At 38.6% G+C, this 57,671-nt stretch carries 58 protein-coding genes, 4 pseudogenes and 1 riboswitch (2 of these 63 cut by a window edge); of the genes and pseudogenes, 19 read left to right on the top strand and 43 right to left on the bottom strand.

Translation table 11 applies throughout. The annotated features are described in order from the left end of the window. Both CVD28_RS11230 and CVD28_RS11235 read left to right on the top strand, forming a co-directional pair. Positions 1-593, top strand: the 3' portion of a protein-coding gene (locus tag CVD28_RS11230; protein ID WP_101592476.1) for a PucR family transcriptional regulator. The gene continues 307 nt to the left of window position 1, outside the view; 593 of the gene's 900 nt are visible here — the last part of the coding sequence; its start codon lies off the left edge, out of view; it ends in the stop codon at positions 591-593. Positions 594-712: 119 nt separating this feature from the next. Beyond that, the gene (locus tag CVD28_RS11235) at positions 713-1,819 is read left to right on the top strand and encodes an ABC transporter ATP-binding protein (protein ID WP_101592477.1); all 1,107 of its coding nucleotides are present in this window, start codon (positions 713-715) and stop codon (positions 1,817-1,819) included. A 103-nt stretch (positions 1,820-1,922) separates the two neighbouring features. On the opposite strand, the gene CVD28_RS11240 is transcribed toward CVD28_RS11235, so the two are convergent. Further along, entirely contained in the window at positions 1,923-2,753 is an 831-nt protein-coding gene (locus tag CVD28_RS11240) for a UTP--glucose-1-phosphate uridylyltransferase (protein ID WP_101592478.1), read from the bottom strand. 512 nt (positions 2,754-3,265) lie between these two features. Continuing rightward, positions 3,266-3,508, bottom strand: coding sequence for a hypothetical protein (locus tag CVD28_RS11250; RefSeq protein ID WP_101592480.1), 243 nt, complete (start codon positions 3,506-3,508; stop codon positions 3,266-3,268). 360 nt (positions 3,509-3,868) lie between these two features. Here CVD28_RS11250 and CVD28_RS11255 point away from each other — a divergent pair, with 360 nt between their 5' ends. After that, a complete protein-coding gene (locus CVD28_RS11255) occupies positions 3,869-4,066 on the top strand; it encodes an alpha/beta-type small acid-soluble spore protein (protein WP_101592481.1) in 198 nt (65 codons plus the stop codon). Between the two features lie 94 nt (positions 4,067-4,160). Here CVD28_RS11255 and fumC read toward each other — a convergent pair whose 3' ends face one another. Together fumC and CVD28_RS11265 are read right to left on the bottom strand one after the other, a co-directional pair. Next, positions 4,161-5,543 (bottom strand): class II fumarate hydratase, encoded by a 1,383-nt coding sequence (gene fumC, locus CVD28_RS11260; protein WP_180954120.1) that lies wholly within the window; start codon positions 5,541-5,543, stop codon positions 4,161-4,163. A gap of 287 nt (positions 5,544-5,830) precedes the next feature. Continuing rightward, positions 5,831-6,022, bottom strand: coding sequence for a CsbD family protein (locus CVD28_RS11265; protein WP_101592482.1), 192 nt, complete (start codon positions 6,020-6,022; stop codon positions 5,831-5,833). Positions 6,023-6,170: 148 nt separating this feature from the next. Between CVD28_RS11265 and CVD28_RS11270 the strand changes: the two genes are divergently transcribed. Then, complete coding sequence (locus CVD28_RS11270; RefSeq protein WP_257985835.1) at positions 6,171-6,956, top strand: divergent polysaccharide deacetylase family protein; 786 nt, start codon at positions 6,171-6,173, stop codon at positions 6,954-6,956. Between the two features lie 352 nt (positions 6,957-7,308). Here CVD28_RS11270 and CVD28_RS11275 read toward each other — a convergent pair. From CVD28_RS11275 to CVD28_RS11300, 7 genes and pseudogenes are all read right to left on the bottom strand, one after another. Next, a pseudogene (locus tag CVD28_RS11275) lies at positions 7,309-7,623 on the bottom strand (multidrug ABC transporter permease); the annotation flags it as partial. A 16-nt stretch (positions 7,624-7,639) separates the two neighbouring features. Continuing rightward, positions 7,640-7,831: a sigma-Y antisigma factor component gene (locus CVD28_RS11280; RefSeq protein WP_101592483.1), complete on the bottom strand. Its 192-nt coding sequence runs from the start codon at positions 7,829-7,831 to the stop codon at positions 7,640-7,642. Next, complete coding sequence (locus CVD28_RS11285) at positions 7,828-8,172, bottom strand: YxlC family protein (protein ID WP_101592484.1); 345 nt, start codon at positions 8,170-8,172, stop codon at positions 7,828-7,830. Before CVD28_RS11285 ends, CVD28_RS11280 begins: the two co-directional genes overlap by 4 nt. Then, positions 8,135-8,689, bottom strand: a complete 555-nt coding sequence (gene sigY, locus CVD28_RS11290) for an RNA polymerase sigma factor SigY (protein WP_101592485.1) — start codon at positions 8,687-8,689, stop codon at positions 8,135-8,137. Before sigY ends, CVD28_RS11285 begins: the two co-directional genes overlap by 38 nt. 302 nt (positions 8,690-8,991) lie before the next feature. Beyond that, positions 8,992-9,444, bottom strand: a complete 453-nt coding sequence (locus tag CVD28_RS11295; protein ID WP_101592486.1) for a hypothetical protein — start codon at positions 9,442-9,444, stop codon at positions 8,992-8,994. A 64-nt stretch (positions 9,445-9,508) separates the two neighbouring features. Next, positions 9,509-9,844 (bottom strand): annotated as a pseudogene (locus CVD28_RS28750) (hypothetical protein). A gap of 38 nt (positions 9,845-9,882) precedes the next feature. Beyond that, positions 9,883-10,656 (bottom strand): spore coat protein, encoded by a 774-nt coding sequence (locus tag CVD28_RS11300; protein WP_101592487.1) that lies wholly within the window; start codon positions 10,654-10,656, stop codon positions 9,883-9,885. 271 nt (positions 10,657-10,927) lie between these two features. On the opposite strand from CVD28_RS11300, the gene CVD28_RS11305 reads away from it, so the two are divergent. Continuing rightward, a complete protein-coding gene (locus CVD28_RS11305) occupies positions 10,928-11,341 on the top strand; it encodes a hypothetical protein (RefSeq protein ID WP_101592488.1) in 414 nt (137 codons plus the stop codon). Between the two features lie 273 nt (positions 11,342-11,614). Here the strand turns inward: CVD28_RS11305 and CVD28_RS11310 are convergent, their stop codons facing one another. Next, a complete protein-coding gene (locus tag CVD28_RS11310; protein WP_101592489.1) occupies positions 11,615-12,883 on the bottom strand; it encodes an MFS transporter in 1,269 nt (422 codons plus the stop codon). 440 nt (positions 12,884-13,323) lie between these two features. On the opposite strand from CVD28_RS11310, the gene CVD28_RS11315 reads away from it, so the two are divergent. The 4 genes from CVD28_RS11315 to CVD28_RS11330 all read left to right on the top strand — a co-directional run bounded on the left by CVD28_RS11315 (position 13,324) and on the right by CVD28_RS11330 (position 16,966). Beyond that, positions 13,324-13,647 (top strand): HPr family phosphocarrier protein, encoded by a 324-nt coding sequence (locus CVD28_RS11315; protein WP_101592490.1) that lies wholly within the window; start codon positions 13,324-13,326, stop codon positions 13,645-13,647. 184 nt (positions 13,648-13,831) lie between these two features. Then, positions 13,832-15,502, top strand: a complete 1,671-nt coding sequence (locus tag CVD28_RS11320; protein ID WP_101592491.1) for a DUF6044 family protein — start codon at positions 13,832-13,834, stop codon at positions 15,500-15,502. 35 nt (positions 15,503-15,537) lie between these two features. After that, the gene (locus tag CVD28_RS11325; protein WP_101592492.1) at positions 15,538-16,575 is read left to right on the top strand and encodes a glycosyltransferase family 2 protein; all 1,038 of its coding nucleotides are present in this window, start codon (positions 15,538-15,540) and stop codon (positions 16,573-16,575) included. After that, on the top strand, positions 16,544-16,966 hold the full coding sequence (locus CVD28_RS11330; protein ID WP_101592493.1) for a GtrA family protein: 423 nt from the start codon (positions 16,544-16,546) through the stop codon (positions 16,964-16,966). Before CVD28_RS11325 ends, CVD28_RS11330 begins: the two co-directional genes overlap by 32 nt. A gap of 88 nt (positions 16,967-17,054) precedes the next feature. Here the strand turns inward: CVD28_RS11330 and CVD28_RS11335 are convergent, their stop codons facing one another. Beyond that, the gene (locus CVD28_RS11335; protein ID WP_101592494.1) at positions 17,055-18,413 is read right to left on the bottom strand and encodes a protease complex subunit PrcB family protein; all 1,359 of its coding nucleotides are present in this window, start codon (positions 18,411-18,413) and stop codon (positions 17,055-17,057) included. A 139-nt stretch (positions 18,414-18,552) separates the two neighbouring features. Further along, a complete protein-coding gene (locus tag CVD28_RS11340) occupies positions 18,553-20,922 on the bottom strand; it encodes a transglycosylase domain-containing protein (protein WP_180954121.1) in 2,370 nt (789 codons plus the stop codon). Positions 20,923-21,654: 732 nt separating this feature from the next. Between CVD28_RS11340 and CVD28_RS11350 the strand changes: the two genes are divergently transcribed. Continuing rightward, positions 21,655-22,176: a universal stress protein gene (locus CVD28_RS11350; protein WP_180954122.1), complete on the top strand. Its 522-nt coding sequence runs from the start codon at positions 21,655-21,657 to the stop codon at positions 22,174-22,176. Positions 22,177-22,373: 197 nt separating this feature from the next. Here the strand turns inward: CVD28_RS11350 and CVD28_RS11355 are convergent, their stop codons facing one another. From CVD28_RS11355 to CVD28_RS11370, 4 genes and pseudogenes are all read right to left on the bottom strand, one after another. Continuing rightward, a complete protein-coding gene (locus CVD28_RS11355) occupies positions 22,374-22,715 on the bottom strand; it encodes a DUF3243 domain-containing protein (protein ID WP_101592497.1) in 342 nt (113 codons plus the stop codon). 263 nt (positions 22,716-22,978) lie between these two features. Then, positions 22,979-23,122 (bottom strand): annotated as a pseudogene (locus tag CVD28_RS11360) (IS5/IS1182 family transposase); the annotation flags it as partial. Between the two features lie 416 nt (positions 23,123-23,538). Further along, a complete protein-coding gene (gene thiT / locus CVD28_RS11365; RefSeq protein ID WP_257985836.1) occupies positions 23,539-24,114 on the bottom strand; it encodes an energy-coupled thiamine transporter ThiT in 576 nt (191 codons plus the stop codon). A 113-nt stretch (positions 24,115-24,227) separates the two neighbouring features. After that, positions 24,228-24,330: riboswitch (TPP riboswitch) on the bottom strand. A 242-nt stretch (positions 24,331-24,572) separates the two neighbouring features. After that, positions 24,573-25,187 (bottom strand): DedA family protein, encoded by a 615-nt coding sequence (locus CVD28_RS11370; protein ID WP_101592498.1) that lies wholly within the window; start codon positions 25,185-25,187, stop codon positions 24,573-24,575. A gap of 994 nt (positions 25,188-26,181) precedes the next feature. Here CVD28_RS11370 and CVD28_RS11380 point away from each other — a divergent pair. Continuing rightward, positions 26,182-27,543, top strand: coding sequence for a hemolysin family protein (locus CVD28_RS11380; RefSeq protein ID WP_101592500.1), 1,362 nt, complete (start codon positions 26,182-26,184; stop codon positions 27,541-27,543). 165 nt (positions 27,544-27,708) lie between these two features. Here CVD28_RS11380 and CVD28_RS11385 read toward each other — a convergent pair whose 3' ends face one another. After that, entirely contained in the window at positions 27,709-28,038 is a 330-nt protein-coding gene (locus CVD28_RS11385; RefSeq protein WP_101592501.1) for a YnfA family protein, read from the bottom strand. Positions 28,039-28,205: 167 nt separating this feature from the next. On the opposite strand from CVD28_RS11385, the gene CVD28_RS28050 reads away from it, so the two are divergent. Next, positions 28,206-28,355, top strand: a complete 150-nt coding sequence (locus CVD28_RS28050) for a hypothetical protein (RefSeq protein WP_180954123.1) — start codon at positions 28,206-28,208, stop codon at positions 28,353-28,355. 208 nt (positions 28,356-28,563) lie between these two features. On the opposite strand, the gene ytvI is transcribed toward CVD28_RS28050, so the two are convergent. Next, positions 28,564-29,595 (bottom strand): sporulation integral membrane protein YtvI, encoded by a 1,032-nt coding sequence (gene ytvI / locus CVD28_RS11390; protein WP_101592502.1) that lies wholly within the window; start codon positions 29,593-29,595, stop codon positions 28,564-28,566. 517 nt (positions 29,596-30,112) lie between these two features. Further along, positions 30,113-30,802, bottom strand: a complete 690-nt coding sequence (locus tag CVD28_RS11400; RefSeq protein WP_101592504.1) for a TrkA C-terminal domain-containing protein — start codon at positions 30,800-30,802, stop codon at positions 30,113-30,115. 272 nt (positions 30,803-31,074) lie between these two features. Between CVD28_RS11400 and CVD28_RS11405 the strand changes: the two genes are divergently transcribed. Both CVD28_RS11405 and CVD28_RS11415 read left to right on the top strand, forming a co-directional pair. After that, positions 31,075-31,290: a hypothetical protein gene (locus CVD28_RS11405; RefSeq protein WP_101592505.1), complete on the top strand. Its 216-nt coding sequence runs from the start codon at positions 31,075-31,077 to the stop codon at positions 31,288-31,290. Positions 31,291-31,626: 336 nt separating this feature from the next. Further along, complete coding sequence (locus CVD28_RS11415; RefSeq protein WP_101592507.1) at positions 31,627-32,520, top strand: cation diffusion facilitator family transporter; 894 nt, start codon at positions 31,627-31,629, stop codon at positions 32,518-32,520. Between the two features lie 74 nt (positions 32,521-32,594). On the opposite strand, the gene CVD28_RS11420 is transcribed toward CVD28_RS11415, so the two are convergent. The 6 genes from CVD28_RS11420 to modB form a co-directional block, all read right to left on the bottom strand. Further along, positions 32,595-33,524, bottom strand: coding sequence for a hypothetical protein (locus CVD28_RS11420; RefSeq protein WP_101592508.1), 930 nt, complete (start codon positions 33,522-33,524; stop codon positions 32,595-32,597). After that, entirely contained in the window at positions 33,517-33,912 is a 396-nt protein-coding gene (locus tag CVD28_RS11425; RefSeq protein WP_101592509.1) for a response regulator, read from the bottom strand. Before CVD28_RS11425 ends, CVD28_RS11420 begins: the two co-directional genes overlap by 8 nt. A gap of 133 nt (positions 33,913-34,045) precedes the next feature. Further along, positions 34,046-35,761 (bottom strand): methyl-accepting chemotaxis protein, encoded by a 1,716-nt coding sequence (locus tag CVD28_RS11430; protein ID WP_101592510.1) that lies wholly within the window; start codon positions 35,759-35,761, stop codon positions 34,046-34,048. Between the two features lie 517 nt (positions 35,762-36,278). Then, positions 36,279-36,476: a cold-shock protein gene (locus CVD28_RS11435; protein WP_028393295.1), complete on the bottom strand. Its 198-nt coding sequence runs from the start codon at positions 36,474-36,476 to the stop codon at positions 36,279-36,281. 218 nt (positions 36,477-36,694) lie between these two features. Continuing rightward, a complete protein-coding gene (locus tag CVD28_RS11440; RefSeq protein ID WP_101592511.1) occupies positions 36,695-37,660 on the bottom strand; it encodes a cation diffusion facilitator family transporter in 966 nt (321 codons plus the stop codon). Between the two features lie 296 nt (positions 37,661-37,956). Continuing rightward, a complete protein-coding gene (modB, locus tag CVD28_RS11445) occupies positions 37,957-38,616 on the bottom strand; it encodes a molybdate ABC transporter permease subunit (protein ID WP_101592512.1) in 660 nt (219 codons plus the stop codon). 532 nt (positions 38,617-39,148) lie between these two features. Between modB and spx the strand changes: the two genes are divergently transcribed. Continuing rightward, a complete protein-coding gene (gene spx, locus CVD28_RS11450; protein WP_101592513.1) occupies positions 39,149-39,544 on the top strand; it encodes a transcriptional regulator Spx in 396 nt (131 codons plus the stop codon). Between the two features lie 126 nt (positions 39,545-39,670). Here the strand turns inward: spx and CVD28_RS11455 are convergent, their stop codons facing one another. The 3 genes from CVD28_RS11455 to CVD28_RS28055 form a co-directional block, all read right to left on the bottom strand. Then, positions 39,671-41,095, bottom strand: coding sequence for a HAMP domain-containing sensor histidine kinase (locus CVD28_RS11455; RefSeq protein ID WP_257985840.1), 1,425 nt, complete (start codon positions 41,093-41,095; stop codon positions 39,671-39,673). Next, complete coding sequence (locus CVD28_RS11460) at positions 41,085-41,771, bottom strand: response regulator transcription factor (RefSeq protein ID WP_101592515.1); 687 nt, start codon at positions 41,769-41,771, stop codon at positions 41,085-41,087. Before CVD28_RS11460 ends, CVD28_RS11455 begins: the two co-directional genes overlap by 11 nt. A 303-nt stretch (positions 41,772-42,074) precedes the next feature. Continuing rightward, positions 42,075-42,251, bottom strand: a complete 177-nt coding sequence (locus CVD28_RS28055; RefSeq protein ID WP_180954124.1) for a hypothetical protein — start codon at positions 42,249-42,251, stop codon at positions 42,075-42,077. 130 nt (positions 42,252-42,381) lie between these two features. Here CVD28_RS28055 and CVD28_RS11465 point away from each other — a divergent pair, with 130 nt between their 5' ends. Then, positions 42,382-43,584: an MFS transporter gene (locus tag CVD28_RS11465; protein ID WP_101592516.1), complete on the top strand. Its 1,203-nt coding sequence runs from the start codon at positions 42,382-42,384 to the stop codon at positions 43,582-43,584. 210 nt (positions 43,585-43,794) lie between these two features. On the opposite strand, the pseudogene CVD28_RS11470 reads toward CVD28_RS11465, so the two are convergent. From CVD28_RS11470 to CVD28_RS11515, 9 genes and pseudogenes are all read right to left on the bottom strand, one after another. Continuing rightward, a pseudogene (locus CVD28_RS11470) lies at positions 43,795-44,427 on the bottom strand (SpoVR family protein); the annotation flags it as partial. 160 nt (positions 44,428-44,587) lie between these two features. Beyond that, complete coding sequence (locus tag CVD28_RS11475; protein WP_101592517.1) at positions 44,588-46,093, bottom strand: hypothetical protein; 1,506 nt, start codon at positions 46,091-46,093, stop codon at positions 44,588-44,590. A gap of 12 nt (positions 46,094-46,105) precedes the next feature. Next, positions 46,106-47,149 carry a nucleoid-associated protein gene (locus CVD28_RS11480; protein ID WP_180954125.1) on the bottom strand — a complete coding sequence of 348 codons (1,044 nt, stop codon included), beginning with the start codon at positions 47,147-47,149 and terminating at the stop codon, positions 46,106-46,108. A gap of 75 nt (positions 47,150-47,224) precedes the next feature. After that, complete coding sequence (locus CVD28_RS11485; RefSeq protein WP_101592519.1) at positions 47,225-47,476, bottom strand: hypothetical protein; 252 nt, start codon at positions 47,474-47,476, stop codon at positions 47,225-47,227. Between the two features lie 489 nt (positions 47,477-47,965). Then, positions 47,966-48,505 carry a histidine phosphatase family protein gene (locus CVD28_RS11490; protein ID WP_101592520.1) on the bottom strand — a complete coding sequence of 180 codons (540 nt, stop codon included), beginning with the start codon at positions 48,503-48,505 and terminating at the stop codon, positions 47,966-47,968. 28 nt (positions 48,506-48,533) lie between these two features. After that, entirely contained in the window at positions 48,534-48,971 is a 438-nt protein-coding gene (locus CVD28_RS11495; protein ID WP_101592521.1) for an NUDIX hydrolase, read from the bottom strand. Between the two features lie 510 nt (positions 48,972-49,481). Next, positions 49,482-49,742: a hypothetical protein gene (locus CVD28_RS11505; protein WP_101592523.1), complete on the bottom strand. Its 261-nt coding sequence runs from the start codon at positions 49,740-49,742 to the stop codon at positions 49,482-49,484. A 212-nt stretch (positions 49,743-49,954) separates the two neighbouring features. Beyond that, positions 49,955-50,155: a hypothetical protein gene (locus CVD28_RS11510; protein WP_101592524.1), complete on the bottom strand. Its 201-nt coding sequence runs from the start codon at positions 50,153-50,155 to the stop codon at positions 49,955-49,957. A 283-nt stretch (positions 50,156-50,438) separates the two neighbouring features. Continuing rightward, positions 50,439-50,945, bottom strand: coding sequence for a DUF1648 domain-containing protein (locus tag CVD28_RS11515; protein WP_101592525.1), 507 nt, complete (start codon positions 50,943-50,945; stop codon positions 50,439-50,441). Between the two features lie 523 nt (positions 50,946-51,468). On the opposite strand from CVD28_RS11515, the gene CVD28_RS11520 reads away from it, so the two are divergent. Further along, complete coding sequence (locus CVD28_RS11520; RefSeq protein WP_101592526.1) at positions 51,469-52,068, top strand: restriction endonuclease; 600 nt, start codon at positions 51,469-51,471, stop codon at positions 52,066-52,068. 124 nt (positions 52,069-52,192) lie between these two features. Here CVD28_RS11520 and CVD28_RS11525 read toward each other — a convergent pair whose 3' ends face one another. Genes CVD28_RS11525 through CVD28_RS28060 form a run of 3 tightly spaced genes read right to left on the bottom strand, consistent with a single transcriptional unit; the run spans position 52,193 to position 55,351 of the window. Then, entirely contained in the window at positions 52,193-53,716 is a 1,524-nt protein-coding gene (locus CVD28_RS11525) for a recombinase family protein (protein ID WP_101592527.1), read from the bottom strand. After that, entirely contained in the window at positions 53,703-55,205 is a 1,503-nt protein-coding gene (locus CVD28_RS11530; RefSeq protein WP_101592528.1) for a recombinase family protein, read from the bottom strand. Before CVD28_RS11530 ends, CVD28_RS11525 begins: the two co-directional genes overlap by 14 nt. Next, the gene (locus CVD28_RS28060; RefSeq protein ID WP_180954126.1) at positions 55,202-55,351 is read right to left on the bottom strand and encodes a hypothetical protein; all 150 of its coding nucleotides are present in this window, start codon (positions 55,349-55,351) and stop codon (positions 55,202-55,204) included. The genes CVD28_RS11530 and CVD28_RS28060 overlap by 4 nt, the downstream gene beginning before the upstream one ends. A 155-nt stretch (positions 55,352-55,506) precedes the next feature. Here CVD28_RS28060 and CVD28_RS11535 point away from each other — a divergent pair, with 155 nt between their 5' ends. Then, the gene (locus CVD28_RS11535; RefSeq protein ID WP_101592529.1) at positions 55,507-55,845 is read left to right on the top strand and encodes a helix-turn-helix domain-containing protein; all 339 of its coding nucleotides are present in this window, start codon (positions 55,507-55,509) and stop codon (positions 55,843-55,845) included. Between the two features lie 103 nt (positions 55,846-55,948). Here CVD28_RS11535 and CVD28_RS11540 read toward each other — a convergent pair whose 3' ends face one another. Beyond that, positions 55,949-56,185, bottom strand: coding sequence for a hypothetical protein (locus CVD28_RS11540; protein ID WP_101592530.1), 237 nt, complete (start codon positions 56,183-56,185; stop codon positions 55,949-55,951). A 121-nt stretch (positions 56,186-56,306) separates the two neighbouring features. On the opposite strand from CVD28_RS11540, the gene CVD28_RS11545 reads away from it, so the two are divergent. Then, positions 56,307-57,671, top strand: the 5' portion of a protein-coding gene (locus CVD28_RS11545; RefSeq protein WP_101592531.1) for a recombinase family protein. Its footprint extends 99 nt past the window's final position; 1,365 of the gene's 1,464 nt are visible here — the first part of the coding sequence; its start codon is at positions 56,307-56,309; its stop codon lies beyond the right edge, outside the window.

A 57,671-nucleotide genomic window follows, 5' to 3' on the forward strand; every position in this document is an offset into this window, starting at 1 on the left:
TTTCCCGTACTGATTTTGAAGAAGCATTCACATCGCTGGTTTCAGAGGATTCCATTTTGGTGTGGACGGGCTCCATGCAGGGTGTCTTTATTGAGCATATAGCTATTGATTCACTCAAAACAAGCGAGCTTTTTCCCTTGCTGGACACTCTTGAAAGCGACTTTTATGTAAGGCTGCATCTGTTGGCGGGGGCTTCTCGCCATATCGAAAGCGGTCTAAAGCAGAATTTTGATTATGAAAATGAAATTTTTAGCGCCACCGCAGGAAAGCTGACATCTGCAAAAATTTTGGACCTGCCGCGGGCCTTTCCGTATATGCTGGCTATTGGAATTTCAGATGATTTTAAGTCCTGGTTTATCACTTCCCTGATTGGCTGTGCAATGGAAGATGAGGAACTGATCAGTACGGTGAAGACCTATATTGAATGCGGTTCAAATGCAAGCCTTGCTTCCAAGAAATTATACATTCACCGCAATAGTCTGCAATACAGGATTGATAAGTTTATCGAGCGGACTGGCCTGGATATCAGGTCATTTGACGAAGCGCTTACCGCCTATTTGCTTATACTCCTTTCTTCTGCCGTATATGGATGACACATTGCATAAAGCCTTCGGGATTTTTTTGTGCAAGCTGGCCATAGGAATAAAATTGCCAATCCAATACAATAGGATTATCAAGTTAGAACTAATCCTTATTTTTGGAGGAATTTAAAATGGCTGAATTAAAACTGGACCACATTTATAAAGTTTATGATAACAAAGTTACTGCAGTAGATGATTTTAATCTTCATATTGATGATAAAGAGTTTATCGTATTTGTTGGCCCCTCTGGCTGCGGAAAATCAACAACGCTACGCATGATCGCTGGCTTGGAGGAAATTTCTAACGGCGATTTTTATATCGACGGCAAGCGTGTAAACGACGTACCGCCAAAAGACCGTGATATCGCGATGGTATTCCAAAACTATGCGTTATATCCGCACATGACCGTTTATGATAATATGGCTTTCGGGCTTAAGCTGAGAAAAATGCCGAAGGACGAAATTAAAAGACGTGTTAATGAAGCAGCAAAAATCCTTGGCCTTGAATCCTACCTTGACCGGAAGCCAAAGGCACTATCAGGCGGGCAGCGCCAGCGTGTAGCCCTTGGACGTGCTATTGTACGTGACGCTAAAGTTTTCTTGATGGATGAACCTTTATCCAACCTGGACGCAAAGCTTCGTGTGCAAATGCGTGCGGAAATTGCAAAGCTTCATAAACGCCTTGGAACAACAACTGTTTATGTAACACATGACCAAACAGAGGCCATGACTATGGCAACAAGACTTGTGGTCATGAAGGATGGAATTATTCAACAGGTTGGTACGCCTAAGGAAGTATATGAAAATCCTGAAAATATTTTCGTTGGCGGCTTCATTGGTTCACCTGCGATGAACTTCCTTACTGGCACACTTACTGATGGAAAGTTTAAAGTTGGGGAACAATTAATTTCTGTTCCAGAAGGAAAAATGAAGGTATTGCGTGATCAAGGATATGCAGGCAAGGAAGTTATCCTCGGAATTCGCCCGGAAGACTTCCATGATGAGCCTGTATTCATCGAATCTTCATCTGATACTGTCATTAAAGCACATATCGAAGTGGCGGAGCTTATGGGTGCCGAGTTCATGCTGTATTCAACAATCGGAGGACAAGACTTTGTTGCTCGTGTAGATGCACGGACAATTGTTAAGCCGGGTGACTCTATTGAACTGGCTCTTGGGATGAACAATGCCCATTTCTTTGATAAGGACACTGAACTGCGCATCCGTGCAAAAAAATAAATTTAGTCCTTAAAAAGAACTATCCAATTATTATTTGGATAGTTCTTTTTTATGGTTGTCCTTATTAAATTCTGCTGTAATAGCGCAGAACCTTTTGCTTATCTTATCCATGCAGGTTCTCTGACTCTTCTCTGCTGTAAATAAGATTAATTAATTTAACATAATCAGATTTCGTGGCGATATCAAATCTTTCCCCTTCCATTTCCAAGCCATAAGCGGGAAAGTCTCGAATCATTGACTTAATCGCATCTGTCAGCTGAATTTCTCCACCTACACCCGGGGTGGTATTTTCTAAATAAGTAAAGATTTCGGGTTCAAATATATATCGTCCGATTACAGCAAGATTGGATGGGGGAGAACTTTCCGGTTTTTCAATAATATCTGTGATTTGAATTTGGGGACAGCCATTGTTTTTTTGTGCTTCAATAACCCCATACTTCTTAAGTTCGGAATCCTTCATGAATTTCAGCCCAATAGCATTGCCCCTAAAACTTTTATGCAGCTCAATTAACTGAAGCAAGGGTGCCTTCTTGTCCGAAAAAATAATCTCGTCTGGAAGCATAACTGCAAATGGTTCATTTCCGGCAAACTGTTTTCCCAGCAGGATTGCATCTCCAAGCCCTTTGATATAAGGCTGTCTGACATATTGAATTTGAACATTTGGCAAAGCCATTTCTTTTAGTAAATGATTTTTCCCCTTAGCCTCCAGATGATGTTCTAACTCCGGTGATCTGTCAAAGTAATCCAATATCATGTTTTTTGACCGGGAAACGATTATCAATATTTGTTCAATACCGGCCCCTATTGCTTCCTCTACGATATAATCTATTGCGGGCCGCCCACATAAAGGAATCATTTCCTTAGGTAAAACTTTCGTGATCGGTAAATTCCTGGTACCGTATCCTGCCGCAGGAATGATTGCTTTTTTTACCATGATACAACCTCCCTTTCATCTATTAACAATCTATTCACACAGCGATTCAAAGGGAATGTGGAAAAGCACTAATGGGCAATAAATAGGTGTTTGGGATGAAAGGGAATGCAGAATTGGGGTGCAATGGGTATATCCATAACAAAAAACTTTCATGAGATTTAACTCCATAACTATGTATGGGTATTAACATTAATAGTTAGCAGATGCTCAACATACTAAGGTGGAGTATGAGAAGCTTTACCAAACAGCTTCCGGAGATTTTTACATTTTAATTTAATTATAATTTTTCCCCCAAACAATCGGCTCAGCTCCGCCCTTTTCCATAAGAAAAGCGGAAGCGCCTCTGATGAAGGAAGAACGGCTAGCACTTCCACACAAAGCTGCCGCTTTGTTTCGTGTGATGTGTCTCTGCCGAAGCTTTCCATCGGGGCTGGGCACTGAAGCTAGACATCTGTACTAGTTAAAAAGGAATGCTTTCTTACCTTACAAAAAAAGAGCAGACAATATATTGCCTACTCTTTTATCAGTACAACCCTTTCAGATCTGCAGGATGGACACAACATCAGATGGGGACATTCTCCATTTTTCAAGCTGGTTTCATAGCCATCAATTTTTTTAAGGCTGTCAATGTCCATATAAGGGCTGTAATTCCCATAATAATCCATAACTTTTCCCTGGTCGTCCATTCTATCGCCGCAATTTTCGCAGAATATCTGGACTTCCCTTAATCCATTGCATAATGGGCATACACCCATAAAATCTCCTCCTTCAGAAGCTCTAAAAAATTTAACATATTGGTTTTATTAAACTATTGGTTTCCGCTTTAGTGGCGGTTCGGGAGCCTTCTCGACGCTTACTGCAAGTATGTACTCTATTCCGTTCATCCTTCTTAATATGCCCTTATCTTAATGAACTAAAAAACCACAAATTACATATAGCCGTTACCGCATAAATCCCTGCAGGTTTTCAGATAATAATGACAGGCTTCAAATAACGGGTTAGGCCTTGGCGGCAGCAGAATGCTTCCTCTGCCATTGGTTCGATTCCATACTGACCCGCCAATTCTAAATGCAAAAAGGACAAGTTCTAAAGAACAACAAAGGAGGAATATTTTAATGGCTAGGAGGAACCAATTATTAGTTCCAGGGGTTCAGCAAGCTCTTGATCAATTGAAATATGAAATCGCTTCTGAGTTCGGTGTTACTCTCGGTGCAGAACAAACAGCACGTGCTAACGGTTCAGTCGGCGGAGAAATCACTAAACGTCTTGTTCAAATGGCTCAACAGCAACTAAGCGGATTGGGCCAGCAATAACTAAATTCAACATCGCTTTTGGTTACAATAATATATGGCTTGCCCCCTTGTAAAAAGGGGGCTTTACTGCTTATTGGACTGAGTTCTCTATTGCTCATCGCTTAATCATTTTTGCCGGGTCAACCCATAAGTTAAACTGCTCCTCTGTAACATATCCAAGTGACATTGCGCTTTCTTTTAATGTAGTATTTTCATTGTGCGCTTTTTTTGCAATTTCTGCTGCTTTCTCGTATCCAATATAATCATTCAAAGCTGTAACAAGCATAAGCGACCGAGTTACGTTGTCATTGATATTCGATTCTTTGGCCTCTAGGCCTTTTATGCACTTTTCATCAAAGGAACTCATTCCGTCAGCAAGAAGTTGTACTGTTTGAAGGAAATTATAAATAATGACCGGCTTAAATACATTTAATTCAAAGTTCCCCTGGCTTGCCGCAAAGGAAATAGTTGTATCATTTCCAAAAACTTGAGCTGTTATCATTGTTAATGCTTCGCTTTGCGTGGGATTCACTTTTCCAGGCATGATGGAACTGCCCGGTTCATTCGCAGGAATAATCAATTCACCGATCCCGCTTCTTGGACCGCTTGCAAGCCACCTTACATCATTTGCAATTTTCATTAAATCCGCAGCCAATGCTTTTAGTGCTCCATGAACATGAACGATTTCATCATGGCTGGTCAGGGCCTGAAAAAGGTTTGAGGAAGCTTGAAAATCAAAACCTGTTTCTGCACTAATATACTGAGCCGCTATTTTGCCGAACTCAGGATGGGCATTAATTCCTGTCCCAACTGCAGTTCCGCCAATAGCCAGATCCAAAAGATGCCGGCTGCTTTCCTGAATCATTCTCATATTTTTATCAAGCATGGCTCTCCATCCGCTGATTTCCTGTCCAAGAGTTAATGGGGTAGCATCCTGCAGATGAGTACGTCCAATTTTGACTAAATCGGCATATTTCTCTTCCTTTTGTTTCAGACTGTCCCGCAATTGGGTTAGCACAGGCATAAGCTTTACCTGTACAGCCTGGTAGGCAGCAACATGCATCGCTGTTGGAAAAGAATCATTGGAGCTTTGTGATTTATTCACATCATCATTAGGATGCAGCCGCTCTATACTTCCTTTCTCCTCGAGCCACTTATTCCCTTTGTTCGCGATTACCTCATTTATATTCATATTTGATTGTGTGCCGCTTCCGGTTTGCCATACCACCAGCGGAAAATGGCTGTCCAGCGATCCATTTATTATTTCTTCACAAACTGTGACAATGGCTTGCTTTTTTATTTCAGACAACGTTCCCAGCTCAAAATTGGTGACCGCTGCTGCCTTTTTGACAAGAGCATAGGCATAAATAAGCTCCAAAGGCATTTTCTCCTTGCCTATTCGGAAGTTTATCCTGCTTCTTTCCGTTTGTGCCCCCCAGAATCTATCTAAAGGGACACGGATCTCGCCCATGGTATCTTTTTCCATTCTGTAATCCACTTTTACTCCTCCTTTTTAAAAGCGCATGCGCCCTGATGAAGGAAGAACGGCTAAGTGCGCTACGAAACAAAGCTGCGGCTTTGTTTCATGGCGATGTATCGCTGCCGAAGCATTCCCTGTCCTGTGCGTTGGGGCTGGGCGCTGAAGCTAACATCTTTATCTTAAGAAAAGCCTTATTTTTACCTATGTTTATAATTATCTCCCTGTTCAATAAGAAGAAATCAGTGAAAAACCCTGACTTCTTTTTTATAAGAAATATCAGGGCCTGTTTTTACTTTTTTCGTTGGTTAGCGGTTATTCCTGTCGGGATCTAGCATATCCTTGGCTTCCCCAATAGTATTTTGAAAAGATCCTTTCATCTTGTCCTTTTTGCCGTCTGCCTGCATTTCTTTATTTCCAGAGGCATTTCCAATCTGGTCTTTTGTTTCACCTTTAATTTTATTTACAGTGCCTTTTACTTTATCTGATAAACCACTCATCATATTGCCTCCATTTCTATATTTGTTTACTGTTCTTTTCCCTTTTGAAAAAGGTAATAAACACTGAGAACTGAAGCAGGCTGAATATTGATTTGGAGTTAAACAAACAATATAAAAAACTTATATAAGCATACCAGGGAGGTTAATTTTGAAAAAAAATCTGTTTCTTCTAATTGCTTTTTCACTTTTTCTGTTCCCTTCAGCTTCTGTTCACGCGATGCTGATGAAGGATTTAAAAACAGCAATCATTATTGATGACTTTGGCGGGGGAAACGGTGGTGTTAATGAGTTCTTAAGCGGGGACATTCCAATCACAGCTGCTGTAATGCCATTTACGGAGAATTCCCTATCTCATGCAATGCTGGCACATGAAAAAGGCTTTGAAGTAATTGTACATTTGCCGATGCAGCCGAAAAAAGGAAAAAGATCCTGGCTCGGCCCTAAACCGATCACCTCAGACCTTACCCCCGCAGAAGTAAAACAGCGGGTAATAGAAGCAATTGATAGTGTACCCTACGCAAAAGGGATTAACAACCATATGGGATCTCTAATAGTGGAGGATGAAGAGATTGTCAGAGCCATCGTTGAAGTGGTTAAAAAGAAGAATTTATTTATTGTAGACAGCGGCACAAGTCCGAAAACAAAATTTCCTGAAATCGCCCAAGAGTTAGGTGTACCTGTTCTAAAAAACGATATTTTCCTTGATGATGTTTCAAATGTGCCTTATGTTTCAAAACAGATGATGAAGCTTGCAAAGATTATTGAAAGAAAAGGTAATGCCGTTGCAATAGGACATGTAGGTGTAAAGGGAAAAGACTGTTATCTTGGAATAAGCAATTCGCTGGCGGAATATAAAAAGAGGCATATAGAAATTGTGCCAGTTTCAAGCCTTATATCCAACCAAATTACAGACAAATATTTTGAGATACAATAAATATGCACGGAACGTTTAAAGACCCTGCCATCAGAAATAGCAGGGTCTGCAGCCCTTCATTTGGACAGGACTTCACTTGATACACCGACGGACTATGCGTGGAAAATTGTATATCCGACATAAAATACTAGAGTCATTAAACTTGCGATTGCTAAGGTTACAGATAGCTCTTCCATATGATATACCTCCTATGTATACCTGATATTTCTTCTACTGTAAAATTAACATAGAAAAATCCATTCTCCTGATACTAAAACGTAATATTTTTTGACGGCTATGTGAAAATTTAATGAACAATATCAATTTCCGATGCAGAAAAGAAACCAGGCTGGCGGCCTGGTTTCTTTGGTTTTTATCCTGCAAGGCCGTCCTTTCGGCCTTGCTGCAGCTGATACATTTGATAATACTTTCCTTTGTGTAACATTAATTCATCATGGCTTCCCTGCTCAACTATTCTCCCTTTATCAAGCACAATAATCTGGTCAGCGTTTTTTATCGTTGAAAGACGGTGAGCGATGATAAACGTTGTTCTTCCCTTTTTTAAAATATCCTTGGCTTTCTGAATGATTGCCTCGGTTTCAGTATCAATACTGGATGTTGCTTCGTCCAGAATCAGAATAGCAGGATTGAAAGCAAGTGCTCTGGCGAATGAAATCAGCTGCCTCTGGCAAGGCAACCGCTGCTCATTTTTTCTTCATTATTTTCCGTACAAATAACATGTAGATAATAGTCGGAACAGGAGCTTGAACCAAGCCTAGAATTCCCCAGAGCCAGTAGTTGTGGCCGTGTTTTTTGGCATTTATGAACAGAAAGACACTTTGTGCTAACAAAATCAAGGCGACAAAGGGAAGCGTCATCAGTTCGGTCCGAGTCATGTTTCCTTCACCTTCTGTTTAACATACTTGAAAATAGTAACGGCAATAATGGAGCCTGCTGATATTCCTTGAACAGCCGCAAAAACAAGCGGATTTTCATATAGAGCAATTAACAAAACCGACAGGATTGCAGCTGCAATGAGACAAAACAGTTTAATCTCACGCCGCCATTTCCTTGCCGCGAGCTCCCGCTGTTCTGCTATTTTTGCTTGAATCGCTGATAAATCAGGAGTGAACACTTTACCGTGATCATCAAGATGGCTTAAACCCTGCTTTATTTTCTCTATAGCATTTTTAGTCTCTTTACTTTGTGCTTCTTCGATTTTTACTATCTTCTTCATCAAGCCTCAGCTCCTTTCTTACCGCTATGATTCCATTATGGACCCTTGATTTTACCGTACCTTCAGCAATGTTCAGCATTTTGCCTATTTCGGCATATGAATATCCATAATAATGCTTCAAAATGATTGGAATCCGTATTTCTTCGGTCAATTTCCCTAAGGCTTCAATCGTATCCATCCAATCCTCATCGGATGTCTGCATCTGCCATTTCAGCTTACGGATGGACTGTTCCTGTTCTTTAAACCGTATTTCTCTTTTCTGTTTCCGGGTCATATCAATAAATAAATTGGTGGCAATCGATATCAGCCAGGTAGAAAACTTAGATGTTCCATTAAAGTGCTGAATTTTTTCCAATGCCTTGGCCATAGTGTCTTGTGCAAGGTCTTCCGCAGCCTCGTAGCTGAATGTGATTTTAATTAAATATTTGACCAGCAGCTGGTAGCTGTCCTGAAAAAGCAGGGCAAAGGCAAGGTCATCCCCCTGTTTGGCGCTTTCAATCAATTTCTTTTCTTCCATATGCTAACCTCCCTACTCTTCCTTTGCTTTTTACATCCCAGCATTTCTGTGGTCTTTTACCGTTAAGACGATCAAGGTATAGTAATCGTTCATTATTTTCTAAAATAATTTACAAAAAACTTTTAAGAGTTTTAAATCCTAATCTATGTATGGAAATAATCAAAAACAAATGGAAATTTAGCACAAAAAGGATATTAGGCTTTATTCGGAAGCCCTCAATTCTGAGGGCTTATTTGAGTGCGCGTATGCACAATTATGTTAACTTGATTTGTATGCGAGTCAAATAACGAAAATCCGTCTATTTAACGCCCGACTGCCCCTTTAAGCAGGTCTGAAGTTAAAAAGACTCCAACAGGGGGCAAGACACCACTACTAATAGGAGCTCCTGCAAGAACTGTGTCAGTTGTAGCAACCCAAGTTCCATACTGACCCGCTTGTAAAGAGGGAGGCTTCATTGTAAGCCGTCCAGTTAAAATATAATGTCGAATTCTAATCGAGGGATCATCAAAAATAGTTAAATGCCCAGAATATGTGGCATAAGGTGAATCAACTCTTAGTTGTTTGGTGTTTTCATCCCAATACCCATTAATTGGAATATCCCTACCGCGAAAATTAACTGTTCCAACTACCCTGTTACCTGTAACAGAGTTTATGTTAAATATGCCATAAACGACGGGTCTGCCACCCACAGCAGCATGAATACCCCACCTTGATGGAAAAGGCAAAGTAACGCTAGTTTGACGAGGAATTTGCAAAGTTTATCTCTCCTTATATTTTATTTAGTAAAGAAAGGAAAATTAATATTATGATACCAGTCCTTCACACAAGACGATTGATTATTCTATAGGGTGTGGTTTGGGCGGGGATACTTTTTGCGGAAGTTCCATAAATAACAATTAGATCTAGGTTCGCCTGGGTTTCTTGAAAAAAGTTGCCCATTGGTTAATATTATTTGAGTATGTTACGCGATCTCCTGCAGCCCCCATTACATGATCTACAAAGTAAGTTGCGGGTGCCACCGCGTAATTGGCTAATGCTCCCGATCCCATTTTCTGCAGATATTAATTTATACCAGCCTTCTCCTCCACCATTTTGACCTGTAAAAAAATCAATAATCATAGTTTCAGTTCCATGAAAAGAATAAAACTTTGCCATCGCCATTGCTTTACAAGGATAAATGCATAATACGAGCTTTATATTTCGACATTAGTAGCACTAAATAACTTTGTTCCCAGTATCGCTGCTGCCAACCTTGCTGAAATAAATTGAGCACCATTCCATGTTAAGAGGTTTTCAACATATCCTAATGTGTCCGAGTTAGAAATACCGATAATACGTTGAAAAATAAGCAAATCATAACTCATGCTTTTTGAATTTGTAATAATGGGATATAAAGCACCTGCAGCAAGAACCTCGCCTTTGACGGGCTGTTTTAATTTGCCATTTTCATCGTAAAGCAGTGAAAGGTACTCATAGCCTTTATAACTAATATCAAGGGTGAAAACAACATCTAATGAAGGACTTCCTACACTTACTTTATAAAGATTTTCATAATCGACTTTGAAAGTATAGCTATTATTATATTTTTCAAAATCAAACAATAGGCGAGGAATATTATTTCTGAAGGAGTAAATATAGAAAATACCGTACCCCCCGCTTCCTCCCGATTCAATACTTACCAAAATATCTAATATATTATCTTTGGAAAAATCCCCAAGGAAAAGCTTAGCATTATATCCTGAATTATTTTGGAGATTAATTGCTGAAATCTGGTTAGAACGCCCATCTCGAATTACGAGTGTGATAAGATCCGCGAAGATTTCGGTTTCAACATTTTTTCTTCCATATAAATAGACGAAATCCATTATACCGTCACCTGTAACGTCACCTTGCTTCATGTCTAGCAACACTACGCTACCGGAATAGGTATAGTTCCCCTTCGTTTGTTCTTGAAATTGCCTGTACAAATAACTCCCCCTTATATACACTTGGCAACTGCTTTGTGTAACATATGCAGGTCAATACCTATATGACACCATAAAGTCAAGATAACATTCTGAAAGGTAATGGTAAGAAGATTCAACAGATTGAAAGAGCTGCAACTTTGTAAGGTCTGCAAGAAGTTTCACCAGGAAATAACTGTTTTATAGGTGAATACACATTTATAGAAGTACAAGTTGATATGTAATGACTAAAGAATAGGATGATGTGAGATTAAAAAGAAAAGGAGTGCATTTTATGTATCCTGGTCACCTGTCTCTATATTATAACTATCCAAATAGTCATGAAGCTTCTTTATATTCACCTCCATTCCAAGAGGAAAATTATTACTATGCGGCCCCCAATTATAGACAATTGGTCGGTCCGCCTCCGTTGGCACTGCCGGGGGAAGGTTCAGCGGCTGAACCGCCAACTTCCCCGCCGCCATCTTTTGTTCCTCCACAACAAGTAGAAGCGTATGCAGTTGACCCAGGCGGTATTGCAGGATGTTTATTCAGTTACACATATGTATGGCTGAGAGGTTTTGAACAATTTTGGTTTTATCCAACTTTTGTAGGCCGAAACTCTGTCTCAGGATATCGTTGGACTGGATTCAACTGGGTTTATTTCGGGATAGACCTGCGACAAATTCAATCGTTTACTTGCTTTTAACAAGAAAAGGACAGGAATCTTAATTAGTTGTGTTCATACCGAATATTTCATAGTTATATTTTATAAATAGATACGATGCTTTAAGCTAAGGCATCGTCTTTTTTTCATTAAATTAACAAAAAACCGCAATAGAGATACCTAAGTGATTTTTACATTTTAATTTTAATTAGTTTTTTTATCCAAACGATCAGCGCAGATCCGGCCTTTCTCCATATAAAATAAAACCCCTGCCGCTCTTTGAGCATACAGGGGATGGATCAGCTGAGCAGTTATCTATGATACTGTCGCCTGGTCCGGCTGCCTTTGCTGATGAAGATACTTTGGCAGGACAAGCAGATAAAACAAACTAATTGCCATCATACAGCCACCAACGATCCAGTACAAGCCTTCAATTGTAAGAATCTTTGGAAAGCCTGCGGCAATAAAAGCTAAGGTGATGGATTGGGAAAGCATCTGCAGCGGACCAGTCCACCCCTGCACGCGGCCCATCATCTTCGGATCGACAATGATGGGCATCCAGCCTCCAAGAGCAACGTTTACGAGCGGCAATGAAACCGCTGAACCGAAAATTAAACTAAAAAAGACCACCGTTGAATCGGTTGTAGATGAGAGCCCTATACAAAGCCCTGTCATAAATAAACCAAACACTAAGAGCCAATATAACTTTATTTTTTGGGCAAAGACTGAAGCTGCTATACTTCCAAGCAGAACACCGATCCCAAACACAATACCAAAAACAACCATATATTCCTCATATTTTACGGGCTGCAGCTTGTATTTCAGAATAAAAATGGGCATCACTGAAAAACCGGCATTGATAATCCCAAAAAATATAAAACCATATAGCAGTGTCAGCAGCAGTTTGTAATGTAAGATATAATCTAAGCCTATCTTGAACTCTTTAAAAACTGTAGAAAGATTTAATGTATGAATCGAATGGTCTCCATTCGGTTTCCTGATTTTTTCGGGGAGAGTGCAGGACCTGATAAGGAGGCCGCTAATGATAAAGCTTGCTGTATCAATAAGAACCGCCCCAATAATTCCAAATTGCCAATAAAAAAAGACACCCAGCCCATTTCCGAACAGCATGAATAAGCTTGAAACAAGCTGGTTCAGCCCGGCAGCAGAAGTATATTCTTCTTTTGTTAATATTCCCTGGATAATTGCTGATTCAGATGGATGGAAGAACTTTTGTACCGCGCTCCTCAAAAACAAAAGAGCAAATACAAGCGGAATCCAGTCTATAAAGATGGCAGCAGCTAAAATCAGTGATAATACTGTGCAAATGACATCGCTATATAAAGCAACCTTTTGCCTGTCAAAGCGGTCTGCAAATACTCCTACTAAAAAAAATACAGCCAGCATCGGGAGTGAATACATTAGCTCGGTAATAGTTGCATAGGAAGGCTGTTCAGAAAAGCGGTCAAGTAAATAAAACATAAAAGCTGTAATACCAATGCTGCTGCCCATCTGAGATGCCGTGGCAGCAAAAAATAATCTCGAAAAATTACCATTGCGGAAAACTGTAAATAGTTTTTTCATTTTGTTTCTCCTCATTCTCATCTTTTACATTTTGTAATTTGTGAGTATGTTTGGATAAGTGTTTCGATGTTTCGGTATCTTTCTCCGGCCTTCCCTGGATGAGTAAGCTTGGGATATAAGCTTAAGTAATCATAGTGTTTTTATTCCTTGGCCTAAGAATGCTGTAAATGCTCGTATCTTATTCAAACCTTCCTTTGACTCGTAACCTGCCAATAGCAGAAACAGCTAATTGCAGTTCAGGCGTTCTGTTTTTTATATGCCTCCCACACCGCTTCCGTCAATATATGTACATGTACGAATTCCTTAAAACTTTGCTTTTTTAATATAATATTCCAATTCATTAATAAATGTTTCAAAGGCTCCTTACCGGGTAAATATGAACTATCAAACAACAACACAAACGAACCTTTAATATATAATACCTGGAAGGAGAAAACAAAATGTACGAAATTATTTCATCCGATGTAACAGTTCAGTCTAGACTGACTATGACAGGCATTCTTTCATTATATCAAAGCATCAGGGGATTCGAAGGAAATATTTATTTCATGTGCAACCACAAAATTATTGATGCAGGCAAGCTTTCCAAACTTGTTTCCTTTATGCTTACAATTGAAGAAGATTCTTTAATAAAAATCATTGTTGAAGGAAAACAAGTTCAGCAAAAATTGGAGGATCTGAAAGTAAGCTTCCAGGGTCACTTCCAGTCTGCCGGAGTCAGACAGACTTATTTCGTAAATCCTACTGATACAGTTCGAATTTAAACTATCCCTCCAATACGCGTTGAGGTTAACCATGCCCGGATCCGGGCATGGTTTTTTATTGTCTGCCCTTTCTTAAGAACTAGCTTTAAAGGATGAAAAAGGCCATTTTAAGAATATATTCTGTTATAAAGCAAACATTATAATCATCCTATTAATTTGAATTTATTTGTGCGGGGTGGATGAATTGTTACTGCATAAAAATGAGCAAAGGCATGTAATATTTGCTTTTCTTCTGTTGGCGGTCTATCTTTCTCCGTTATTTATTTTAGGGGAAAACGCCCATATCCGTGTTCATGACAATTTAGATTCAAATATTGCCTGGTATAAAGTGCTGGCTAAAAGCGGCCAGCTGGCAGGCGGGCTCGAAGCTGCCATTCCTCAAATCATTAATGGCCTTCCGCGGAATGCATTCGGCTCAGAGTTGACAGGGATCGTTTGGCTATATGCCCTTTTTTCCCCGATGATTGCTTATTCATTAAGCCAGGCCATTTCAAGAGTTGTTGCTTTTATAGGAATGTACCTTCTCCTGAAAGACCATTTTATTCAAAAGAAAGAAATGACCGCAATCCGCGTTTGGCCTGCACTGGCCTTTGCCCTTACTCCCTTTTGGCCTTCCGGCATGCTGAGCACGCTAGGAATGCCGCTTGCTCTTTGGGCTTTTTTACATATTAGACAGGGTAATTATTCATGGAAAACTTATTTGGCGCTTACTCTGCTTCCGTTTTATTCCAGCATTGTACTCGGTTTTTTCTTTTTTCTCACTGCTATGGGAATCTTCTGGGTGACAGATGCCCTGCGAGGAAAAGGATGGAATCTTAAATTTTTAATTTCTATCATCTATATGGGAATTGTCTTTTTGATTGTCGAATATCGGCTGGTTTATTCGCTGCTGTTCGCTACAGACCCAACCAGCCGGGATGAATATTTTCATGCCCGCCTAACTTTAGCGAGCGCCATTCGGCTGACCTTCAAAAATTTTATCCTTGGCCATACACATGTAATGACCGTCCATGGGCTCTTTATACTCCTAACACTTATTTTCGCCTTATATGCAATAGTAAAAAAAGGGCTCTGGAGAAGTGAAAAAACGTTTTTTTTCTTATTTGTCCTTAATTTCCTGCTTTCTGCCTGGTACGCTTTCTGGTTTTATAAGGGCTGGCTTCCCTTAACTGAGCGGTTTCATATTTTGGACACCTTTAACTTTGCCCGTTTCCATTTCCTTCGGCCACTGGTTATCTATGCAAGCTTTGCCCTTGCCTTGAAGATCCTCTGGGAGCAAATGATCGGCCGCAAACAGCTGGTTATATTTTTTTTGGCTGCGCAAATCATTGTCCTGTTTGCTTTTAATGATGAGATCATTTACAGAAATAAACCAACAGTTCAAGAGTTTTACGCTGAAGACCTTTTCACGGAGGTTAAGGAACATATCGGGCTGCCACAGAGGGATTACCGTGTTGCAAGTATTGGAATCCACCCTGCCATCGCGCAGTACAATGGTTTTTATACACTTGATACCTATAATAATTTCTATCCTTTAAGCTACAAATATAAATTTCGGAAAATAATTGAACAGGAGTTGGCAAAAAATAAAACCATTCGCACCTACTTTGATGAATGGGGCGGACGCTGCTACATTTTTACCGATGAGCTCGGCAAGCATTATATGATAAAAAAGAATTCCAGGAAAAAGCTGAAACATCTCCAGCTGAATACAGAGCCCTTTAAACAGCTTGGAGGTTCCTATTTCCTCGCCGCGCTGCCTATCGAAAATGCTGGTGAAAATAATCTCAGTCTTGAAAAAATATTCACATCTAAAACTGCAGCATGGAAAATTTACTTATATAAAGCATTATAAACAGGCTAAATGGACTGCACCAGGAGGATACATAAATGATTGAACCAACTCTTACGATAGTTGTTCCCTGCTATAATGAAGAAGAAATGTTGCCGGAAACGATCCGCCAGCTCAATCACTTGGTTGGGAAAATGATTCGAGAAAATATCGTTGCGGATTCCAGTAAAATTTTATTTGTAGATGATGGCAGCAAGGATAATACCTGGTCTATCATCTATAGAGCAGGCTTACAAAATGATCGGATAAAAGGCTTAAAGCTGGCACGGAACAGCGGCCACCAAAATGCGCTTCTGGCAGGCTTATTTACAGCAAAAACGGGCTCTGACTGCGTGATTTCTATTGATGCGGATTTACAGGATGATATTCATGTAATACCGTTATTTGTCCAAAAATTCCTTGAAGGAAATGAAATCGTGTATGGAGTCCGCAGCAAACGCAATACAGATACATTTTTCAAAAAAACAACAGCCGAGTCCTTTTATAAGGTAATGAAATATATGGGGGTGAATCTTGTATACAACCATGCGGATTTCCGCTTGATGAGCCGGCGTGCAATTCAAGAGCTTGAGCGCTTTGATGAGGTGAATATGTTTTTGCGGGGTATCGTCCCGCTAATTGGCTTTCAGACTGCTACTGTTTATTATGAGCGGAAGGAAAGGATGGCCGGTGAAACAAAGTATCCTTTAAAGAAAATGCTTTCTTTTGCCTTTGATGGAATTACTTCTTTCTCGGTTACCCCCATCCGGTTTGTACTATTGCTTGGGCTGGCATCTTTTTTTGTAAGTGTCCTAATTGGAATTTATTTCCTGGCCCTTAAGTTCTCCGGCAATACGGCCACCGGCTGGACCTCATTAATCATTTCTATCTGGCTGATAGGCGGAATTCAGCTTATCGCGATTGGACTAATTGGGGAATATATCGGCAAAATATACAAGGAATCCAAGCGGCGTCCAAAGTTTATTGTCGATATTGATTCGTATTCTATCCCCATGCCGCTGCACCGCAAAAATTTAACTCTAGCGGAAGAGGAGCTTTTCGCCATTGATAGAGGTCAAATGCCTGAAACAAACTAATTCATTTACCCGCTTCTTGCTGGTTGGTATATTTAATACTTGCATTGGTTTATCCGCTGTATATTTTTTCTTGAATGCCCTCGGTTTTAGTTATTGGATTTCTACCTTTATCGGAAATAGCATCGGCGCAGCTGTAAGCTTTTTCCTTAACCGTTCATTTACGTTCCACAGCTCAGTTTCCGCAAAATCCGGCATCCCAAAGTTTATTGCCGTTATATTGATTTGTTACTTTGGAGCCTATTCAATAAGTGAATTTATGGCTGAATACATCGATAGGTATATGGCAGCTTTTCAATTGATATCCAAAAATAACTTGGCTGTGCTGATGGGAACAGGATTTTATACGATTGCAAATTATGCCGGACAGAAAATATTTGTGTTCCGGGAATAAAATTGTGCAGGCGTCCTCATTAGGAGGGCGCCTGCAATTTTTGTCAGCGGCAAACATTTCTCCGTTTGATCAGCCTTAAAAATCCTGCCTATTTTTTTGTTAAAGTAAATCTGGCTTTTTTATAATATAACGTACTTTTCCCTTCAAACCCTGAATCTGATCCAAACATCAGCCAAAGCTCACCCTGGCTGTTAGTTTTGGCAATGATCTTCTCAGTACTTTTTAATGTTTTTTTATCATATTTAGCTTGGGATTCTGTTTCTTTTGCGGCATTGCCGATTACGATTGCATTTTTTCCGGGTGATGCCTGTTCACCCTTGTCGATGTTCAATCTTAAATCGTTATTATTCAAGATGGGTTTAGGTTCATCAGAAGAAGCGCCCGCCTTAATATACACACTTTCCCCCGGTGCCCCTCCTATACCTATTAACCCCGGATCCGCATTGGTATATAAGTCTAATACGATTCCAACCTCATAGCTCGTGCTGGGGAGAAGCCCTGCTTCCTGACCGATTTTTTTCTTTGCAAACATAAATAAATCGTCGCTTCGATTGTGGCCTGAAAGCATTAATGCATTCTCCAGCCTTGTATTTCCCAATGGGATTGGCATATGCCCAAATTCCAGCTCAAATGAGCCTTTTTCATAGTTCTCAGGAAGATCTGCGAAATCTCCGGTCCAGCCCTGAAGACCCTTTGAAAAATCATAGGTTAAAGTTATCTTATTTAAGAATTCAATCGTTTTAAAAGGAACTATAGTTTCTGTTCCCTGCTGCTTATCTCTAACTTTCAGAAAGTATAACGAGTTCTTCTCGTAAGAAGAAGCGGGATTAATCCTGATAACCTTATTCTTTATCTGCACATCCAGCGAAGCGGGGTGACGCTTGCCTTTTAAAACATTTTCAATTGTTACATCAAAGTTTTTCAGTGTCTTTTCATTTAATCTGGTGGTGAAGTCAACAACCCACCCCTTTTTCAAGTCAGTAATCGTTCTGCCTTCCTTAAAGAGAAATGGAGATTTGGCCTGTTGTAAAAACGGCTTTTTTGTCTTTTCATCCAAAATGCTGAGACTGGTATATGGAACTCCATCCCATCTCGCAGCAATATACGGATAAGTAACAACTTTTGCGTACATTTGGCCAGGCTTTGGAAGTGTTTTTGTAAAATAAACATTATACTTCTCCCAGGACTGTACCTGACCGGTTAGCTCAATACCATATCCTGCACTAGGCTGAGGGCCGAGTGCAACTACATAAAGATTGCCGTACTGATGGATTCCAGGGGTCTTTTTAACATAGTCAATAAATGCTTTTTCATCTTGCTGTAATGTGTTATTTTCAATTTTCTCAAATTGGTGGATGGGATCCATGTCTTGTGACCCAGCTGCTTCTGCAAATCCTGAAAAACCGGCTATCAAAAGGAATAATAGCCCTGCAATAAACTTTTTCATTACTCTGCCTCCTTTGCTTCAACTACTTTGACGTTTTAATCTCCTAAAGGTTACAGAATATCCATAAAAAAACGCCTGGACATTAAATAATCCAAGCGTTACCAGACGAATTTTCCAAAAGGATAGCCCGCCAAATAATTTATTGAGTTGCCGTATTGCCCTCCCCTTCATCTGTTTGTCCTGTTTGTCCTGTTTCTCCACCTTCCTCCGGTGGTTCAGGAGGGGGTTCCTTTTCTCCATCGGGTTCTGCCGGAGGTGGTTCAGCCGGCGGCGGGTCAGGTGCTGGCGGCTCCGTTTTTGGTTTTTCCTTAGGTTTTTTTTCCGGCTTTTCTTCTCTCTTTATTGGTTCCTTTTCTTCTTTTTCTCCTTCATTCGTGTCTTCAGCTGGTTGTGTATTTACCGGAGGCGTTTCGTTAGGGACACTTCCCTCTGTTTTAGCTGGAATATCTGTACTTTCCACATGTGCTTCAGCTTCCGGCTCTTGTTTTTGGCTATCTTCCTTTTTAAGGCTCCCTTTGAATTTTTCCCAGCCCTTTTTTACCTTTTGCTTTTGATCATTCCAGAATTTTTCCCTTTCTCTTTCCTTTTCAGCCTTTTCATGATCCCTTATTATAGTCTCAATATCTGGAACATTAAACGATTCTGGTTCTTGGCCCTCAAGAGCCTTGTCCATTATTCGTTGAAATAATTTGGCTGCGCCCGTACTGCTGGTTGAGGTCAGATAACTTTTCTTATCTGTCTTATCGTAACCGGCCCAAACTGCACCTACCAATGAAGGAGTAAATCCTACGAACCACTGGTCTTTGACTCCGTGTTCATAGCCTTCAAAAGGGACCTGAGTAGATCCGGTTTTTCCGGCAATTTCCCACCCCGCTACCTGGGCGTTTTTGCCTGTACCTTTCTCAACAACGCCAAGAAGCAACGCAATCATCTTTTTGGCAACACTTTTAGAGGTTACCTTTGTTTTTTTCTCTTTCCAGGCAGCAACCTCATTTCCGGCTGAATCTACAATCTTTACAATTGCATGAGGTTCAATTCGTTCCCCGCCATTCGCAAATGCCGAGAAAGCTCCGGCCATGTGAATAGGGGCAACTCCATCCTCCAGGCCACCGAGTGCAAGGCCGAGCCTTCTGTCTTCCTCTGCCAATGGAATCCCAAACCTTTGGGCAGCATCCAGTCCTTTTTGAATTCCAATTTCATTTAGCAGCCAGACAGTTGGAACATTCATCGACTTCATTAGTGCCTCATAAAGCGGAACCTCACCCTGGTACTGGTCGTTAATGTTTTCAGGTTCATAACCGCCAAAATCCATTTTTTCATCCTTCAACATTGAGCCTGGTTCGTATCCCTCCTCCAGAGCCGGTGTAAAAACGGCGAGTGGTTTCATCGTCGAACCCGGTGGTGCTTTCAGCTGTGTTGCCCGGTTATATCCTAGAAGCTGATGCTCTCCTCTTCCGCCAACCAGCGCTTTAATGCCTCCGGTTTTCGGGTCAACCAGGACAGTCCCGCTTTGAACGGTCTTCTCGTCATTTGTCCCTTTTGGAAAATTAGCATCCTCTTTATATACTTCTTCAGTAGCCTGCTGCATCTTCTGATCAAGGCTAGTGTAAACTTTATAGCCACCGGTCAGCAGTTTGTCCAGCTCAATATTGTATTTCTTTGATGCTTCTGTTAAAACATAATCAACATAGTAAGGGAACTTTCCTTTATATGGGTCCCCGCTTTCATCATTATTCAATGCAATTTTTTCGGTGGCAGCAGCTTCATATTCCTCATTCGTTATAAATTGGTATGATTTCATTTTGCTGAGGACTGAATCTCTTCGCTCTACCGCTTTCTCATAATTGCTAAAAGGATCCAGGGTGGAAGGTGCCTTAATAAGCCCTGCAAGCAGAGCTGCTTCCGAAAGTGAAATATCACCCACTTCTTTGCCAAAATAGATTCTGGATGCCTTTTGAATTCCCCAGGCACCATGACCGAAATAAATCTGATTCAAATACATTTCTAATATCTCATCTTTAGTAAATTCTTTTTCTACCTCACGGGCGAGAAAAAATTCTTCCACTTTCCTTTTATAGGTACGATCTGTTTCAAGCAATGCGGTTTTAGTTAGCTGCTGGGTTATCGTACTCCCCCCCTGCACAATCCCCCCTGCTTTAAGGTTTGTATAAAATGCTCTCATGATGCCTTTGTAATCTATGCCGCCATGATCATAAAACCGGTGATCCTCGATAGCCAGCACGGCATTAATAACTTCTTTGGGAATCTGCTCGATCGCAACTCCTTCTGTTTTATTGGCTGAGATTTTACTAGCCAGCTTTCCTTCCGCATCGTAAATTTCCGTTGGCTTCTCCAGTCCGGTTTTTAAATTGCTTATGTCCGTTTCAGGTTCAATAAAGTTTAAAAAAGCTACCGCAATTAAGGTGATGCTTGAAAATAAAATAATACCTGTCTTAAGTATTTTTCTAGGCCTGAAATAACTTGCCATAATGCGAAACAGCCCGTCCATATGATCCCCCTATTCAAGTCTTTCACTGGCTACAATTATCCATATACCTAGTATGTAAGGCCCAATGTGTTTTATATACCCCGCTTTAAGCAAGTTAACACTTTTCCCTATGAAATTTTTGAAAGCACAACTAGATATATTTTTTTGCGTGAGCAGCGGCCTGATCCTTTAGCCGGACCAGTACGAAATAATTTTTTGTGAAAGCAAAAAGAGGCACCCCTTCCATCTAAAAAGGAGGGGTACCTCTTTTTATTTCTTGTATATAAACCCGGATATTTTTTTATGTACTGATAGGAAGCAGCCTTTAAAAGCCTTTTGTTATATGGACGCTTACCCTGTTTTTTAGAACTCTGTTTATACATATAAACGATTTCTTTTGCCGTGTTTTATCGTCTAATTCAATAACTTTTAAATGCTTGTGGGAACGTTATGGATAATTTCTAGAATTATTGGGTAAAACATTATAATTATATTAGCCTCAAAAATTATATTAGCCTCAAGAAGGCAGCGCTCTGACAGCAGACGGAAAGCTAATTTTGCCAGTGTTGTAAATTAAACCACTTATATCATCGCTCCGAGGCGACGCAGGCATTAGCATACCTCACATAGCTGCCTTGCTAGGATTTATAGTTTCTGAGTTCCTTTCTCTATATGCCGAGGCTTTATTTTCCTCCAAAGACAATCTTTTAAAATCTGAAGGGCTGAATTCATTCTAAAAAAGGAGATGAGATGATGGTAAAGGAACTAAAGCATATTATCGCCGCCTTTGACGGAAGTGAGGGAGGTAAAGAAGCAGTGGATTTAGCCTGCAGGCTAGTTAAATCTTTACCCGATGCCGAGCTGACAGTCGTTCATGTATTTAATGAAAAAGTGGAGAATGTTCCGATTGGCGAGGCAAGAGTGGCAGGCTTTTCAAACGACGCAATGTATGTTGATACCAGTCAGATCCAGCCGATTGCCATTGAAAGAAACAATCTTTCTCCAAATGATTCAACACATAGTATTGTCCGGAACAGTTCTTCCATGGCTGAAACGAGAGCAAGAGAGATTTTATCTTCGAACCATGTGAAAGGGAACTTTGAAATTCTGGAAGGGAACCCGGTTGAAAGCATTTGCAGTTTCGCAAAACAGACAGATGCTGATTTAATAATCGTAGGAAATAGCGGAAAAAGCGGCCTTAAAAAACTCTTTCTAGGATCTGTGAGCTCCTCAGTGGCAAAAGAATCCCACTGCCACGTACTTGTTGCTAAATAATAATAGAACAGGCTGGCCCAATTCTGATGGGTCTTCCTGTTCTATGTTCATGAAAACCATTACATAAAGAACAACCGATAAATGATAAAAATAACTATAATCTTCCAGTAAAAGGTTCTAGCCGGACTGTCTAAAGAAACGACCGGCCAGGACCTTTTTTATTATCATATTTAGTTCATGTACGGAAAACTTTAATCTTATTCGTTTTCCACAAGCTTAACCAGCATATGTGCAAGCTTATGCTGTTCTTCTTGATCCCCCACTTTCCATAATTCCTGCAGCAGCTTTTCTTCCCGATTTTTCGGATCCACATGATCCGCTAGATAATTTGCGATTTTTTCGGCTGTTTTGGCAAGCTGTTCCTCATTCAAGCCAATTTTCTTCCCAAGGTCCAGCCGGTGCTTTAAATACGATTTAAATTGCCCAAAGCTTTCAAGGATATCATCCACACGTTCAGGATCAATACGCTTGAGCGCATCTTCAACCATACCTGTATCCATTTCACCGTTTTTCTTCACTACATGCCCTTGCTCTGACAATGCAATTCCTCCTTTAAAAACCATATTGTTTTATAGATAACCAATGCTAACCAATCTTAAACATAAGGATTGGTACTTTTTAGAATATATAAAGATTATCTTTTCATCCGTAAGAAAAGTCCAAGCTCCCTATAAGGGACGAACGGCTAATTTAGCAGTGCTGTAACTAAAACCATGGTACAACCTTCATCCTGGCTGAACACCGGCCTGCCCCACGTCCTCACAAAGCTGTGGCTTTATTTCGTGCAATATATTGCTATCAAATAGACATCCTTCACCAAGTTATAGATAAATGAGAAGTCAAGGGCTGCTTCCATCTTACTGACCATATGGTCCTGAGGGACAAGCTGGTCTAAAGTAACCATCTCTAATTGATCTCGCACGATAGGATTGTTTTTCGAAAGCATCTTCGTCACCACAATCATTTTAAGTACCCATTTTAAAATAGATTTTAGGAACGTTCCATAGCAGCGTTTGAAAACCGGATGATTGGAGTGGAAGGCGCGAAATCCTCGAAAATCCATTCCCATTTCCTTCGTGCGGTGTTTATTCGAGGTTGCTTACGTCCTGCGGGAGCAGCGGGACAGGTGAGACCCCACAGGTGCATGCGATGAGGAGGTTGACCGCCCGCCCCGAGGAAAGCTAAGTGCCTGGAACGGAAATCAACAAACCCCATTAAGAGGACAATAAAAAAACTGTAGGCAAGCTCGATTTTCATCGAGTTTTCCTACAGTCTGAAACCTTCAGGACGAAGGGTTTGGTAACTCAGCGATTTCTCTAAAAACTAATTACTGGCACTTCTGCTTTTAGCAGCTGCATTCACTTAGTATGCTTTTCTAACTAGTACCCGGGATGCTGCTGCATATAACATCACAACAACTACTGCAGAAAGAACAAAGCTGCCAAGCATATAGGTTCCATTATATACAAGTGAATATAGCGCTACAGGCTGGCCTTTAGGAGCATACGTGCCGAAGAAAACAATTCCTGTATAAAAATGACAAAGAAATCTCAGCAGGCTACCAGCGAAAATACCCGCAATTGCATAGCTCATTCCTTTGGTTTTTGCATCATCAGCATAAGCATTACTCACCTGTCCTGCAAAAACGCCCGCTACGCCGACTACGGAAAAAGCAAGGAAATAATCAATGAAGCCCTGTACTGGGTGATAAATGGAAGGATTGCTTATCATCTGCAGCATACCGAGCAGTAATCCTGTCAGTACTCCGCCTTTGATCCCCCAGCGAAATGCTATTAGAAAGATAGGAACCATTGCAATTGATACCGATCCACCCTGCGGCCAAATTCTTGAAAATATGAAATTGGACGCAAGATCAAGCAAAAATGCAAGTGCCGCAAAAACTGCGACTTCAACCAAAAATAATGTTTTCTTATTCAATTTCTTTTCCCCCTTTTTGGCAGGGAGGCCGGCTATTCCTTGAAGCAACGTGAATTCTTTCCCAACAACGCAAAAAAACATCGCCGGGACGGTAATGGACTGTCGGGCAATGCTGCTATCCAAAACCACATCCCTACGTTAGCATTAACTAACAGGTTCAGAGGGTCAGAACTCGCACGTTCACTCTCAGCCTTGCAGGCTCCCCTTGTGGAACTATTTGATTTTTCTCTTAACAAGATTGAATATACTATTTATTTGCCTCAGTGACAAGAAAAACTTACAGTTGCGATCTTACCTAACATTGTATTATTTCGGGTTAATTTGAAGGAGTTTTCATTTTCCCTAGTGAATTTATGTATTCGGAAAGGCAAGTTTTACAGCTTTTTTCTTCTTGCCATATTAAAAAGCACAGACTAAATACGATAGTTTATTTCTTGTGAATATCCTTGCAAGGAAATTTACTTTTTTCGAGGAATTGTTACTATTGGCGGTTCTTGATTTTTTTTCCGGATAATATAAAAAATTCCTCCTCCAAATGCCGCTAAGATGAAAATTGACAAAAATGGAGCAGCCGTTTCTTTAATCGAACCCCAATTTGTCCCTAGAATTGTACCAAGGTATAAGAAGAAAATCGTCCAGGGTACCATTGCTGAAACCGTATAAGCGATAAAAGTCGATGCAGGCATTTTGGCGATTCCAGCCGGTATAGAAATGGCATGTCTTACAACCGGGATAAATCTTGCACTGAAAATAACTCCAGCTCCATATTTTTGGAACCATTGTTCTGCAATATCAAGATGGCGGGAGTTGAGAAATATGTACTTCCCATATTTCTCAAGAAATGGGCGGCCTCCATAATAACCTGCCCAATAAAGGAACAATTGAGCTAAAGTTCCGCCAGCCACTCCTGCAACAATCGCTCCAGCAAAATGGATTTTCCCCAAAGAAATTAAATATCCCCCGTATGCCAGCACAATTTCACTTGGGAGAATTTCGATCATTAACCCAATGGAAATCCCTAGATACCCTAAGTCTGTTAAAATACTCAAAATTTCACTTATCAGTTCTTTCATAACATACTCCTTATTATCTATTTGCACCATATCCGCCTATATGCATTAGTACAAGTATATGTCTGCTTAATGAAAGTAAGTCTTTCTTTTCTAAAATAGCATTTCAATATTAAGGCATAAAAAAAGGCGCTTTTCGCACCTCCTCTTTAACCATATATTTATTAAAACTCAGTAAGTTTAACATCTACACCCTTTAAATCGTTTAACCTCTCTGTTAATGAATTAGCCTGAAATCCAAGTAATGATGGATTAGAACGGAATAGATTAGAAAATACCTCATGTCTGGACTTTGTTTTTTCGATCTTTATTCCTTTATTTTGAAATTCCATAATTATTTGACTATCCACCATGCTCACCTCAAGAGAATTTATAGGAAAGTGTTCGTACCTACTGCCTGCCTGCTTCATATATGTACATAATTTATTATTCTTTTTCCCGATTTTTCACAAAACAAAACCCGAAAACGCAAAATTTCACTAAGGAACGATTGAATAATTCCCAATCTTCTGGTGTTTTAGTAAAGGTTCTTATTATTCTACTACATCCCGGCTTGAAAAATTAAGAAACTTTTTCCCCATTTTGGAGGAATCAGGAGAATATGTTTAAAAAACGCTAATATAAGGTTATTAACATCCATATAAATGAAATAATAAGCATTTATGGAAAACTGTCGGTTTGACGCTGAGTGTATGGTTTTTTATAATTAAAGTATTTACTATAACAAAGACTGAGGTGATTGGATGGGGTATTGAAAGGCAATTTCAGAAAAACGCAGAATAACAGGCCGTTACGGCTGCTAAACTTCTCTGGATGGGAAAGCAATTGCGGGTATACCTGCTGCTCCATCCAAGCTAGTCTTTCATTTATTTAGAACAAAAGATTAAAGGTTTTACAGATTTGTTTGCGTCACTAAAAAGAGCAGGAATATAATAAAATTAAATACCTTGGGAGGTGACTCCTTACCCGCATTTCCATAGCGGGCTGAGGGAGCTATTTGGACATATTAAACTTGGTTTTGATAGCCATTTTAATTGCTTTGACGGGATTCTTCGTAGCCTCGGAGTTTGCAATTGTAAAAGTTAGAAGCACAAGGATTGACCAGCTGATTGAAGAAGGCAGCAGCCGCGCTATTAGTGCACGAAAGGTTATTGCCAGCCTGGATGAATATTTGTCAGCCTGCCAGCTGGGAATAACAATAACAGCCCTTGGACTGGGCTGGCTTGGTGAGCCTACTATTGAGCGAATCATCCACCCTGTAATGGATGCTCTGAATTTTCCAGCTGCTGCTTCACAGATTCTTTCCTTTGGGCTTGCATTTGCTTTGATAACGTTTCTGCATGTGGTAATTGGCGAACTGGCACCAAAGACACTTGCCATCCAGAAAGCAGAAGCCGTTACTTTGCTTACAGCTAAGCCGCTAATTTTCTTTTATAAACTCATGTTCCCATTTATCTGGACATTGAACGGTTCGGCCAGGATTATTACAAGAATGTTTGGTCTAAAGCCTGTTTCAGAGCATGAATTGGCACACACTGAGGAAGAATTAAGAATGATCCTGTCTGAAAGCTATAAAAACGGAGAGATAAACCAGTCAGAATTCAAATATGTTAATAAAATTTTTGAGTTCGATGATAGAATTGCGAAAGAAATCATGGTTCCACGTACCGAAATTGTTTCTATGTCAAAAGACGATACAATTGAGTCCTTCGTAAAACTGATGACGGAAGAAAAATTTACCCGATATCCTGTTATTGATGGTGATAAAGACCATGTAATTGGCTTGGTTAACGTGAAAGAGCTCTTTACTGATATGATTTCGCAAAATAAGCACACACAAAAGAAAGTTGAATATTATCTTCGTCCGATCATCCGTGTGATAGACAGTATTCCTATCCATGATTTGCTAGTAAAAATGCAAAAAGATCGGATCCACATGGCCATACTTATGGATGAATATGGCGGAACTTCCGGTTTGGTAACTGTTGAAGATATTCTCGAAGAAATTGTCGGTGATATTCGGGATGAATTCGACCTGGATGAAATTCCAATGGTTCGAAAGCTGAAGGATGACCACTTTATTGTAGATTCGAAAGTTTTATTGAGTGAAATTAACGATATGCTTGGACTGGAAATAGAAGATGAAGTAATCGATACTATCGGCGGCTGGATCCTTTCTGAAAATTATGATGTGAAACAGGGCGAAAGGCTTTATCACGGAGCATACTGTTTCAGGATATCAGAAATGGAAGACCACCATATCAGGTATATTGAAATTACGAAGCAGGTAAATGAACCAGCAGCACTGCCTGAATTGTCTTTACAGAAAACTAAGGTGCAGGCAGAGATAGTTTCTTAATTAACCGAAAAGCTTCAGCGCTCTGCTTCTGAGCGGCTGGGCGCTGTAGGCTGGAAATTTATAATCCAGAAAATTTTCTTATCTTATAAACAAAGGCCAGCCTCCTAAAGAAGGGCTGGCCTTTGTGTTTGAGGTCCATTATAAATAGCTATAGTACTGATAAGACTAAGCTGAACGAGGAGCAAATAATATAATTGAAATACCGATTAGGCAAACAGCCGCTCCTATCCAATCATAAACATCTGGAGCCTTCTTATCGGCCGCCCATCCCCATAGGATTGAAATGATAATAAAAACACCGCCATATGCTGCATATACCCTCCCAAATGAAGGAAAGCTTTGAAATGTGGGTATTATGCCATAAATGATAAGAATCAGAGCCCCAGCTGCACCATACCATGCTGAAAGGCCGTCCCTGATCCATTTCCAAATGAGGAAGCCTCCTCCGACTTCAGCGACTCCTGCCAATAAAAATAATATTGCTGCTTGAATGATATTGTTCTCCCCCTAAAATGTAAACTGCGGACGAACGAAAATTCAGGAATTTATTATAATAAAGTAATTCCCTATGTATTTTTTTCATTAACTGAATGTATTCGGGGTATCTAAACCATACTTTATATATGGCTTGTAAAATAGTATTCACTTCAGGAGGGACTGAAATGAAGGTAATCGAAATCTGTAATCATTGTAAGGGAAAAGGAAAAATCCCTTATCTCCAGTTCTTCTCCCGTTCATGCCAGCATTGTGAAGGGGCCGGGAGAACAACAAAACATATAAGCCAGTTTCAGAAGGATAATCGAGTTCAATAGTCATGGAAAGCGCAAGCGCCCTAGAAGATGAAGAACGGCTTAGTTCGCCAGTGTTGTAACTAAAAACATGTTACAAACCTTCGTCCTGTAGCAACGTCGACATCTGTACTTGTTAAAAAAGAATACTTTTCTCATGAAAAAACCTTGCAGATGCGACTTTCAAAGTACGCTTGCAAGGTTTTTTTTAGGCAATATCGTTTAGGATGTGTTACCCAGAAGGTTTTGTCCTGATTACGCCTGCCCGTTTCAGTGTTTCATAGACAATAACGAGTGCTGGACCAAGGAACAAGCCAATGAAACCCATCACTTTAAACCCTAGATAAAGACTTATTAACGCAGCCAGCGGGCTGACCCCCATGTTTGCTGAAAATACCTTTGGTTCCAATATCCGCCGTACTACTGTAATGACAGCAAACAGAATTATCAGCCCGATTCCCAGGCTTTGGTTCCCCTGCATAACCGAGATGACCGCCCATGGAACCAATACTGATCCTGTTCCAAGAATGGGAAGGATATCCACGATGACAATTAAAATAGACAAGAGCAATGTATAAGGAACTTCCAAAAGCCATAGCCCCAAATACGCCATTGTAAAAGTAACCAAGCTTAAAAACACCTGAGCCTTAAGAAAACCAACAGCCGCCTGGCCCAAATCATTGACAACCAGTGAAAATTTCTGATAGGTTGATTGGCTTAAATATGTACTCAACTTTCGCTTGATCTTCGGCATTTCCAGACTGAACAGAAAAAGTGAGACCATATAAATAATAAATTCAATGAGAAAACCCGGTACGAGCGTAGCAAGCTGGACAGTTGCCTCAATCAGGTTCTGGAAAAACATCTCCAAAGATTTCAAGCCTCTCTCCAACGCATCTTCAACAGAAGTTATCAATTCCTTTGGCAAGGTTTTAGAATAGGTTTCCCACTTCCGAATGAACGGCAGCAAGGCCGAATAATACAGGTCCCGCATCAGCCCAGGTGACTTTTCCGATAAATTAATAACCTGCTTGATCAAAACTGAAATCAATATGTAAACTATGCCCGACAACGCTCCTATGTATAATAAAAACGAAAGCAGTACGGACCATAGTCTGTTCATTCTTAACTTTCCGCTAAAAAAGTTAACTACCCGCTCAAGAAGAAGCGCGGTCACAAAAGCAAAAATCAGCGTCCAAGAATATGGCAATAGTACAAGAATCAATAATAATGTAATCATAATCCAAAACCAGCGAAGCTTCATATCCCAAATCCCTTCCTGTACTGACCAGCTACCTGTATATAATTCCTCTCAGTCAGATGCCTTTTTGAAGAACTTAAGAAAACTTATAAAAAAGTTCACCTGACTGCTTTTTATCAATTATAACAGGGTAGCCATTTTACCGCATCTGCTATAGGCAAACAATGGTTCTAGTGTGATAAAAAATCCAAATTGCAATATGTAAAGCCTGAACAGAATTATATAACTTTCGGGTTATTTTGCAACTATTTATTTACTATTCAAAAACCTTAGTCAGCTACCCGCCGTGTGGGGCCTCAGATGATAAGGTTTTTTCTTAATTTTACACTATAAGCAGTAAATGAATATAAAAATATCTTTAGAAAAGCAGAGGAGAACCTCACTCCAGCCAATTGTTCTCCTGCTAATACAAGTTTCAGCCGAATTTATAACATCATAAATTCTGAATACACTCCTTTTTTTGCCGATGATCATAATACTCAAAAGTTCTGGCAGGCTTTTTCGAGCCTGCTCCAATTCCTTACTCCAGCTCCCCCTTGTCTTTCTCCTCTAACTCGGGGTGGAATATTTCTTCAATCTCCTGCTGATTACCATAGAGGAAAATTTGATCTCCTGCCTTAATTTCTTCCTGGTAAGCTTTTTTTCTAATAAATATTTCTCCCCTTTTTATATACAGAACAAGGATATCTTGTTCTTGAGTAATCAAATCAGCAATCACCTTGCCTATATGAGGTGATCTTTCCTTAATGACTACATCTGTTACCAGGTCATTTTCATCTAAGTATAAAATTTCCTTTATAGGATGCTCATAAATTTCATAGTGATCTTCCATCTGTTTCTCGAGCTTACTTTCAAACTTTTTTTCCACAATTGCCGATCTTAATATTATTAAAGAGACCATTAATAGCACCGAAATAATCGATAGTTCCAAGATTCGCAAATCGTTTGCCAGCAGGTTGCTAATAGATGAAATAATGACGGCTAAAGAGAAGGCTCCAAACAATATGAGAAACGTTCCGATTTTCCTGCGGATCGGATGGTCAATAATTACCTTTGACTCATCGGTGGTAAAGCCAGTACCAGTCAGCATGGAGATTACTTGAAATCTCGATACCTTTGTGTCAATTCCTGTCATGACAAATAACCTCACCGCATTTTCAATTACAAGGGAAATAATCAGAAAATATAGCAGGATAAATAAAAAGTCCATTATTAGCAGTTCCTCCTCTCCTATATATAATTTACCCCTGAAGATTTATAAAAAACACAAATAATTGGCCAGATTATCTGTGCTCAAAACCATCTTTAATTCAAAAAAAATCCACTTACTAACGCTTTTTTAACGGCCGTTGTTATATTCATTTTATGTTTTCATATAGGGAAGAACCCTATGTCTGCGAATTCTGCAGGAAATAAGATCCGCTATGTTTTAATTAATGATGGCAGGGAAAAGTCTTGTAAAAAGATTGGGAGGAATTATGAATGAAAAACTCTGAAAAAGAGCAAATTCTTGAGGAACGGAATGATAAGTCGAAAGCATTCAGGGAAAATTGGAATGAACAGCTTAAAAGAGACCAAGTAGTCATGCCAACCGAAGACCTGCCTTTGGAGGATATAAGAGAAGAGTATCAGGAGGAGAAGAATGGGGAAAAAATAAAAGATCAATCCTCAAGTGATAAAAAGAAGTCATATCCTTAAGTCATAAGGGTGCAGCTGCATCCTTTTTTTCTCGGCATGAAAATACGGATTCTTCCACGACCGCGAGAATGAATTTCTTAACGGTTTAATATCTGGCCTGTTCCATAATGCTGGTTCCTCCCTATGCTCTTTCGGCATATCATCTCTTGTCTTTCGGAACATATCAAACCAAAAGCTGCTCAAATTAAATTTGGTAAGACTCAACTTTTTAGGCATAATAAAAAAGAATTTTTCCCATGTTACTTTAATAGGCTTCGGCAATTCTGTTTCTCTAGACCCACAGCAATTAAGTTTGTTACTATATCAAAAGATTGTGTTAAAGAGGGTGTTCTGTAAGTGGCGAACAGAGAATCTATCGCTAAAAAAGTAGCTTGGATAAGCGTAATCAGCAATATTATCTTAACTATCGGAAAAATTGTTATTGGGGCAGCCGGCAATAGTGATGCCGTTTTTGCTGATGGTATCCACTCCGCGGCTGACGTTTTTGCATCTATCATCGTTCTTTTGGTAATTAAGCTGGCCAATAAACCTGCCGATGAAGATCACCCATATGGACATGGCAAAGCAGAGGTAATCGTTTCAGGAGTAGTTGGAATCCTGTTATTTTTGGTAGCCTTTTATATTATTTACGAAGCAGTTATGGGCTTTTTCCACCCAGTTGAAGCACCAAGCATCTTAGCGATGTGGGTAGCAGTTGTTTCCTATGCTTCAAAGGAATATCTCTATCGCTATTCCTTAAAGATTGCCACTTTGCATAACAGCAAAGCGATTGAGGCCATTGCGCTGGATCATAAGGCTGATATCGTAGCCTCCATTGCTGCAGCAGCAGGTGTTCTCCTGTCTATACTGGGCGACAAATTTGACCTGAACTTTCTTTTGTACGGCGATAAAATTGCGAGTTTGTTTGTAGCGTATCTCATTTTCAAAATTGCAAAAGAGATGCTAACCGAGGCCTTCCATATTCTCCTTGAACGGAGTGTGGACAGCGAAGTATTAGAAGATTATATAGCGGTTATTTCAGAATTTCCTGATGTAAAACGGATTGATAAAATCAGGGCACGAGAACATGGCCACTACATTTTAGTGGATTTAAGAATATCCATCGACCATGATAAAACCATTAAACAGGGACATGACCTCTCGCGTGAGATAAAAAAGACTTTACAAAAAAAATACGATAACATCCAAGAAGTTCTGATTCATTTAAATCCGTATTTTAAAGAAATCTAATTTTTGTTCTCAAAATAAAAAACCTTGTTTCTTCAAACTGAAGAACAAGGTTTTTGCTATTATCTATTATAGAATTAAGCAAGACTGCTGCTGGCAGAATTAGGATGGACTGAGACTGTTTCCGGATTATCAGAAAGGACCAATTGAAAACTTCCATCCTGAATATGGATAGTTATCAAATAAGCAGGGCCTGTTAATTCGATTACAGCATTAGGATTAACCTGCTGCGGATCCATCCCCAATTCAATTCCTTTATTGGACATGTTGACAAGAAAAATACCATTATGCAGATTCAGAAATTCACCGACTGAAGCACAAGCAAGTTCATCCACTTGGTTTAGCTCTTCTTCGGCATAAATGGAAGCAATCTTCAGAAATACTTTTTCGTCAGCAGAAATTGCTGTGTAAAGAGGCACAACACCTGTTATCTCTTGTTCTACATACCATTGGCCCTTAAGCTGCCCCGCGGCCGGCTTGGCTTCCAGACGGGCATTGGCATCAATAAAACGGATTATATTCTTGGCAAAAAGCGATAGATATTGAACAAAAGCTGCTTTTCTTTCCGGCTCTTCAATCGGAACTAAATTTTCAACTAGAAGATCAATATCACCGTTCTTGATTGCTTCGAATTTTTCATCAGATAAGCCATTCTCGGTCTTGTAAGTAATTAGCGCAACTGAAAATTCATCTATTGTCATATACCCATTATCTACCAGGGCCTGTGCAAGCAGAAGATGGTTCTGCTTTTGGGCAGACAGCATTCCTTCCACCTGCTCTTCTGTCAGGTAGCCCATCTCAACAGCGATTTCTCCAAAGCGCTTATCCACCTGCTTTTGCTTTTCATGAACCTCTTCCACCTGAGTTCCTGTCATATAGCCCTCATTGACGGCGAGAACCCCAAGCTTAACGTGTGTTGATTGCATTAGCTCCAAGGCATCTCTTAATTGCTCCGAACCGATATGCCCGCTATTTAGCAGGTATTGTCCAAAAAATTGCCTAAACATTTAAGCTGCCCTCCTTTTTATCCTTGAGAATCTTTTCAATAATATTCGTAATGGATTCAAGAGTTATCGGTTTTTGAATAAAATCAAACGCGCCCTGTTCAAGAGCCTTTTTAAGGTGATTCTGAGTTCCTGCCGAAGAAGCCATAACAACTTTTACAGAGTCATCAAGCTGCCTGATTTCCGTTAGTGCTTCAATACCATCCTTATCCGGCATAACAATATCCATAAAAACGAGATCCGGTTTATGTTCCTTTACCATTTCTACTGCCACCGCGCCATTCTCAGCCTCAAGAACACCTTCACATTTGCATTTTTCGAGTGTTGATTTTAGCTTTTTGCGGATTAATACAGAATCATCGCATACAAGCACCTTCAAGTTATTGGTCAAACTTCTCTCCCCCTGTCTTATAATAACTGTTCATACTAATTCGATAAATTAGGTCTAATTTCCTTTCGACAATCCGACAAAACTAGTCTCAAAGTTTCATAAATCTTTCAAAAATATAGCAGGGATGCGTAGTTTACAATTTAAACTTATTGGTCAATTCCTGCAATTGATGAGACATCTTTGAGATGCTCTCAATTGACTCCGCCATTCCCGCAATAAGATGTTCCTGTTTAGTTGTGATAGCAGCTGTTTCATTTGTACTCGCGACTGACCGTTCAGCAATATCCCTCGTCTCTAGGGCGGAAGAGGTAATCTCTTCACTAAAAGCCGATAGCTGTTCCGATGTAGATGTTACTTCATCAACTTGTTTATTAACACCTTCAATGGAAGATAAAATGGTATTGAATACCGCCACAGTATCTTCCACTGCCTTCATCCCCTCTTTAACTTCGCGGATCACAACCTCCATTGTAAGAGCGGTCTGATTTGTATCCAGATTTATTTTTTCAACTAATTTCTGAATGCTGTCAGTTGATTCTTTTGATTGCTCGGCCAGAGTCCTGACCTCATCCGCAACCACCGCAAACCCCTTGCCCGCTTCTCCCGCCCACGCTGCCTCAATGGCCGCATTTAATGCCAGCATATTCGTTTTTAAGGAAATTTCCTTGATAACTTCGGTAAATGCTGAAATTTTATTAGAATGCTCCTCTAATATCCTGATAGACAGCGAGGACTGATTAACAGAATCGCTAATTGAATTCATTTGATTGAATACATTGGTTATTCTTTTATTTCCATGTTCCACTTCTTTCACAGCCGCTACGGATAATTCTGATGTCGTAAGTGATGCAAGAGCTATATGGTTCATGCCCTCAGACATCTCCTCCATTACATGAACACTTTCATCCATGCTGTTATATTGCAAGGCAGAATCCACCGAAAGCTGATTCATAGTAGATGTTATTTCTGAGCTTGCTGCTTTTGTCTCATTGGCGCTTTGCAGAAGGAGAGAGGTTGATTGATTCACAGTCTGGGAATTATTGTTAATTTCTCTGATGATTCCTTTTAATTCCTGCAGCATTTGTTTAAAAGACTCGGTTAAGATTCCGATTTCATCTTTCCTGTTTGATTCAAATAAAACGGTTAAATCCCCTTTACCAACCAATTGCACCTTTTTGGCCAGTTCCTGAAGCGGCTTGGTCAATGATCCAGTAAACAGGTAACTTATTATAATTCCAGACAATAATATTAACCCTGTTATCAAGGCCATTTTTAAACCAAATGAATCCAATGATGAATAAACCTTACTTACGTCAAAATCGGCTCCTAAGATTCCAATAGTTTTTCCGGTATCATCTTTAATTGGTACATACGCTGAGGCAATGGCACCATATTCATCCGTCTCACTCATTACAATCCCAGTTTCACCCAGGTCAAAGGCCTTTCGAAGAGGGTCATCTATTTCTTTCTCTTGATCGCCCAGCTTAGATGAATCCTCGGAGTCTTTCGGCATTCCATCAACCATATAGAAATATTCATAGCCCTTATCTGTTTTTTCTCGGCTCATTGTATATAAATAGGTAAGGCCATTTGTTTCTCTAATATTGTTTAAGGCATCCCGAAGTTCATGGTAATAGTCTGTTTCTCCGGATTTACGTGTAATTTCCTGATATTTTTTAACTTCAATAGTTTTTACAGCGCGCTTTGCAATACCTTCAGCCTGATCACTTATCGATTCCTTAATTAAACTGGATGATGTTTGAAAGGAAATATAACTGATAATTAAACCTGTTATAAGGATAAGCAATGAAAATATGACCAGCATGTTTGTTCTTATACTCTTTCGCATAGCATTCCTCACATTTATGTAAGTGGATTATAGGGAAATTGACCTAGATTCATTGTACTTTACACCGTCCGAATAGTTTCAATATATTTTTCGACAAATTCCAGCAATACAAAAAACCACAATACAATGTACTGTGGTGAGATTTAAATAAGAAATCGCAAGCGCCCTGTAAAAAGAAACGTCGACCCCAGCACATCCCTTCCAAGGATGAAGGCTAGTTTCGCCACGTTCTGTGGCAACGCCGTTCTGATCCACTTTCTGTGGGACTAAGCATAAGACAAGCACTGACAGAAGGCACTTTTTACCTTCAGAAGTGATTGGCTTATGGCCAATGCGACGGTTCTTGGTCACAACACTTGAGGCTGACTAAAACCGCCATATCCTGTGACAACGCCGGCAATAGGACGTCTTGTGCGTCGGGACTTTTTTTCCTGCAAAAAAAGCTGCTGGGCCGCTGGAGGTTGACATTTGTATTGTACTATAAAAAAAGACTCCCTTTAAGGGAGTCTTCGTTCAATTACTTTTGAACGTTAGCAGCTTGAGGTCCACGAGCGCCTTGCTCGATTTCGAAAGAAACTTCTTGGCCTTCTTCAAGAGTCTTGAAGCCTTCGCCTTGGATAGCTGAGAAGTGTACGAATACGTCGTCTTGTCCTTCTACTTCGATGAAACCGAATCCTTTTTCTGCATTAAACCATTTTACTTTACCTTGTACCATTGTATTTCCTCCTGTGTGGATAAAATCCAGTTTATTACTATTCTTGATCTTGGACATAATCTTTCAAGAGGAAACCAATTTCCTTCTATCATGTTATTCCGATCTAAAATAATTGTCTATAGTTTAGCATCTGGGATTTGAGCTGTCAATAGATAATGCATTACTTTCCCAGAATTGTTCTGAAATTTGCAAATTCCTAAGATCTAAAGCTAAGTTGTTTAATTATCTATTGGCTCAGTCCAGTTTCTAATATGGTCTGTTTCTAATATGCCGATTACCACGTCACCAATATCCTGATCCTCAAGCAGCTTATCCCTTACCATAAATTTAATATCGTCTGCATCCGCCAGTGTGAGACCCTCTTTGAGCTCGATATAGCTCTCAACGTGATACCTTCTTCCCTCTTGCAATATCCGTAAATTCCTGATATCTACGACAGCAGGATGTCTAAAAATGATTGAAGCCACCCGTTTTTCAACTTCCCTTGGTGCAGCAACTCCAATTAATCCAATTGTATTTTCGTAGCCTATTTTTATTGCAATACCAACAAGCAGAAATCCAATTAAGATGGTTCCAACACCATCCAGAAAATACAATCCCGTAGTATGGGCAAGTAAAATGGATACTAGAGCTAGTACCGCTCCGAATGTTGCAATAATATCCTCATAAAAAACCAACCTTGTCGGAGGAGAAGCAAGATGGACATTCTTAAAGGAATAGAGGATAATGCCTGAACCCTTAACTTCCGACCGAGTTTCATGGGCAATCTCCTTCATCGCTTTAAATAGGATCGCCCCATCAATTAGGATGGCCAGTCCCATAATACCTATATTTAGCCATAGATTGCCTGAAGCTTTCGGGTGCTGAATCAGGTCCCACCCTTTGTGTATGGTTTCATACGCCATAATAGAAATGACGATTACTGCAATCAGAACAAAGAGATTTACCACTCGTCCAAAACCAGATGGAAAACGTTTTGTCGGCTTTTTTTCTGCCAAAGCACTTCCCAAAAAAACAAATCCTTGATTAAGGGCATCCGCAAGAGAATGCATGGTTGTTGCAAGCATTGCCCCGCTGCCGGTCACTGCTGCTGCAACACCTTTAATTAAAGCCAGAGCTGCATTTCCCAGAGCCGCAATGCCCGATGATTTATTACCTCTTTTAACAAATTCAGCGACCTTCATGATCCACCTCTGTTGTTAGATTTTATTTTTTTCTTTATTTACTTTACACAAACAGCCCGCTATTAAAACCAATAGTCTTAAGGCTAGCAGGCCTGCAAAGAAATTATAAAATATTATATTTCACAGAATTTGGGGCGGCTTTTACCGAATTTTTTTGTTCAGAAGTTGCTGAGAATATAATTTAAAAAGCACTGCCTAGCGACAGTGCTTTTTAAGTTCCATTCTTTTGTTCTGGACATAATTAAATGTCAATATAAACTGCTTTTTATAACTCTATTTCATAAATCAGCTTCAAACTATTTCCGGGTGATAAACTGAACACAAAGAAGCATGATAAAGGAGATAGCAACCATTGTTCCCACCCATAGCCAGGCATTCTGCAAATTGCCTGAATCAATTGCTACATAAATAGCAGTAGGAATTGTCTGGGTCTTCCCTGGAATGTTTCCTGCAAACATTAAAGTCGCTCCAAATTCCCCGAGTGCCCTTGCAAATGCAAGAATCCCTCCGGAGACAAGTGATTTTGCTGCCAGCGGAAATGTAATCCAAAAGAACACCATCCATTCACTGGCCCCATCCACCCTTGCCGCATTCTCTATGTCCCGGCTGATTGATTCAAAGCCCGTTTTGCAGGATTGGTACATGAGCGGAAACGCAACTACAGTCGATGCTATGACCGCTGCCCACCATGTGAAAATGACAGGCTGGCTGAAAACCCATTCGATTGCCCGCCCGGCAAGGCTGTTTCTTCCGAATGCAATAATTAGTAAAAACCCTACTACAGATGGAGGAAGAACCAGCGGCAGCAGTAAAATTGTTTCAAGCACTGCCATCCCTCTGAATCGCCGGTGAGCCATTGCTTTTGCCAATAAAACACCGCTAACAAACACAAAGACCGCTGAAACGGCCGCCACCTGGATTGATAAAATAACTGGTGACCAAAAATCCCCAGCCATCCTTAATCCAACCCTTTACATCCGAGTTTTTTTATACTATCCATTGTGACTTCCCCTTGCAGAATTTTAATAGAAACGCCCATCAAATCTTCTGTTAATTTTATGCATGTCCAGCCATTTGCCCCCATATGGCGGACGCTCGAGCAGCAAACCCGCATTTTTGATAAACTGAATTACTCTTCACCCATTTATTATATCTTTGATAAGTAAAAAAGAAATGGTAAAAACTTAATAATGCGAAAAAGCATCAGCACAAGCGCCTGAGTCAGAGCTATATTCCTACTAGCCCTGTTTCCGGCAGCCTTCGTGTTCGCGGATCATACTGTTCGCCAGCTTACATTACAAGCAGGGCGTAATATCTTCTTTTTCAGCTGAACCTCTTTTAGAAATGCAGAATTCTTCAAGAAGAATAATAAAAGGAAAAAATAATGATTATTTTTATCTTGACATTTAACTGACACAATTGAAGTTTAAAGTAAGCTTATAAACTAATAAAACAAGTTATGAAAATAGATAAGGGAGTGATTCTTAAATGGTAAACCTGTATACTACACCGAGCAGCCTGGCATCCAGAAAAGCAAAGTCCTGGTTAAACAGGAACAATATCCCATTCAAAGAACGAAACCTCTATGCCCAGCCTCTAACAGTAGAAGAAGTAAAAGATCTTTTGAAGATGACAGAAGGCGGAACAGATGAAATTATTTCCACACGCTCGAAGAAATTCAAGAATCTTAAAATCAATTTAAATACTACCCCTTTGAATGAACTGTGTGAACTGATCCGTGATAATCCGGATCTTTTACGCAGGCCGATTATTTTTGATAATAAAAATATACATGCAGGCTATAATGAAGAAGAGCTGGGCTGCTTTTTGCCCCGGCAGGTTCGAAGCATCAGACTGTGGAATGCAATCGCAGCGATTACCTGAGGCAGGAACGGCGGTATTCCCTCCCCCTTATCCGGCAATTGGCCGGATTGAATCCCGCTGTACCTATCTTTTACAACTTATATAAAAGGGAATGCCGCTTTGCTTGCGGCATTCCCTTTTTGTTTATTATTTATGGCCAGCGGAGGGCAGGCTTATAGTAAAAATAGTTCCTTTTTCTGTACTCTGCTTCAGGCTAATATCACCTTTCTGGGCTTTTGCCAGCAGCCTGCTGAAAGGAAGTCCCAGGCCAAGCCCGCGCACCTTTAGCTTTTTCTTTTCTCCCCTGTAAAAGGGCTCAAATACAAAGCTTTGTTCCTGTTCCGGGATTCCTTTTCCATTATCGCATATCTCAATGAAATTCTGGCTTTCCTCTCCCCTGTAAAGGACAATCACAATGCTGCCATTTGCTGAAGGCAAGGATTGTCTTGCATTATTTAAAAGGTTTATGATAATTTCCTGTAACCGATAAGAATCTACCATGCTAAACAATTCATTTTCCGCGTAAATCAGCTGCAGTGAGAAATTTTGTTCCTCCTGTGTGAGCCTCCATTGTTGAGAAATTTCGGCAACTAATGGGTTAAGGTCTTTTTTCTCAAGCTTGATAGTAAATGCTCCTGCTGACAAAGCATTATAATCGAGCAGATCTTCAATCATTGTTTGCAGCCGTTTTATCTCTTTTAAAGTGATATCTAGAAATTCCTTGCTTTCTTCACCGGTTACCACATCATCCCTCACTGCCTGGATAAGGCCGCTAATGGAAGCAACAGGGGTTTTCAAATCATGAGTAACACCAGCAAACAGCTGTGCCCGCAGCTTTTCAAGCTGGGTCAGCCGGTTGGTCATTTCTTTAAAGGAGCTCATCAATTCATAAATTTCCTGTTCCCTCGCATCTTCATTTAAAGAGATATCGTAATTTCCTTCACGGATTTGAACTGCAGCTTGAGCGACATGCTGGATCGGTTTGGAAATTCTAAAGGATAGTGCATAAATAACTGCCCAGCCTAAGATTCCCAAACCAAACATCATAATTCCCAGCAGCTCATGGTCTTGTTTAACTTCTTTAAGGGCCTGTTCTTCTTGAACAATGAATACCCAGCCCCCATGACGGCCGGCAGATTCAATCGGTGATTTTACTACATATACCCGATTTCCATCTGATAAAGTTACTCGCTGAATAATTTCCCTGCTATTTAAAATAGGCTTGGGCAGTGAATCACCTTTTTTCAGGTAAAGCTTAGGTTTTGTAAAAATTATTTCCCCATCAACAGTTGTTATATATATCATTGGTTCTTCATTTGTTTGAAGTAATTCTTCACGTTCATCCAATATTTGCGATAAGACATCACCAATCACAATGTTCCCTTTTTCATCAACAACCCGGTCTGCCGTTTCATCGGCTAAGTATTTCTGCAGATTCAGACGGTTTTCCATTTCTTTTTCTTGCATATACCACATAGATAAGGCAGATAAGAAAAGGAGTCCTACAAAAAAAGTAATAACATACCTTGTTGTCCAATAGCGCAGCAATGTTGTTCGTTTTTCAGTTTTCATAGACACAAAGCTGATACCCCAATCCTCTAAGAGTCTTTATTTCTCCTTCACTGGAGGGCCAATCAGACAGAGTTTTCCTAATCCTTTTGATTGCGAGGTCGACGGCCCGATCGCTGCCATCATAATCCATGCCCCACACTTGATCAATCAGCTGCTCCCGCGTGAAAATTCTGTTGGGATTCTTCGCCAGAAAAATAAGCAGCGACAAGTCACGGGGAGTGAGATTTATTTCCTCGCCATTTAATTGAACCGTATAAGAGTCCAGGGAAATCCTCAGCGCCCCATACTGTTTTATGTTTTCTTCATCCAAGATTCGCGGAGACCGGCGCAGTACGGCCTGAATGCGGGCAACTACTTCTTCGGCTACGAAAGGCTTCGCTATATAATCGTCCGCACCGGAATGTAAGCCCTCAAGCCTGTAATTCACATCTCCCAGGGCCGTAAGCATAATTACCGGACACGCTGCCTTTTGCCTGATTTCCTTTAAAATCTCCCAGCCATCCTTATTGGGAAGCATCACATCAAGCAGGACCAAATCAGGGAGATGCTCCTCAAATGCAACTATCGCCTCACCGCCGTCAAAAACCTGAATAACCTTAAAGCCTTCACGCTGTAAATATGCTTTAAGCACCATTGAGATCGGCGCTTCATCTTCAACGACCAAAATAGTTCTCAAAAAAATTTCCTCCTTGTGGGAGTATTATAAGAGTTTTCAGCACAGCTTAATGGGTATATTTTATCATGGGAATATGTCAGGAGTATGTTCAAATTATAATCGGGGATATAAAAAGGGGAATTACACTTGTGGCCTTAAATACTTGATTTAGATAACCCGTAACACTTCATAATAGTACTACGGGCCTTAGCTTTAATTTTTTTAATCTATGGATGGCCATTTAATCGGCATTGAGGGTGATCTGTCCGGTTTTAAGAGTAAAAAGGGCGGGAACCAGCTAAACATTAATAAGTAAACAAGATCTCAATCATCTTCACGAACCGTATCATCTACAATGGCCCTTAGGTCATTATAAAACAGCTCATCACTGCAAACTAAATTCTGTTCATGTCCATCATAGTTTTTAGCTGCTTGCCCCTTGTCATTTGCGTTTATGCCTAAGTCATCCTGGTTGCTTGTTAACTGTTCTTTTTCATTCATACACTCCATCCTCCTTTATTAGATTATTTTCCCCTCCGTATAGCTTTTTACCCCAAATCAAGCTTTTCTATCTTTAAATTATTTAAATGGTAAAATAAGAGAAAGACAGGATGAATGGGGATTTTTCAGCATGACGTACATTGAAAAAGGAACAAAAGAATATAAACTAGCAAGCCTATCTTTATTTATTGGAGGCTTCGTGACCTTTTCCACCCTTTATACGACCCAGCCTCTATTGCCGATAATTTCCAAAGAGTTTCATGTGTCGGCTTCTTATTCGAGTTTAACATTATCGTTAACTACGGGGACCCTAGCTTTAGCCTTGCTGGTGGCGGCTGCTTTTTCCGATACAATTGGCAGGAAACGGATTATGGTGCTTTCCTTATTTTCAACATCACTAATTGGGTTATTATGTGCCCTTACGCCGAACTTTTTTTCTCTTGCCCTCCTTAGGGGAGTGTTGGGACTATTTATTGCGGGCGTACCGGCAATAGCTATGACTTATATCGCAGAAGAGTTCGATCCAAGAGGGCTCGGAAAAATTATGGGGCTATATATAAGCGGAACAACTATTGGGGGGATGTCTGGCAGGATCCTTACAGGCATTTTCACAGATTTATTCAACTGGCGAATTGCCCTTGGAATTACAGGAAGCCTGGCACTGATTCTCAGCACAGTTTTTTGGATGATACTTCCTGGAGAAAAGCACTTTACCCAAAAGGTATTTCAGTGGAAACCTATTATAGCAGGCTATAGAACTCACCTTACTGATAAGAAATTAATGAAGCTTATTGTATTTCCATTTTTATTAATGGGAAGTTTTATCATTGTGTACAATTACATCGGCTTTATGTTAATGGAACCTCCTTATAATTTAAGCCATACACTTATTGGATTTCTTTTTATTGTTTATTTGGCTGGAACCTATAGTTCCATATTTATGGGAAACAAGGCTGATCAATATGGAAGGCAGCTCATTTTAAAACTGTCTCTGGGATTAATGTTAGCAGGGGCCATAGGGACACTCGTACCTAATTTAATCTTAAAGATTATATTTTTGGCCATTTTCACATTCGGTTTTTTTGCTGCCCACTCAATTGTTAGTTCCTGGGTGAGTAAGGATGCAAAAATTAATAAGGCTCAAGCATCTTCTCTTTATTTGCTCTTTTATTATTTAGGATCAAGCCTAGTAGGTCTGTTCGGGGGTTTCTTCTGGACACATTTTCATTGGACAGGTGTTGTTTTTCTAATCATTGTGCTAATAAATATGAGTTACTCGCTCATTTATAGCAGAATTAGAATGGATGAAAAACAATATAAAACAATGCACTGACATGGACGGAACATAATCGATTTACTTTCCAAAACCAAAGATTAACTTGCAAAACTAAGAAATCTCTTTTGAAAATGCCTAAGAGAGTGCCCTATATTTTGCATTTAACTTTATTCCGCTAAATCGATGGACATTTTTCGGTTAATTAAGGGTTTATCGCCACATAGAAAAAAGCTGATACTAATTTATTTTTTAGCATCAGCCTTTTTCTTAGATATATTTTTTATGAATTCCTTTGCCATCATAAGAAAACATAATATTTTTTGAATCACTCACTGTTTCCATATGGATGGCCCTGCCCCATAGCTGATAGATATATGGCATAACCCTTTCAAGATATTTAACATCAAGCTCTATATCCTCATACCAGTGCTTAAGGTAAAGTTCCCCATTTTTTAAATAGTCACCGTCAATAACTGTAATATACGGAAATCCGCCGTTTACCCGCATGCTGACAAGCTGATCCCGGACATGTTCCCACTGTTTATCTACCACTTTATACTCCTTGCCTTGCTTCTGGAAGAGGTACATATCCTCTCTCATTACAAGGTCCTTTGTTAAATAGTTGCGCAGAAAGGAGATGTCTGACTCAATTTCCCGGACTTCAAACATCTTATCCCGCCCGGAACCTGGCTGGATACCTCGCAGCTTCATTTCCTCAGTCGGATTATTGTACCGTTCTTCGATGTCCTCGAAAACCTTTAACCCGAGGTAATAAGGATTAATGCTGGTTTTGGACGGCTGGACTACCCCAGCGTTCAGTTTTGCAAATTCAATTGACTCACTTGAGGTTAAATCCATTTCCCTTAGTATCCGCTGGTGCCAAAATGATGCCCAGCCTTCGTACCCCTAAGGTGCTTAAAGTAAGAACCATCTAAAGTTGTAATCCTTAGTGACAGTTGGCTTATTTGATATTCAATATGCTTTGATTAATTAGCCCATTCCTAATCAGTTATTTACAAATAATAAAAGATAAAGGCTCAAAATCTTCCACCCTTTATCTTCATAAAAAAACATTATGAGAATTGTCTTGCGCATGTATGATGTATATCTTCGGACTTTCATCTGTTTTTTTTGGTTCAAACTTATTGTGTAACACAATTATTAAAATTAATAAAACGGCTGAAAAAATAACTAATCCAATCGTTAAACTTTTATAAACCTTAAGGTTATCATCGATTTCCTTAAGAGCAGGAGATAAAAAATCTGTATTTATCTTTTCCCGCTCCTCTTTTGACACGATAGGTATCTGCTCACTACTCTTTTGATATTGAGAAAACAGAACTGACTTTTTAGTCTTGGCAAAGTTACTATTAAATAAATAAGAAATAACAAGGTAAATAATATGGAGGATTAAAGCAATGCTGAAGAATATGTAATCTCCTTTTGCTAAAAAAACAACTGTGGTAAGAATAACTGTGATTATAGCAATCATTGATGAATTAATATTTGTAACTACCTTATCAGCTGCTTCCCTTGCGCTAACAGCATATTTTTGGGCTTCATCAATAGCATCTTTTTTATTGGAGAAAAACTCTTTAACCTGATTTGATATATAAATATTAAAATGCTGTTCAATTGTTTCAAATATAACTGGCACTTGTTTATCTAAAGAATCAATACTTCCTTCATTATGCTGATAAATAGTAAAAATGTTCCTCGAAATTTCTAATTTATCCTGAACAAATTTTTCAATTTTATAAACAAAGTCATAAATTTTCCAAAGTGATTCTACATTTTGGGGAGAAAAATCATAAGACCAGCTTATTTCTAAATTCTTCTGCCCTCGAAATAAAAATGTGTTTACATTAAATTTATTGGCTATATGATATAACACAAGATAGTACAAATTTAAACTAAAAGTATCTTTAATACTTTCCTCAATTGCGCCACCCAACTTAAATATTTCAGGAATTGGAAATTGGTTAGGTACTTTAGTGTATTCTTCTCTAATTGTTGAACTTAAATTTAGTTTTTCTAAGTCTTCATGGGAAATCTCAGAAACACTTTCTGATTCAAACTCCTCCAAAGGTAATATTTTTAAATAGGAATTTTTTTCTTCCCGAATTATCGGAAGGTAAATGTTAATAAAATCTGATTTTGTATAGGTATTAAAAAACTTCAACATATCGGAATCTAAGAAGTTAAACTTCTTTTTAAAAGCCTCAACCTTAAAGAACAGAATTTCATTAGAATTTAAATCAAAACTCTTTTTCTTGTTGATTCTGATTATTAATTTTATTTCTTGCTCAGACTCAATGAACTTCCTGAATTTAAAATAATCTTGATCATAAAAACTGTCTTCTCCATAGATAAAATTGAAACTTATCCGATCTCCCTTGAGTTCCTCAGTAAAAAGCGGATTAACATTTTCAAGACTTTGGAAAAAAGCAAATTTTTCTGAGAAGGAAAAACTGAGTGTTAAAAAATCTTCTGTCCAGTTTAAGATTTGTTTGTCAGAAATTAATTGCTTATAGAACTCTAAAAAGGTTGGAAGATAGCTTCTCATAAATATATCCCATCATTTCAATTTAGTTTTAATCTTTAACCGTTCACCTTCAATTTTTATAATGGTATATTTCTCTTCACTGTCTTCATCACTTATTTCTACAAAAATTGATTTTTCGAATAGAGATTCAGGAAATCTAACGCTTATATTGCTATCTTTACTTGTTAAAACAAGATTGGCATCATCCCTGTTTTGAATTTTAAATTCAAAAAAGGAGTCGGGTCTTATTTTTCTCATTTTATCTTTTACACTTTCAATCATCTGTTTCCTATTTTCTTCCCCAGGTTCAAACTCTCTAAATAGATCCTCTAATGCTGTATCTACATTAATTTGTGCCCCTTCTATTAGTACCTTGTCCAATTTCCGCTTAACAACAAAAGGATTTAAATGTTCACTGGCATAATCCAAAACGGTTTCCTCAAATAAAGAGGCAATTTTTTCATGATTAAGTTTCTCTTTCGCTTGCAGGAAATTTTGTAAGAAGAATTTTGAAACAGTATCTGCTTTTTGCTGTTTATCTAATACATACAAATGAATATCATCATCAACGTTTTCTAAATCGTCCAATAAGATAAATGCTGACTTATGTAACTTTTCCCTTGTATCGGGGAGCATATTTTTGCGAACTGTAAAAGTTACATTTATCGGGTCAAATTCAACACCTTCATTAGGGTCCATTTTCATAATGGCTAACGAATATTTTGAATCCAATTGGTAAAGAATAAATATAAGCGCACCTGAACTTTTACTACTTGTAGTCTTCATGAAACCATGGAGTCTTTTAGTAAGAATTTGACTGCTATTTATAAAATTCTCATCAGTCATTTGTTTATACAACTTTAATGAATGGGTATAAACATCTCCAGTTTTTTCTTCAAAAATACAAGGCTTTATTCGAGATTCGTTTAAAGCGTTTTTAATGTGCTTTTCAAAAAAATTTACAAGCAAGGTCAATTCGGGTTTTGATAAATCTACAAGACTGTCAACACATGTTGGCTCGGATAAATTCAAATCCAAATGATGAGCTATAACTTTTTTTATGTGTATGGTTGCCATCTCAACGCCCCTTTTATATCCATATAGTTCCATATTACAGATATTTCTCCATAAAAAAAAGGGGGAAGCCCCTATTTAGTATTCTTCAACACTCATTTTTCCAATCTTACCAGCGAAGTCACATACATTATCCCATCCACCTTGAATTTCACTTGGATCAACTGATGTTATTTTTGGATTAACAAAGGCAAAAAATAACGATTCTGCTGCCTCTTGATTACTCATTTGTCTTCCATATTCCTCTTCAATTAAAGATTTGGTTAAGGCATCAAGGTTAATATCACCTGAAATCACTAATCGTACCTTGTAAGTTTTTGTTTGTTCCACTTAAGTTCCTCCCTTATAGAACTTTTCCACATGTACCAAATATATGTAACTCCATAATATTTATATCATTAACACCTCAAAAGAAAATAATTCATTACTAACACATTAAGGAAGGGTGCCCAGGCTGTGCAACGATAATTATTTACCAACCTCTTATCCTAATAACCGAGTAATAAATTTTGTATCCCCCCAATCACCGAGACGGGTATACCATGTAAAACATATATGATATCCCATGAAGGACATAACGAAGTTAATCACTTGAATTATGTGGGTTTTCAAAGAATTCAGTTATACCAATTTCGGTTATTAGGGGCGAGACGCGATCGGGGTTAACCCCCAATTGCCGAGAAATTGTTGATATATACACCTAATTACCGAGTTTTGTATTGGCAATTTGAAAATAAAATCAAACGCATTACACTTAAACTAAAGCACCCTTTAGTTTAAGTACAATAATTCACAATCTGCCTTTCTCTTATCTATTCTTTATTTCCATAACCGTTCAGAAGTTACTTTATTATTTTCATTTTTTAAAAGGTAAACGTCTGGATTACTAAGATTTTTCCAATCATTAAAACCAAATTTTTGGTTAAAATGCTTTAAAAGTAGGGACATTAAATTTCCATGTGTAACAATAATAGTATTTTTATTATTACTGTTAAAAACATTTTCAACAACTTCAACTATTCGATTCATTGCATCTAAACTGGACTCTCCACCTTCAAATTTCAGTTCCATATCATCAAATGTTGTTCTTAGTTTTTCGGACCAATCAGAAAAATTTTTGGTGCTTAGTACACGTTCTGTCAATTTACTTTCAATCTCTACCTCAACATTTAACCTCTTTGCAAGTGGTTGAATAGATTCAATTGCACGTTTATATGGACTTGCAATAATTCGTTCTATTGAAATATTGGCAAAAAACTCACATAAATCTAACGCTTGTTTAAGACCTCTATCCGTAAGTTGTGCTTCAGGTGGCTGTCCATCTGCCTCACAATGCCTAATAACATAAATTTTCTTCATATAAACCACTCCAATATTATGTATAAAGTTAATATGACGAATGAATTGGAAGTAACGCTTCGGCATGTTTAATACTTTCCTTTAAATAAATAGGTGCTTTGGGGTGGCTTAATACTTCTTCAGTAGTTAACCATAATACCTCTTCTACCTCATCAGGACTTTTAGGAAATGCATCACCTGATTCAGGTTCGCATAGAAAAACAATATCCACCACATTTTCACCTGTATCTGTTACGAAAGATGTACTGTGTACATAGTTTACCTTGTCTTTTACTTTCACACCGACTTCTTCTAAAATTTCACGTTTTACTGTTCTTTCTAATATATCTGATGAATTTCCTTCTATATCCACCTTGCCTCCAACAAGAGAAAGTAAACCACCAGCATGTTCCTCTTTTTTGCTTCTTTCAATTATGAGCCACTTATCATATTTCCTTATAGCACCTTCAACATTTACGATAAACATTTTTAAGTACCCCCATAATAAATTAAATATTTATACTTCTTTAGAGTATAATAATTTTTCTCCTAGTTAGTATTCTTGAGAGAACTAACCTGCCCATTAGCACAATAAGAAAATGCCCCCAACACAGCCCTAATCTTATAGTAAAGCAATTTTATACTTAGATTTGAGAATCAATCATTTTTCCTTCTACTATCAAGTTTTTTAGAACAATAAAGACATATCAAGCCTACACTTAACACTATACAGAAAGGAATAAAAGCCCATAAAGGCATTAATATTGCCCAAAAAAATAGATATGCAGTATAAGCAAAAATTAGCCAACTACAAATAAGGAGAAAGCTAGAGAGAAAATCTTGCATAATGACATCATCCTTTGAAAGGAATATCAAGACAGGTTAAGTATATTTAAATTGTATCACTTTTGATATTCTGCTTATTCAGTTAACCTGCCCCTTTAGTCAAATAAGAAAAAGCCACCTTGTTGGTGGCTCAGGTAGAAACAGTATTACTCTAAGGCTGATTCCAAAATAATGTAGAGGCAGCTGGAAGTATAACTGAAAACGAAAGAACGACTAAGTTACCAACAAACCCTACTATTTTTAAGGCTCCTTTTTTACTTAAAAATGCTGCTGTTAATCCAATTACAGGCAGAATAACGGAAAAGAAAATTATTACTGGATTAGAAAATGCACTTTCATCAAAAAACCATATCCCGAAGATTATAATTGAAATTAAAAATATTCCAACTGACAGTACACTTAATTTTTTCAATGACATCCACCTTTCTATCTAATATTAAATATATCACAAAAATCCCTTTATTTACCTTTTATTAATGCATTTGTTCTTCAACTAATCTGCCCTTTAGCTTAATAAGAGGAATTCAAAAAAAGCCGTTAATCCTTCCAGGTTCAACGCACCCTTAGTTTAAGTGCACTTTTTCATTAACAATTTTTACAAAAATATCGTATTATTTTCCCTAATTAGCCGTTTAGAGACTTTTTTGTAAATATACCAATTATTATGATGATAATGCCATTTACAGCGAATAAAAAACTATATGCTACCATTAACATTCCAGTTCCAAATCCACCTGGGTCAAAAGGACTTACACTTATACCTGTTAAAAAGAAGACTAAAGGCGTTAAAAGTAAGATAATTACTCCAGCCCAAATTCTTTTCATTTTATTGTTTCCAGAAATTTTGAAAGCAATAAGGTTTGTTAGACATAAGGCAAGTACGATTATTAAAAGGAAGATAACTTCTATTTTAAACCAACCCCTTTTCTTAATTTTAACACGTTTTACTTTATTTTACTTTTACCTTTTATTCAACTAACCTGCCCCGTTTGTTTAATAAGGAATTCAACAAAAAAAGCGTTAATCCTCCTCGATCAACGCACGCTTTACTTTAAGTGTAATTGTTCATAACAATGTTAAAAAGAGTTGTCTTACACTAATGTTTTATTTATCTAATCTTCTTTTGTTTAATTATTCCTAATACAATCGGGATTAGGGCACTTAATATTACCATTGGTAGAAACCATACTCCAAATCCGTTCCCTATACCTAATGCAATTGAAACTGATTCAATTAAGATTAAAGCAAAGATGATTAGACAAATATTTTTTAATTGATTTACCAGCTTTCGGCTTATTAAGTAGAACTCTTTAGCATTCTCTTTACTTAATCGCTCTGAGTAATTGTGTGATTCTGGGATTTTTTCAAACAATTGCATTAATAATGCAATAAATGCACCTACTATGGGTAATATAAAAAGTTCCATCTTTGAACCCCAGCGATCTACTTCACCTAACGCATTGTAATGTGCTGGTACTTCGTCAGGAAGCCCATTCCAATTGTAGATTAAAAAGATTATCGAGCCTAAATAAAATGTATACCCGATGATATCCCAGATCCACTCACTCTTAGTTTTTAATATTTTAATTTTAGGTCTTTTCCAAGAATTTGACATTCCCTTCAACTCCTTGCTTTTCCCCTAACGAACAAACTTCCCAAAATGTATTTTTCTATTGTCCTTACATCAACAAACACAACTTTTATAAAACAACTTATATTCTTCATACGATTAAAAGAATAAAACGGTTTCACGTTTTTCGTTTTTTCACTAACCTGCCCCGTTTGTTTAATAAAGAATTCAACAAAAAAGGCGGTTAATCCTGCTGGTTCAACGAACCGCTATGTTTAAGCAATCATTCACAAACTGCGCAAACAAACCAGATGGTCATTCTCCATCTGGCTTGTTTGTTCTTTTTTCTTTTAGTTTATTTTTTTACAGCAGGCGATTCAAATAATCCCCGCTGAAAATCCCGAAACGCTTCCTTGATTTCTTCCTTCGTATTCAAAAGCATTGATCCTTTTGCTCCTTACAACTGAAAATACATTCATACAGGGACCGATTTCATACAAAGCTCCTTGCTTATCAGCGTATATTTGTTGTTGAATTCGCCAATAAAGATAAATAAGGAGGCTAAATTATGTTAATTTTTGAAATTTTATTGGCTTTACTTTTAGCAGGCTCATTTGTGCACTTTACCTTAACTAAACGAAAAAATAACTTCCACACATCCTTATTAGCACAACATATCGATACAAGTGAGGAAATGAAAAGAACATTGGCTATGGGATTATATATGAGGTTTAAAAAAGAAAACGCGGATAGTCCACCTAACTATTCATCCACTTATATTAAACAAGATCCATTTATGTTCGAATCCTTTGTTGCAGAAGTAATTCAAAAAGCCAAAGGTGGATCAACTTGGGTGTTGCCAGCCTCAGGAGACTTTGGCGTTGATTTTGAGCATACAACCAATGAAGGTTTATTCTTAGGGCAAGTAAAATGTTATCAAGGAGATTTACCGTTCGATCCAATAGCATTGATTCATTCTAATATGATAAAAAAAGGTGCCAAAGGTGGATATGTAATTACAACTGGTTCCTTCACACCAGCAGCGAGAGAGTATGCTGAAGGATTGAACATAGAATTAATTAATGGTGTAAAGCTTGTTGACCTATGGCTAAATGGATTAGTCAATGTCGAACAAGAAATTAAAAACTTGTCACCAGAATATATATAACCCTTTTTTAAGATAACTATTCCCATTAAATTTACCAAAACTAAGGTAAAACCATGGATAAATTTACTGAGGTAAAGTTTAAAAGCCCCTGATAAAGGGGCTTTTATTTACATATTAGACTCGACTATATGTCCCCGTCCAAATTAAATCGGAGTTTACATTTCAAGTGCCCCTTGTCATTTACAAGGATTTCCTCAAAGAAATACAAGTACAATGCCCTTAAATCTTCATTATTGATGGATTGTGTGGAATGAAAATGCTTTAACTGTTCGTTAATAATGCTTTTGTTTTTTTGAATGTCTTCCAGGTTTTTCATTTTTGCCTTTTTTTCTTCAATCCACTGTTCAATTTGGTGGATTTTATTCAGTAACCGTTCTTTGGTAATAACCAACACTTTAATTAACGACTCATTCTTTTCTTCTCGAAGAAAAGCCTTTTCAATCTCCAAATTACACAACTGGAGCTTTTGTTTTTCAGCATTCCATAACGCTTCAAAATCCACTATATTTCCCTTTACTAAGGCTATATCCTTCTCCACTTCTTCTTGAATTGCCGCAATTATTACTTCGGTATCAACACTTTGATAACCCTTAAATACCTTGAAAGCTGTGCTATGAGCGTCAACCATATCCAACTTATAATTGCACGGCTTACAAATATATACTTGTTTGCCATAGACCCTCCCTTGATTACTTGTTGTTCTTTGATCTTTTCCAAGCAGCTTTAGGCTGCAACTTTCACAAACCAATAAACTTGATAAAAGAAAAGGAGTCTTAAAATGCTTTGGTGGAATGGTTCGTTCCTTCCGATTTGTGTAAATATCCCATAAATATTCCCATTCCTCAATTGAAAGAACAGCAGGTACCATCGAACTCTTTTCCACTGTCCACTCGCTACGCGGTTTTAACGCATTATGCTGGTTTTCATATTTTCGCCTTATTGAAATATATCCAGCATAAAAAGGATTGGTTATGATGTTTTTTACACGGTCTTTGTTCCATTCTTTACCTCTAAAGCTTTTAAAGGGCATTTGTCTGGCAATAGTTGAAAACCCATTATTATTCCTGTAAAGTTGAAACACTTTTTTCACAAGTTCCATTTCAACATCCACAATTTCAAACTTACCATTGTCACCCTTTTCCTTTGGGGTGTATCGATAACCGAATGGTGCTTTCCCACCTGTCCAAAGCCCCTTTTTTGCCAATGATTCTATTGCGTTTCTTGTATTGACACGAATTTTATCAAGTTCATATTTTGCAATTCCGTCCTTAATTGCACTAAATACGGTATCCCCAAAGTCATATAAGCTTTCCGTTTCGCTTTCGATGATAGGAATTTCAAGGATATGCATTGCCACACGAATGGTATCATGTTCTTCAGGAATACGGGCAAGCCTTTTATGATCATAAATGACCACAAAATCGAACTTATTACTGTGGGCATCCGCTATCAGTTTTTTATAACCTTTACGGTCCTTTTTTCTTGACGAAACCCCTTCGTCCAAAATTTCACCGATAATTTTACATTCATATTTTTCAGCCAGTTCATAGGCTCTTCGGCGTTGGGTTTCCATGTTCTGCTTTTGGGTGGAATGCCGTCCATAGAACACTCCCTTCATACCAGGCTTGAGAACGCTAGTTAAGTCCAATCTCTGACCTCCCCTTAACGGCTGTAAATAATGGATGCTGAAAAACAATGGTGATGCTATCAGGGCTTACATCAATTCCGAAAACAATATCCTGGATGAGCTCCATTTTTTCTTGGTCATCCATTTCATTACGGAGCAGCTGAATCATTGTTTCTTTTTTCCATTCCATTACCGTATGGAACTTATCTTTGATCTCCTCAATTCGGGCTCCCAGTTCTGATAATATAAATTGGCTTTGCTCGTATTTTTTTATGGATTCGAGCATTGTTGGGTCCAAGAACAATTCACTGCCTGTTTCGAGTGTAAGCTCTGTCCTTTCAGCCATTTTATCTTCCAAATGTTTAATTTCACCTTCAACTTGTTTTATCAATTCCAAATATGAAGATGCTTCACCTTTATACATTCTTTCAATCACTTCAGAAAAGTTAGATTGGACCATTTCTTGAAAAAACTTATTTGCTTGCTCGATAACTGTTTCTTCGAGCCAGTCTTTTTCCACTCGAATTTTCGAATGTTTTTTACACTTATATACAAAAGTTGTTTCACCTTTGGCAACATGTTTCTTTCCTTTCATTACTTCATTACAATCGGCACAATTAACAAGTTGCTCTAATAAATATACCTTTTCAACTTCCTCTTCAATTTTCTCATATTTTTTTACGATTTCTTTCATTTTCCTTTGCGCTCTATCCCATGTTAAATCACTTACAATTTGAATTTCAGGAACCTTTCGACTAATTGCCTCTCCTTTTGAATTGAAAATTCGTTCCCCCTTGTACACGGGGTTGGTTAAGAGCTTCTTCATACTCTGGTAGTCCCATTCTTTATCTCTTTTCCGTGAACCCGTTTCATTTGCCAAGTTTACATATTGACTTAAGGAATTGAATTCTTCAGAGAGAAACAGATTATAAATATCTTCGATAACCTTCCATTCACTTTCAACCTTTTCCCACTCCTCTTTTTTGCCACCCGCTTCATCTCCGCTAAGTCCTTTCCGATAACCAAAAGGAATAGCACCAGCTGCATGCTTTCCATCCTTAGCTTTAGTCATTTTTGCATCCTGTAATTTTTGCACTAATTTATCGGCATCCGCTTGATTCATAGCCGCAAGGATACGTTCGATCAATTCTGACTCCACTGTGTACGTCATCGGAAATTCAAATTCCGCGGCAAAAATAACGTTAATTTTGTGCTCTTTTAACAGTTCAAATAACTTCATGTACTGTTGAACATTTCGGGCTAATCGGCATCGGCTATAAACAATTAAGTTTTTTACTCTTCCTTTCTTCATCTCTTCCATTAATAAGTTCATACCGTTTCGTTGTTCCAAACTGGTTTTCCTTGCGGAAGTCTCACGGTCTATAAATTCATCATCTATTAATAAACGCTTCTTTTTTGCACTATCCTGGACGTGCTGCATCTGCATCTCAATGGATAACTTCTGTTTTTCAGCACTGATTGAATTACGATAATAGGCTACTGTTTTCATTCATTTAATACCTCCAAATGATTTGATTGCCTGTTTTCTGCCTCTTTTAAAAGAATGTCTGCATACAAATCGAACCATTTTTTTGCTGCTTCTGGGTAGTGTACATATTGAACTGAAATTACTTTGCACTTTGGTGTTTTTCGCATGAATCTTGTCTCCTTCATAAATTTATGATTACTTTCCTTTATTTATGGTTTTTTAACAGGATTTTGTTGTTATGGTGTTGAAAATCATTAATAGGACAATTTATTGATTTCATAATATAGACGGATAAAGAAGTTACTTTGCGGAGGAATTATATATGCTGCAACAGATTGGAGAACGCATTCGGGTTTTAAGGAAACAAAAAGGAATCGGACTAAATGCATTTGCGGCACAACTGAATATTTCACCCGCTTATTTAAGTAATTTGGAAACAGGAAAAACAGATACCATTCAACTGTCTGTTCTTGAAAAACTTCAAGATGAACTTTCACTCCTTCCTGTTGAATATCTTCATGACCCGCGTAACGAATTGGATATACGGATTCAGCAATCTGCTAATAAACTAAAAGCATTAGCTGACACAAATCGAGAAGCAGTTGAGTTTTTACTCGCCAATTTGGAAAATAGTCTTAACTTTTTTCAGGATAGAAAGTAACCTTGTACTATAATTATGACCAATGCTTGGTAATTTATTCATGGTTGTGAACAAATTGTTCACCACCATGAATAAATATCATAAAAAAAGGAGAGTCTTACCACTAGAGTGGTGACTCTCTTTTTGTTTGCTTAAATGTAACCTGGATATTGTTTTGGTTTTTTCCGATTTGTTTATCCACTAGATGGAGAATTGCCTTTTCTTTCAATTTGAGATCACAGTCATTTACTTTTTGCTTTATTTGGTGAGCTAATTCGTGATTACAAAGGTCGGTGATATCAACAAAAGAAACCTTTTCAGAACCGCAATAAACCGAATAACTGATCTTCAGATCGTCCATTTGCAATTCCCCCTTGTCCTAAACATATGCAAGGAACTGGATGGGACAACCCTTATTTTCATCTTCATTTTTTTCAACCTTAAACCATATATATGAGACAAACGGTGTAGGGGGCATTCAAATGATCCAACAACATAATGAAATTACTGAACGTTCAATCGCCCTGTATTGCCGCGTTTCTACGGATGAACAGGCACGAGAAGGTGTATCGCTTGATGAACAACAAGAACGGTTAAAAGCCTATTGTCGTGCCATGGGTTGGACTGAATATCCAATTGTTTTTGTAGATGATGGGTATTCAGCTAAAGATTTGGAACGTCCTCAATTAAAGCGATTATTGGAAGATATAGATGCAGGGAAAATTTCAAAGATTTTAGTGACGAAACTTGACCGTCTCAGCAGAAGATTGCTTCATCTTTTGGAACTGATCGAATCCTTTCACCAAAAGAACGTTTCTTTCATTTCCATCAGTGAAGCGTTTGATACCAACACCCCAGCAGGTCGTCTGACACTTCAGGTGTTAGGTGCGGTTGCAGAATTTGAACGCGAGAGAATTCGAGAACGCGTTTTTGAAAATATGTTCCATGCAGCAAGCCATGGAAAATGGCTTACACAAAGTCCTTATGGGTATCGGCTAGAGAATAAGGAATTGGTCATTCATGAACCCGAAGCAAAAGTGGTCCGCCGAGTGTATGATTGGTACTTGAATGAGGGGATTGGCTATTATTCCATTGCGAAACAATTAAATGAGGAAAATGTTCCCTCAAGACAAAAAAAAGAGTGGTCGATACGCTCCATTAAATTAATGCTTACTAACCCTGTTTATAAAGGCACACTTGTTTGGAATAGAATCGATTCAAGCAAATCAAAGCGCCCTGAAAAAGATGATAAGGAATGGGTAATTGTGGATGATGCTCTCCCAGTCATTATTGAAAAAGGCACCTGGGAAAAGGTACAGAATAAGGTGAATAAAAAACAAATGGCACCAAGAGCTCAAACAAGCCCGCATCTTCTAGGGGGATTGCTGAAGTGTGGAAATTGTGGATCAGGAATGAGTATTGGTTGGTCAGGTTCAGAAAAAAGACGGTATCGAGTTTATCGGTGCTCAGCTAATAAAAATAAAGGAACCTGCACGAGCAAACAATACAAAGCCGATGAAGTTGAATCATGGTTTAAAAAAGGGCTTTTACATCTATCCAATTCATTCAGTTCAGAAATGATTCCTCACCTTATCCAAAAAAGCATGGCAGAGGACCAAAGTTCAATTGAACAAAAAATACGCTCAGCTAAGAATCGATACAAAAGAAAAGTCGAAGCATACACGGCGGGCTTAATTGAACTAGTGGATTTAAATGAAGAAAAGGGAAGAATGGAGAAATTTCTCGAAGAAGTAAAAAACGAGGCTCAGAGACCTGAAGTCCATATGGGTGAACTGCAAAAACTGGTAACCAAAAAGATTAAAAACGTTATTGATGCAATCGAAGCA

The sequence above is a fragment of the Bacillus sp. M6-12 genome (assembly GCF_002860285.1).
GTDB lineage: Bacteria > Bacillota > Bacilli > Bacillales > DSM-1321 > Peribacillus.

Excerpts from the sequence above, each read along its gene's own strand:
- CVD28_RS11515 (WP_101592525.1), bottom strand. The coding sequence starts at position 50,945 with ATGTCAAATTCTTGGAAAAGACCTAAAATTAAAATATTAAAAACTAAG.
- CVD28_RS11305 (WP_101592488.1), top strand. The coding sequence starts at position 10,928 with ATGTATCCTGGTCACCTGTCTCTATATTATAACTATCCAAATAGTCAT.
- CVD28_RS11420 (WP_101592508.1), bottom strand. The coding sequence starts at position 33,524 with ATGTTTAGGCAATTTTTTGGACAATACCTGCTAAATAGCGGGCATATC.
- CVD28_RS11435 (WP_028393295.1), bottom strand. The coding sequence starts at position 36,476 with ATGGTACAAGGTAAAGTAAAATGGTTTAATGCAGAAAAAGGATTCGGT.
- CVD28_RS11235 (WP_101592477.1), top strand. The coding sequence starts at position 713 with ATGGCTGAATTAAAACTGGACCACATTTATAAAGTTTATGATAACAAA.
- CVD28_RS11310 (WP_101592489.1), bottom strand. The coding sequence starts at position 12,883 with ATGAAAAAACTATTTACAGTTTTCCGCAATGGTAATTTTTCGAGATTA.
- CVD28_RS11535 (WP_101592529.1), top strand. The coding sequence starts at position 55,507 with ATGCTGCAACAGATTGGAGAACGCATTCGGGTTTTAAGGAAACAAAAA.
- CVD28_RS11530 (WP_101592528.1), bottom strand. The coding sequence starts at position 55,205 with ATGAAAACAGTAGCCTATTATCGTAATTCAATCAGTGCTGAAAAACAG.
- CVD28_RS11285 (WP_101592484.1), bottom strand. The coding sequence starts at position 8,172 with ATGAAGAAGATAGTAAAAATCGAAGAAGCACAAAGTAAAGAGACTAAA.
- CVD28_RS11400 (WP_101592504.1), bottom strand. The coding sequence starts at position 30,802 with ATGGACTTTTTATTTATCCTGCTATATTTTCTGATTATTTCCCTTGTA.
- CVD28_RS11340 (WP_180954121.1), bottom strand. The coding sequence starts at position 20,922 with ATGGACGGGCTGTTTCGCATTATGGCAAGTTATTTCAGGCCTAGAAAA.
- CVD28_RS11405 (WP_101592505.1), top strand. The coding sequence starts at position 31,075 with ATGAAAAACTCTGAAAAAGAGCAAATTCTTGAGGAACGGAATGATAAG.
- CVD28_RS11455 (WP_257985840.1), bottom strand. The coding sequence starts at position 41,095 with ATGAAAACTGAAAAACGAACAACATTGCTGCGCTATTGGACAACAAGG.
- CVD28_RS11370 (WP_101592498.1), bottom strand. The coding sequence starts at position 25,187 with ATGAAAGAACTGATAAGTGAAATTTTGAGTATTTTAACAGACTTAGGG.
- CVD28_RS11335 (WP_101592494.1), bottom strand. The coding sequence starts at position 18,413 with ATGAAAAAGTTTATTGCAGGGCTATTATTCCTTTTGATAGCCGGTTTT.
- CVD28_RS28060 (WP_180954126.1), bottom strand. The coding sequence starts at position 55,351 with ATGCGAAAAACACCAAAGTGCAAAGTAATTTCAGTTCAATATGTACAC.
- CVD28_RS11250 (WP_101592480.1), bottom strand. The coding sequence starts at position 3,508 with ATGGGTGTATGCCCATTATGCAATGGATTAAGGGAAGTCCAGATATTC.
- CVD28_RS11480 (WP_180954125.1), bottom strand. The coding sequence starts at position 47,149 with ATGGCAACCATACACATAAAAAAAGTTATAGCTCATCATTTGGATTTG.
- CVD28_RS11520 (WP_101592526.1), top strand. The coding sequence starts at position 51,469 with ATGTTAATTTTTGAAATTTTATTGGCTTTACTTTTAGCAGGCTCATTT.
- ytvI (WP_101592502.1), bottom strand. The coding sequence starts at position 29,595 with ATGAAGCTTCGCTGGTTTTGGATTATGATTACATTATTATTGATTCTT.
- CVD28_RS11265 (WP_101592482.1), bottom strand. The coding sequence starts at position 6,022 with ATGAGTGGTTTATCAGATAAAGTAAAAGGCACTGTAAATAAAATTAAA.
- CVD28_RS11325 (WP_101592492.1), top strand. The coding sequence starts at position 15,538 with ATGATTGAACCAACTCTTACGATAGTTGTTCCCTGCTATAATGAAGAA.
- CVD28_RS11490 (WP_101592520.1), bottom strand. The coding sequence starts at position 48,505 with ATGAAGAAAATTTATGTTATTAGGCATTGTGAGGCAGATGGACAGCCA.
- CVD28_RS11475 (WP_101592517.1), bottom strand. The coding sequence starts at position 46,093 with ATGAGAAGCTATCTTCCAACCTTTTTAGAGTTCTATAAGCAATTAATT.
- modB (WP_101592512.1), bottom strand. The coding sequence starts at position 38,616 with ATGGCTGGGGATTTTTGGTCACCAGTTATTTTATCAATCCAGGTGGCG.
- CVD28_RS11350 (WP_180954122.1), top strand. The coding sequence starts at position 21,655 with ATGGTAAAGGAACTAAAGCATATTATCGCCGCCTTTGACGGAAGTGAG.
- sigY (WP_101592485.1), bottom strand. The coding sequence starts at position 8,689 with ATGGAAGAAAAGAAATTGATTGAAAGCGCCAAACAGGGGGATGACCTT.
- CVD28_RS11255 (WP_101592481.1), top strand. The coding sequence starts at position 3,869 with ATGGCTAGGAGGAACCAATTATTAGTTCCAGGGGTTCAGCAAGCTCTT.
- CVD28_RS11540 (WP_101592530.1), bottom strand. The coding sequence starts at position 56,185 with ATGGACGATCTGAAGATCAGTTATTCGGTTTATTGCGGTTCTGAAAAG.
- CVD28_RS11315 (WP_101592490.1), top strand. The coding sequence starts at position 13,324 with ATGTACGAAATTATTTCATCCGATGTAACAGTTCAGTCTAGACTGACT.
- spx (WP_101592513.1), top strand. The coding sequence starts at position 39,149 with ATGGTAAACCTGTATACTACACCGAGCAGCCTGGCATCCAGAAAAGCA.
- CVD28_RS11440 (WP_101592511.1), bottom strand. The coding sequence starts at position 37,660 with ATGAAGGTCGCTGAATTTGTTAAAAGAGGTAATAAATCATCGGGCATT.
- CVD28_RS28050 (WP_180954123.1), top strand. The coding sequence starts at position 28,206 with ATGAAGGTAATCGAAATCTGTAATCATTGTAAGGGAAAAGGAAAAATC.
- CVD28_RS11280 (WP_101592483.1), bottom strand. The coding sequence starts at position 7,831 with ATGACTCGGACCGAACTGATGACGCTTCCCTTTGTCGCCTTGATTTTG.
- CVD28_RS11430 (WP_101592510.1), bottom strand. The coding sequence starts at position 35,761 with ATGCGAAAGAGTATAAGAACAAACATGCTGGTCATATTTTCATTGCTT.
- CVD28_RS28055 (WP_180954124.1), bottom strand. The coding sequence starts at position 42,251 with ATGAATGAAAAAGAACAGTTAACAAGCAACCAGGATGACTTAGGCATA.
- CVD28_RS11495 (WP_101592521.1), bottom strand. The coding sequence starts at position 48,971 with ATGTTTATCGTAAATGTTGAAGGTGCTATAAGGAAATATGATAAGTGG.
- CVD28_RS11510 (WP_101592524.1), bottom strand. The coding sequence starts at position 50,155 with ATGAAAAGAATTTGGGCTGGAGTAATTATCTTACTTTTAACGCCTTTA.
- CVD28_RS11240 (WP_101592478.1), bottom strand. The coding sequence starts at position 2,753 with ATGGTAAAAAAAGCAATCATTCCTGCGGCAGGATACGGTACCAGGAAT.
- CVD28_RS11465 (WP_101592516.1), top strand. The coding sequence starts at position 42,382 with ATGACGTACATTGAAAAAGGAACAAAAGAATATAAACTAGCAAGCCTA.